Origin of the sequence: Catenuloplanes sp. NPDC051500, assembly GCF_044454585.1 — a bacterium.
Lineage (GTDB): Bacteria > Actinomycetota > Actinomycetes > Mycobacteriales > Micromonosporaceae > Catenuloplanes.
Genome location: NZ_JBITDX010000023.1, coordinates 1 through 55923 on the forward strand (window position 1 = coordinate 1; position 55923 = coordinate 55923).

The 55923-nt window shown below is 70.7% G+C and carries 54 protein-coding genes (1 of these 54 only partly in view); 21 read left to right on the forward strand and 33 right to left on the reverse strand.

What is annotated here, in order from left to right:
• The first annotated feature begins 676 nt into the window (after nt 1–676).
• The gene (locus tag ACIA8K_RS33430) at nt 677–1102 is read left to right on the forward strand and encodes a MarR family winged helix-turn-helix transcriptional regulator (RefSeq protein WP_396066586.1); all 426 of its coding nucleotides are present in this window, start codon (nt 677–679) and stop codon (nt 1100–1102) included.
• A 426-nt stretch (nt 1103–1528) separates the two neighbouring features.
• Here the strand turns inward: ACIA8K_RS33430 and ACIA8K_RS33435 are convergent, their stop codons facing one another.
• The 3 genes from ACIA8K_RS33435 to ACIA8K_RS33445 form a co-directional block, all read right to left on the reverse strand.
• Nucleotides 1529–2743 carry an ornithine cyclodeaminase family protein gene (locus tag ACIA8K_RS33435; protein ID WP_396066588.1) on the reverse strand — a complete coding sequence of 405 codons (1215 nt, stop codon included), beginning with the start codon at nt 2741–2743 and terminating at the stop codon, nt 1529–1531.
• A complete protein-coding gene (locus tag ACIA8K_RS33440) occupies nt 2740–3729 on the reverse strand; it encodes a proline racemase family protein (protein ID WP_396066590.1) in 990 nt (329 codons plus the stop codon). Before ACIA8K_RS33440 ends, ACIA8K_RS33435 begins: the two co-directional genes overlap by 4 nt.
• Before the next feature lie 78 nt (nt 3730–3807).
• Nucleotides 3808–4524, reverse strand: a complete 717-nt coding sequence (locus ACIA8K_RS33445) for a hypothetical protein (protein WP_396066592.1) — start codon at nt 4522–4524, stop codon at nt 3808–3810.
• A 282-nt stretch (nt 4525–4806) separates the two neighbouring features.
• On the opposite strand from ACIA8K_RS33445, the gene ACIA8K_RS33450 reads away from it, so the two are divergent.
• From ACIA8K_RS33450 to ACIA8K_RS33480, 7 genes are all read left to right on the forward strand, one after another.
• Nucleotides 4807–5646, forward strand: coding sequence for a fumarylacetoacetate hydrolase family protein (locus ACIA8K_RS33450; protein ID WP_396066595.1), 840 nt, complete (start codon nt 4807–4809; stop codon nt 5644–5646).
• 1 nt (nt 5647) lies between these two features.
• A complete protein-coding gene (locus tag ACIA8K_RS33455) occupies nt 5648–6403 on the forward strand; it encodes an SDR family NAD(P)-dependent oxidoreductase (RefSeq protein WP_396066597.1) in 756 nt (251 codons plus the stop codon).
• A 2-nt stretch (nt 6404–6405) separates the two neighbouring features.
• Nucleotides 6406–7071 carry a FadR/GntR family transcriptional regulator gene (locus ACIA8K_RS33460; RefSeq protein ID WP_396066600.1) on the forward strand — a complete coding sequence of 222 codons (666 nt, stop codon included), beginning with the start codon at nt 6406–6408 and terminating at the stop codon, nt 7069–7071.
• A 33-nt stretch (nt 7072–7104) separates the two neighbouring features.
• On the forward strand, nt 7105–7833 hold the full coding sequence (locus ACIA8K_RS33465; protein WP_396066602.1) for a hypothetical protein: 729 nt from the start codon (nt 7105–7107) through the stop codon (nt 7831–7833).
• Nucleotides 7834–8078: 245 nt separating this feature from the next.
• On the forward strand, nt 8079–9149 hold the full coding sequence (gene chvE, locus ACIA8K_RS33470) for a multiple monosaccharide ABC transporter substrate-binding protein (RefSeq protein WP_396066604.1): 1071 nt from the start codon (nt 8079–8081) through the stop codon (nt 9147–9149).
• Between the two features lies 1 nt (nt 9150).
• Nucleotides 9151–10722: a methyl-accepting chemotaxis protein gene (locus tag ACIA8K_RS33475; protein ID WP_396066606.1), complete on the forward strand. Its 1572-nt coding sequence runs from the start codon at nt 9151–9153 to the stop codon at nt 10720–10722.
• A 22-nt stretch (nt 10723–10744) separates the two neighbouring features.
• On the forward strand, nt 10745–11290 hold the full coding sequence (locus tag ACIA8K_RS33480) for a TetR/AcrR family transcriptional regulator (RefSeq protein WP_396066608.1): 546 nt from the start codon (nt 10745–10747) through the stop codon (nt 11288–11290).
• Between the two features lie 4 nt (nt 11291–11294).
• Here ACIA8K_RS33480 and ACIA8K_RS33485 read toward each other — a convergent pair whose 3' ends face one another.
• Entirely contained in the window at nt 11295–11879 is a 585-nt protein-coding gene (locus ACIA8K_RS33485) for a pyridoxamine 5'-phosphate oxidase family protein (protein WP_396066610.1), read from the reverse strand.
• 177 nt (nt 11880–12056) lie between these two features.
• Between ACIA8K_RS33485 and ACIA8K_RS33490 the strand changes: the two genes are divergently transcribed.
• Nucleotides 12057–13187: an acyltransferase gene (locus tag ACIA8K_RS33490; RefSeq protein WP_396066612.1), complete on the forward strand. Its 1131-nt coding sequence runs from the start codon at nt 12057–12059 to the stop codon at nt 13185–13187.
• A 9-nt stretch (nt 13188–13196) separates the two neighbouring features.
• On the forward strand, nt 13197–14369 hold the full coding sequence (locus ACIA8K_RS33495; RefSeq protein ID WP_396066614.1) for an HD domain-containing phosphohydrolase: 1173 nt from the start codon (nt 13197–13199) through the stop codon (nt 14367–14369).
• Here the strand turns inward: ACIA8K_RS33495 and ACIA8K_RS33500 are convergent.
• From ACIA8K_RS33500 to ACIA8K_RS33540, 9 genes are all read right to left on the reverse strand, one after another.
• Nucleotides 14338–15501 carry an HDOD domain-containing protein gene (locus ACIA8K_RS33500; protein ID WP_396066616.1) on the reverse strand — a complete coding sequence of 388 codons (1164 nt, stop codon included), beginning with the start codon at nt 15499–15501 and terminating at the stop codon, nt 14338–14340. The genes ACIA8K_RS33495 and ACIA8K_RS33500 overlap by 32 nt on opposite strands.
• Nucleotides 15498–17648: a nitrogen regulation protein NR(II) gene (locus ACIA8K_RS33505; protein WP_396066618.1), complete on the reverse strand. Its 2151-nt coding sequence runs from the start codon at nt 17646–17648 to the stop codon at nt 15498–15500. Before ACIA8K_RS33505 ends, ACIA8K_RS33500 begins: the two co-directional genes overlap by 4 nt.
• An 81-nt stretch (nt 17649–17729) precedes the next feature.
• Entirely contained in the window at nt 17730–19706 is a 1977-nt protein-coding gene (locus ACIA8K_RS33510; protein ID WP_396066620.1) for a response regulator, read from the reverse strand.
• 23 nt (nt 19707–19729) lie between these two features.
• Nucleotides 19730–20755 carry a chemotaxis-specific protein-glutamate methyltransferase CheB gene (gene cheB / locus ACIA8K_RS33515; RefSeq protein WP_396066622.1) on the reverse strand — a complete coding sequence of 342 codons (1026 nt, stop codon included), beginning with the start codon at nt 20753–20755 and terminating at the stop codon, nt 19730–19732.
• Nucleotides 20752–22971: a response regulator gene (locus tag ACIA8K_RS33520; RefSeq protein ID WP_396066624.1), complete on the reverse strand. Its 2220-nt coding sequence runs from the start codon at nt 22969–22971 to the stop codon at nt 20752–20754. The genes cheB and ACIA8K_RS33520 overlap by 4 nt, the downstream gene beginning before the upstream one ends.
• Nucleotides 22968–24443 (reverse strand): methyl-accepting chemotaxis protein, encoded by a 1476-nt coding sequence (locus tag ACIA8K_RS33525; protein WP_396066626.1) that lies wholly within the window; start codon nt 24441–24443, stop codon nt 22968–22970. The genes ACIA8K_RS33520 and ACIA8K_RS33525 overlap by 4 nt, the downstream gene beginning before the upstream one ends.
• A gap of 10 nt (nt 24444–24453) precedes the next feature.
• Nucleotides 24454–25089: a chemotaxis protein CheW gene (locus tag ACIA8K_RS33530; protein WP_396066628.1), complete on the reverse strand. Its 636-nt coding sequence runs from the start codon at nt 25087–25089 to the stop codon at nt 24454–24456.
• A complete protein-coding gene (locus ACIA8K_RS33535; protein ID WP_396066630.1) occupies nt 25086–26483 on the reverse strand; it encodes a CheR family methyltransferase in 1398 nt (465 codons plus the stop codon). Before ACIA8K_RS33535 ends, ACIA8K_RS33530 begins: the two co-directional genes overlap by 4 nt.
• Nucleotides 26473–26877, reverse strand: coding sequence for a chemotaxis protein CheW (locus tag ACIA8K_RS33540; RefSeq protein ID WP_396066632.1), 405 nt, complete (start codon nt 26875–26877; stop codon nt 26473–26475). Before ACIA8K_RS33540 ends, ACIA8K_RS33535 begins: the two co-directional genes overlap by 11 nt.
• Nucleotides 26878–27120: 243 nt before the next feature.
• Here ACIA8K_RS33540 and ACIA8K_RS33545 point away from each other — a divergent pair, with 243 nt between their 5' ends.
• From ACIA8K_RS33545 to ACIA8K_RS33555, 3 genes are read left to right on the forward strand one after another with little or no spacing between them, the layout of a single operon-like run.
• The gene (locus ACIA8K_RS33545) at nt 27121–27621 is read left to right on the forward strand and encodes a SigE family RNA polymerase sigma factor (protein ID WP_396066634.1); all 501 of its coding nucleotides are present in this window, start codon (nt 27121–27123) and stop codon (nt 27619–27621) included.
• Nucleotides 27618–28427: a hypothetical protein gene (locus tag ACIA8K_RS33550; RefSeq protein ID WP_396066636.1), complete on the forward strand. Its 810-nt coding sequence runs from the start codon at nt 27618–27620 to the stop codon at nt 28425–28427. The genes ACIA8K_RS33545 and ACIA8K_RS33550 overlap by 4 nt, the downstream gene beginning before the upstream one ends.
• A 46-nt stretch (nt 28428–28473) precedes the next feature.
• Nucleotides 28474–28881, forward strand: a complete 408-nt coding sequence (locus ACIA8K_RS33555; RefSeq protein ID WP_396066638.1) for a VOC family protein — start codon at nt 28474–28476, stop codon at nt 28879–28881.
• 3 nt (nt 28882–28884) lie between these two features.
• Here the strand turns inward: ACIA8K_RS33555 and ACIA8K_RS33560 are convergent, their stop codons facing one another.
• From ACIA8K_RS33560 to ACIA8K_RS33580, 5 genes are all read right to left on the reverse strand, one after another.
• A complete protein-coding gene (locus ACIA8K_RS33560; protein ID WP_396066640.1) occupies nt 28885–29430 on the reverse strand; it encodes a GerMN domain-containing protein in 546 nt (181 codons plus the stop codon).
• A gap of 41 nt (nt 29431–29471) precedes the next feature.
• Entirely contained in the window at nt 29472–30761 is a 1290-nt protein-coding gene (locus ACIA8K_RS33565; protein WP_396066852.1) for a sensor histidine kinase, read from the reverse strand.
• A gap of 109 nt (nt 30762–30870) precedes the next feature.
• Nucleotides 30871–31551, reverse strand: coding sequence for a response regulator transcription factor (locus ACIA8K_RS33570; protein ID WP_396066642.1), 681 nt, complete (start codon nt 31549–31551; stop codon nt 30871–30873).
• A gap of 160 nt (nt 31552–31711) precedes the next feature.
• Nucleotides 31712–32548: an STAS domain-containing protein gene (locus ACIA8K_RS33575; protein ID WP_396066644.1), complete on the reverse strand. Its 837-nt coding sequence runs from the start codon at nt 32546–32548 to the stop codon at nt 31712–31714.
• Nucleotides 32549–32565: 17 nt separating this feature from the next.
• Complete coding sequence (locus ACIA8K_RS33580; protein WP_396066646.1) at nt 32566–32865, reverse strand: STAS domain-containing protein; 300 nt, start codon at nt 32863–32865, stop codon at nt 32566–32568.
• A 278-nt stretch (nt 32866–33143) separates the two neighbouring features.
• Between ACIA8K_RS33580 and ACIA8K_RS33585 the strand changes: the two genes are divergently transcribed.
• Nucleotides 33144–33557 (forward strand): PPOX class F420-dependent oxidoreductase, encoded by a 414-nt coding sequence (locus ACIA8K_RS33585; RefSeq protein ID WP_396066649.1) that lies wholly within the window; start codon nt 33144–33146, stop codon nt 33555–33557.
• Nucleotides 33558–33597: 40 nt separating this feature from the next.
• Here ACIA8K_RS33585 and ACIA8K_RS33590 read toward each other — a convergent pair whose 3' ends face one another.
• The 10 genes from ACIA8K_RS33590 to ACIA8K_RS33635 all read right to left on the reverse strand — a co-directional run bounded on the left by ACIA8K_RS33590 (nt 33598) and on the right by ACIA8K_RS33635 (nt 44701).
• On the reverse strand, nt 33598–35499 hold the full coding sequence (locus ACIA8K_RS33590; RefSeq protein ID WP_396066651.1) for a hypothetical protein: 1902 nt from the start codon (nt 35497–35499) through the stop codon (nt 33598–33600).
• Nucleotides 35499–35825, reverse strand: coding sequence for a PadR family transcriptional regulator (locus ACIA8K_RS33595; protein WP_396066653.1), 327 nt, complete (start codon nt 35823–35825; stop codon nt 35499–35501). Before ACIA8K_RS33595 ends, ACIA8K_RS33590 begins: the two co-directional genes overlap by 1 nt.
• Nucleotides 35826–35858: 33 nt before the next feature.
• Nucleotides 35859–37367: a cation:proton antiporter gene (locus ACIA8K_RS33600; RefSeq protein ID WP_396066656.1), complete on the reverse strand. Its 1509-nt coding sequence runs from the start codon at nt 37365–37367 to the stop codon at nt 35859–35861.
• Nucleotides 37364–38659: a Gfo/Idh/MocA family protein gene (locus ACIA8K_RS33605; RefSeq protein WP_396066658.1), complete on the reverse strand. Its 1296-nt coding sequence runs from the start codon at nt 38657–38659 to the stop codon at nt 37364–37366. Before ACIA8K_RS33605 ends, ACIA8K_RS33600 begins: the two co-directional genes overlap by 4 nt.
• Before the next feature lie 89 nt (nt 38660–38748).
• Nucleotides 38749–39468, reverse strand: a complete 720-nt coding sequence (locus ACIA8K_RS33610; RefSeq protein WP_396066660.1) for a cupin domain-containing protein — start codon at nt 39466–39468, stop codon at nt 38749–38751.
• Nucleotides 39465–40370, reverse strand: a complete 906-nt coding sequence (locus ACIA8K_RS33615) for a PmoA family protein (protein ID WP_396066662.1) — start codon at nt 40368–40370, stop codon at nt 39465–39467. The genes ACIA8K_RS33610 and ACIA8K_RS33615 overlap by 4 nt, the downstream gene beginning before the upstream one ends.
• Nucleotides 40367–41482, reverse strand: coding sequence for a Gfo/Idh/MocA family protein (locus ACIA8K_RS33620; protein ID WP_396066665.1), 1116 nt, complete (start codon nt 41480–41482; stop codon nt 40367–40369). Before ACIA8K_RS33620 ends, ACIA8K_RS33615 begins: the two co-directional genes overlap by 4 nt.
• Before the next feature lie 61 nt (nt 41483–41543).
• A complete protein-coding gene (locus tag ACIA8K_RS33625) occupies nt 41544–42857 on the reverse strand; it encodes an ABC transporter substrate-binding protein (protein WP_396066667.1) in 1314 nt (437 codons plus the stop codon).
• A 25-nt stretch (nt 42858–42882) separates the two neighbouring features.
• Entirely contained in the window at nt 42883–43782 is a 900-nt protein-coding gene (locus ACIA8K_RS33630) for a carbohydrate ABC transporter permease (RefSeq protein ID WP_396066669.1), read from the reverse strand.
• Nucleotides 43775–44701 carry a carbohydrate ABC transporter permease gene (locus ACIA8K_RS33635; protein ID WP_396066671.1) on the reverse strand — a complete coding sequence of 309 codons (927 nt, stop codon included), beginning with the start codon at nt 44699–44701 and terminating at the stop codon, nt 43775–43777. The genes ACIA8K_RS33630 and ACIA8K_RS33635 overlap by 8 nt, the downstream gene beginning before the upstream one ends.
• A gap of 2477 nt (nt 44702–47178) precedes the next feature.
• Here ACIA8K_RS33635 and ACIA8K_RS33640 point away from each other — a divergent pair.
• Complete coding sequence (locus tag ACIA8K_RS33640) at nt 47179–47838, forward strand: lytic polysaccharide monooxygenase (RefSeq protein WP_396066673.1); 660 nt, start codon at nt 47179–47181, stop codon at nt 47836–47838.
• Between the two features lie 92 nt (nt 47839–47930).
• On the opposite strand, the gene ACIA8K_RS33645 is transcribed toward ACIA8K_RS33640, so the two are convergent.
• Nucleotides 47931–48410: a GNAT family N-acetyltransferase gene (locus tag ACIA8K_RS33645; protein WP_396066675.1), complete on the reverse strand. Its 480-nt coding sequence runs from the start codon at nt 48408–48410 to the stop codon at nt 47931–47933.
• 95 nt (nt 48411–48505) lie between these two features.
• Between ACIA8K_RS33645 and ACIA8K_RS33650 the strand changes: the two genes are divergently transcribed.
• Genes ACIA8K_RS33650 through ACIA8K_RS33660 form a run of 3 tightly spaced genes read left to right on the forward strand, consistent with a single transcriptional unit; the run spans nt 48506 to nt 49953 of the window.
• Entirely contained in the window at nt 48506–49096 is a 591-nt protein-coding gene (locus ACIA8K_RS33650; RefSeq protein WP_396066677.1) for an NADP-dependent oxidoreductase, read from the forward strand.
• Nucleotides 49093–49458, forward strand: coding sequence for a zinc-binding dehydrogenase (locus tag ACIA8K_RS33655; protein WP_396066679.1), 366 nt, complete (start codon nt 49093–49095; stop codon nt 49456–49458). Before ACIA8K_RS33650 ends, ACIA8K_RS33655 begins: the two co-directional genes overlap by 4 nt.
• 21 nt (nt 49459–49479) lie before the next feature.
• Nucleotides 49480–49953: an SRPBCC family protein gene (locus ACIA8K_RS33660; protein ID WP_396066681.1), complete on the forward strand. Its 474-nt coding sequence runs from the start codon at nt 49480–49482 to the stop codon at nt 49951–49953.
• A gap of 193 nt (nt 49954–50146) precedes the next feature.
• Here ACIA8K_RS33660 and ACIA8K_RS33665 read toward each other — a convergent pair whose 3' ends face one another.
• Entirely contained in the window at nt 50147–50962 is an 816-nt protein-coding gene (locus ACIA8K_RS33665) for an SDR family NAD(P)-dependent oxidoreductase (RefSeq protein WP_396066682.1), read from the reverse strand.
• A 158-nt stretch (nt 50963–51120) separates the two neighbouring features.
• Here ACIA8K_RS33665 and ACIA8K_RS33670 point away from each other — a divergent pair, with 158 nt between their 5' ends.
• Nucleotides 51121–51711, forward strand: coding sequence for a TetR/AcrR family transcriptional regulator (locus tag ACIA8K_RS33670; RefSeq protein WP_396066684.1), 591 nt, complete (start codon nt 51121–51123; stop codon nt 51709–51711).
• 72 nt (nt 51712–51783) lie between these two features.
• Here the strand turns inward: ACIA8K_RS33670 and ACIA8K_RS33675 are convergent, their stop codons facing one another.
• Nucleotides 51784–52617 (reverse strand): helix-turn-helix transcriptional regulator, encoded by an 834-nt coding sequence (locus tag ACIA8K_RS33675; protein ID WP_396066686.1) that lies wholly within the window; start codon nt 52615–52617, stop codon nt 51784–51786.
• A gap of 164 nt (nt 52618–52781) precedes the next feature.
• On the opposite strand from ACIA8K_RS33675, the gene ACIA8K_RS33680 reads away from it, so the two are divergent.
• Nucleotides 52782–53705: an SDR family oxidoreductase gene (locus tag ACIA8K_RS33680; RefSeq protein ID WP_396066688.1), complete on the forward strand. Its 924-nt coding sequence runs from the start codon at nt 52782–52784 to the stop codon at nt 53703–53705.
• A 117-nt stretch (nt 53706–53822) separates the two neighbouring features.
• On the opposite strand, the gene ACIA8K_RS33685 is transcribed toward ACIA8K_RS33680, so the two are convergent.
• Both ACIA8K_RS33685 and ACIA8K_RS33690 read right to left on the reverse strand, forming a co-directional pair.
• Entirely contained in the window at nt 53823–54998 is a 1176-nt protein-coding gene (locus tag ACIA8K_RS33685) for an FAD-dependent monooxygenase (RefSeq protein WP_396066690.1), read from the reverse strand.
• A gap of 127 nt (nt 54999–55125) precedes the next feature.
• The gene (locus tag ACIA8K_RS33690; protein WP_396066692.1) at nt 55126–55662 is read right to left on the reverse strand and encodes a TetR family transcriptional regulator; all 537 of its coding nucleotides are present in this window, start codon (nt 55660–55662) and stop codon (nt 55126–55128) included.
• Nucleotides 55663–55753: 91 nt separating this feature from the next.
• Between ACIA8K_RS33690 and ACIA8K_RS33695 the strand changes: the two genes are divergently transcribed.
• Nucleotides 55754–55923 carry the 5' portion of an NAD(P)-dependent alcohol dehydrogenase gene (locus ACIA8K_RS33695; RefSeq protein WP_396066694.1) on the forward strand. It continues 856 nt past the right edge of the window, so only the first 170 of its 1026 coding nucleotides appear in the window; it begins with the start codon at nt 55754–55756; the stop codon falls past the right edge of the window.

Consider the following 55923-nt stretch of genomic DNA (forward strand, 5'->3'; position numbering starts at 1 on the left):
CCTGTCTGCCCCGTCTGCCATCGACCCGGGCAGAGCCGAGCAGATCATCGGCAGGGCCGCCAGGCTGGGTGGTGTTGGCGGCGGCTTGATCGGGTGTCACGGGTCTGCTGGTCACGTGGGGTGCGCCGGGCTGCGGTCTCGTGGGTGGGCGCGTGTTTCTGGTTGCGCTGCGGGGTGTTGGTATCTGTTCGTTGGTGGCGGCCCTGCCGATGATCTGCTCCCCGTGGGGCGGGTCGATGGCAGACGGGGCAGCCAGGCGGTCACTTTTGTGTGCTTCGCACACGACCCAAGGTCAAAGGCGTGGGGGCGGGGCGGGGCGAGGCGGGGATATGGGTGAAATGCGAGAAAGTAGCGAGGGTGGGGGGCGTCAGGTGAGGCGTAAGCACGCTATTCGGCGCGGATGACGTGCACATGCCTCACCTGGCCGTTGATCTATCGGCCGTTGGTGATTGATGACAGCGCCGACGTGCCGACAGCAGGGGATCATTTCCTAATATTTCCGGCGACGCTCGAAGTGATCGAGCCGTAGCTGCGCCGTTCCCACGATGGGCAACGGGCGGGGAGCATGCGGGCCCTCACCGCCGCGGGAACGGGGACGTGGCGGTGCTGATGGTTGCCGCGCCGGCCCGGCGCATACCATCATCGCGGACTGTGGCCGTGGCTGAGGAGGCATGAGATGGCGGACCTGGGTGTCCTCTCCGCCCACCTGCTCGCCGACTTCCAGCGGCAGCTGCACACGCGTGTGGCGGACGCGGGCTTTGACGGCCTCCGTCCCCGCCACGGCGCTGTCATGGCATACCTGGACCTCGGCGGCACGCGCGCCAGTGACCTCGCCGACCGCTCCGGCGCCCATAAGCAGGTTATCGGCACGCTTGTCGACGAGCTTGAGACGCTCGGCTATGTCGCCCGCCAACCGGACCCGGCTGACCGCAGGGCGAAGCTCGTGGTTCCCACCGACCTCGGCCGCCGCCAGATCGCCGCCGCACGCGCGTTCGTCGCAGACATCGAGCGTTCCTACGCCGAGCGGATCGGTGCCGACCGCTTCGCGGCCTTCCGCGATGTCCTCACCGCACTCGCCGCCCCCACCCGGCCCTCGCCGTAACGCACGACAAGCCGGTCAGCACGGGCAGACGTAACGCATGACGAACCGGACAGCCACGGGCAGAGATAACGCACGACCAACCCGGCCGGCGCGGGAAGACTCAACCCACGACGGACCGGGCAGCCGCGGGAAGAGATAACGCGCGACGGAAGAACCCAGTCAGCTGCAGGCAGACATACCCCACGACGAACCGGACGGACGCGGGCAGACGTAACGCACGACCGACCCGGCCAGCGCGGGCAGACTCAACCTACGACGGAGCAGTCAGCCGCGGGTAGGCGTAACGCACGACCAACCGAACAGCCGCGGCCAGGCGCAACGCACGACCAACCCGGCCGGCGCGGGAAGACTCAACCCACGACGGACCGGGCAGCCGCGGGAAGAGATAACGCGCGACGGAAGAACCCGGTCAGCCGCGGGCTGAGATCAGGTCGGTGCGCGGGCAAGCAGGGCCTCGGCGACGACCAGGTCCTGCCAAGCCATGCCGGAGCCCTTGAAGAGAACCGGGCGCCCGCCGGAGACGGGGACCACACCACGGATGACGTCGCTCATCGGAAGCAGCCGGCCGGGGGCGCCGTCGGCGAGCGCCATGATGATGTCGCCGCATTCCCGGAGCGCGGTGGCGCGGTCCTCGACGATCACGGTGGCGCGCGCGACCAGGGCGGTGTCGACCTCGCGGGCATCGGGCTCGTGAGAGCCGACCGCGATCACGATCGCGGTCTCGCGGAGCAGCGCCGAGTCGAACAGCGGAGTCCGGGCCGTAGTCGCGCACACCACCACGTCGGCGACCTGAAGCGCGGCATCGACCTCGGGGGTCCCGACTCGGTGCACGATTACCGATGCCGGGAAGGCGCCGGCCGTGCCTGCCGGGTCCGGCGTCCCGCCGACCGGCGCCGGACCCGCCGATGTCTCACGGACCGGCACAGCGCCGACCGACTCCACACGGCCAGACCCCGCACGAACTGACTCCGCACGGCCCGATCCCACACGGTCAGACCCCACACGGCCCGACTCCACACGGCCCGACTCCACACGGCCAGACTCCACAGGGACTGACTCCGCACGGCCAGACTCCGCACGGCCAGACTCCACAGGGACTGACCCCGCACGGCCAGACCCCGCACGGCCAGACTCCGCAGGGACTGGCCACGCAGGGACCGGCGGCAGGGTTCCCGTGCGGGTCACCACGGTGACGGAGGCAAGGGCCGTCACGTCGGCGAGCGTGCGCACATGCCCCACCGCCTGCGGGCCCGCGCCGAACACCACCACGTGCGGCGCTGCCGGCAGCAGAGCCGAGACGGCCGCCACCGACACGGCCGGGGTGCGGAGCGTGGTCAGCGCCGTACCGTCGATCAAGGCTTTGGGGTGGAGGGTTTCGGCGTCGAAGATGACGTAGAGGGCCGCGATGCGCGGAAGGCCCCGCGACGGATTGTCCGGCGCGACAGTCGCCAGCTTGACTCCGGCATGGGTGGCGGACTCGGCGGGCATCAACAGCAGGTTCCCGTGCGTGAGTGGCACGTTCGCGCGCGGGAAGCCCGCTGCCGGGTCGAGCCCGTCCCGGAGCGCCGCGAGCACGGCGGACACCGCTTCACCCGGGCTGAGCAGCGCGAACACGTCGGCGGCCGACAGGTAGGGGATCATCGGAGCACGAACCCGGGGGTCATCGGGTCGTCCGGGTCGATCACGAACTCGTGTGTGCCCGTGGGATGGGCCATGCCGGTGATCACCGGCAGCACCTCGGACGTCCCCGAGTAGCACGCCACGAACCGGGATCCGACGATCGACTCGTGAAGCAGTGTGTCGCCGGGGGCGAGCGCGCCGGTCGCGGCGAGCGTGGCGACGCGGGCGGCGGTCCCGGAGCCGCACGGCGACCTGTCCACCTGGCCGTCCGCGAAGATCGTCACGTTGCGTTGGTGCAGCGGACCGTCGACCTGCTCGTGGAAGATCACGCCGTAGATCCCGCTCAGCCGGTCGTCGGCCGGGTGCCGCGCCGCCGGGTGGTCAGCCAGCCCGGCCTTGATCTCGCGTCCGAGAGCGATCAGTGACACGAGGTCGGACGACCGCACCGCGAGACCGACGTCCGCGGCCGGTACCTGGGCATACAGGGCCCCGCCGTAGCTGACGGCCACGGAGACCGGTCCGCGGGAGGTGGGCACCGTGACTGATGCCGATACCAGGAACGACGGCACGCTCACGAAGTCGACAGCAGTCACCCGGCCGCCGGTGGTGTGCACGCGCGCGGTCACCCGCCCGGACGGCACGTCGATCACCACGTCCGTCACGCCGTCGTCGGGCGCCGGGACCCGGCCGGTCCTGACCGCCCATGCGCCGAGCGCGATCGTGCCGTGGCCGCACGCGGTGGAGAATCCGTCCTTGTGCCAGAAGAGCACTCCGAACTGTGCGCCCGGATCGTCCGGCGGCACGATGAAACCGCCGTACATGTCCGCGTGGCCGCGCGGTTCGTGGCACAGGACCCGGCGCAGCCCGTCCACGGCGGCGTCGCCGATCGCGAACATGCGGCGCTCGGCCACTGTGGCGCCGTCGATCGTCACGGGCGGCGACGCCACGATCCGGAACGGCTCGCCGCCGGTGTGGTAGTCCTCGGTGCGTACCGGATAAGCGATCATGGTCCCATCCGACCACAAACGGACATCCCACGGTCCGGCGTGCTGACGCGGCCGGCGGGCGACGAACTGACCAGGGGGTCAGGCTTTCTTGGCGAGCGACATGTACTTGACGGTGTCGCCGTCCATGTCGAAGGTGATGGTCCAGCCGCGGCCCGCGGGCATGCGGTAGGAGCCGTCGGAGGCCTTGGCCAGGCCGCGGTTCTCGTAGGCGGCGAGCAGTTCGGCACGCTTGGAGCCGCGCTTGATGCCCTCGGCGGTGGCGGCGTCCTTGGGGGCGGCAAGCGTGTCGAGGGTGCCCCGGCGGAACGCGGCGCCGCCGGCGTCGAGGAAGGCCTCCAGACGCTCAAGCGTGCGGCGGGCCGAGTCGGCGTAGATCTGGGCCGCGTTGGCGTTCGCGTCGGCGGAGGTGGACGTGTGGTTGTCCGCCTTCGCGACCTCGTCCTCGAGCTTCAGGTCCTCGGCCATCTTCACCGGGTCGGGCGCGGGGCCGCCGGCGAACGAGTAGACGTTCTTGTTCTGCACCGTGGAGATCGGGTCGGGGTGCAGGTCGCCGGTGGCGAGCGCGTCCTCCTCCCCGATGTCGACGGTGAGGTGGCCGAAGCCGTCCGGCCCGAACGGCAGCGGCGCGGAGGCGGCGACCGGAGCGAGCACGGGAGCGCCCGACGCGCCGGTCCCGCCCGCTTCGGCCGCGGGCGTCGTCGTGCACGCGGCGGCAAGTGTGCCGGCCATCGCGAAGCCGAGCGTGCCGAGCAGTGCCCGGCGCCGCCAGCTGGTGTGGGTCTCCCCCTTGATCATGTGGCGCAGCGTAAGGTCGGGCCACAAAGCGTCCACACCGGACCCATTCGGTCAAAACCGCTGGTCAGACGTGTTGCAGGCCGGTTACCGGGGTCATCTCTCACACCATTTTTTCACTAGATCGTGACCAGCTTTTGACCCTACTCAGAGGTAAGTACACATGTTCGATGCTCCGCGTGGCCTCACTGAACACGCAGAGTAATCAGCGCGCCCTTGCGTCCCGCCCGTGCTGCTGGTCAGATGAGTCGGTAGCTGGTCATCTGACGTCTGGGGGTGGTGGGCGTGAAGCTGTTGCGGGTCGGGCCGATCGGCGAGGAGCGGCCGGCGGTGCTCGGCGACGACGGCCGGCTGCGGGACCTGTCCGGCGTCGTGCCGGACGTGGACGCCGCCTTCCTGGCTGCCGGCGGCCTGCGCGAGATCCCCGCCGGCCTGCCCGTCCTTGAGCCGGACGGGCTGCGCATCGGCGCACCCGTCGCGCACGTCGGCAAGGTCGTCTGCATCGGGCTGAACTACCGGGACCACGCGGCCGAGTCGGGCGCGCAGGTGCCGTCCGAGCCTGTGGTGTTCATGAAGGCCGCGGACACGATCGTCGGACCTTTCGACACGGTGCTCATCCCGCGCGACAGCGTGAAGACCGATTGGGAGGTGGAGCTTGCCGTGGTGATCGGGCGGACGGCCGCCTACCTGGGCTCGGACGAGGAGGCGAAGTCCTGCATCGCCGGGTACGCGATCGCCAACGACGTCTCGGAGCGGGAGTTCCAGCTGGAACGCGGCGGCCAGTGGGACAAGGGCAAGAACTGCGCCACGTTCAACCCGCTCGGCCCGTGGCTGGTGACCGCGGACGAGATCGCCGACCCGCAGAACCTCGGGCTGCGGCTGTGGGTCAACGGCGAGCCCAGGCAGAACGGCAACACCCGGGACCAGGTCTTCGGCGTGTACGAGGTGGTCCGCTACCTGTCCCGGTTCATGACGCTCCACCCGGGCGACGTGATCAACACCGGCACTCCCGCGGGTGTCGCGCTCGGCCGGCCGGAACCCAAGCCGTACCTGCGTGCCGGTGACGTGGTGGAGTTGGAGATCGACGGGCTCGGCCGGCAGCGCCAGACGTTCGGGGCGGCCTGAGATGCGCGAGTTCGACGGGATGTCCGCGCTGATCACCGGCGGCGCGTCCGGCATCGGTTTGGCCACCGCCCGCTGGCTGTCCGAGCGCGGCGCGCACGTGGCCGTGCTGGACCGGGTGCTGGAAGGACTGCCGGAGTCGATCATCGGCTTCACCGCGGACGTCACTGACGACGAGGCGGTGCAGGCGGCCGTGGAGGGCGCGGCCGAACGGCTCGGCGGGCTGGACGTGCTCGTCAACAACGCGGGGATCGGCGCGGTCGGCACCGTCGAGGACAACGACGACCTGGAGTGGGCGCGCGTGTTCGACGTGAACGTGACAGGCGTGGTCCGGGTCAGCCGCGCCGCGCTCCCCCACCTCCGCGAGTCCGCGAAGGCGTCGATCGTGAACACCTGCTCGATCGCGGCGCACGTGGGCCTGCCGCAGCGTGCGCTCTACAGCGCCACCAAGGGCGCGGTGCAGTCGCTGACGCTGGCGATGGCCGCGGACCACGTGCACGAGGGGATCCGGGTCAACTGCGTCAACCCGGGCACCGCGGACACGCCGTGGGTACGGCGGCTGATGTCGCAGACGGAGGACCCGGCCGGGGCCCTGGCGGCGCTGGAGTCGCGGCAGCCGACCGGACGGCTGGTCTCGGCGGACGAGGTGGCGGCCGCGATCGCGTACCTGGCCGGGCCGCACTCCGGGTCGACGACCGGCGCGGTGCTCGCGGTGGACGGCGGCATGCACGGGCTCCGGCTGCCGCCGCGGCCCGCCTGACCGTGGCGCTTACCGACGCCGCCATCGCCCGGATCAAGGACATGATCCTCTCGGGCGAGCTGCGGCCCGGTGACCGGCTGCCGAAGGAGTCCGACCTCGCGGAGCGGCTCGGCCTGTCCCGCAGTTCGCTGCGCGAGGCCGTGAAGGCGCTGACGCTGATCAAGGTGCTGGACGTGCGTCAGGGTGACGGGACGTACGTGACGAGTCTGTCCCCCGCGCTGCTGCTCGACGCGCTCGCGTTCGTGGTCGACTTCCAGCCGGACGCGAGCGTGCTGCAGTTCTTCGAGGTCCGCCGGATCCTGGAACCGGCCGCGACCGCGCTCGCCGCGACCCGCATGTCTGGCCTCGACGAGCTGCGCGCCCTGGTCGACGACCTGGACCGCCTCGACGACCTGGACGCCGTGGTCGCCAACGACCTCGAGTTCCACCGCCGGATCGCCGCAGGCGCGGGTAACGACGTGCTGTACTCGCTGGTCGACGCGCTGAGCGGCCCGACCGCCCGGGCCCGGGCCTGGCGCGGGCGCACTCAGGCGGACGCGCTGGATCGCACCCGCCGCCAGCACCGGGCCATCCTGGACGCGATCGCCGCCGGCGACCCGGAGCTGGCACGGTCCTGGGCGACAGTGCACATCGCGGAGATAGAAGAGTGGCTGCGGCGCACGGTGTGACGGCTGTTGCCGCCGTCTGCTGCACTGAGAGTCGTGGATCCGATACAGATTCATCCCGCCGCGATCACTCTGGGATTCCTCCGCGTCACCTCCTGGGGGTTCACAGTGCTCGCCCTGCTCTGGATCTTCGCTGACGATCGGATGCGCCCCGCCGCCGACCTGGTGCTCGGCCCGAATACCGACGTGATCGGCGGGCTGCTCGCGGTCTGGCCGCTGTTCGCCTGGGCCGCCGCGTTCGCCCTGTTCGCGGTCGTGATGGCCGCACGGGTCGAATACGGGCCACCACCCCCGCCCGGCATGATGTTCGGCCGCGGCATGTGGCTGAGCCTCAACGCCGGACTCTTCGAGGAGCTGCTGTTCCGCTGCATCCTCTTCATCATCATGCCGCCGGTCCTGACCGCGCTGAACACGATCACCTTCGGCCTGATCCAATGGCTCTACCAGACGCTGCTGATCCCGCTGGCCGACTTCGCCACCCTCGGCCTGCTGGAACCGCACCTCACCGGCGCCTCATCGTGGCTGCTCGCCGCCGCGCTGCTGACCGTCAACGGCCGCTTTCGCAACAGCCACTCGTACCTCGGCTGGCTCGGCTGGGTCAACTCCTGGTATGTCGGCATGACCATGTTCTACCTGACCTTCGGCCACGGCCTCCTCGCCGCCATGGTCGCCCACGCTCTCTACGACGCCATCCTGATGCTCGGCGGCACCCTCACCTCCTGGCTCCGCTGGAACGACCTGACCAGCCCTTCCATGCGCTACTAGCCCACCCCGAAATCGATCTTCCCACTCGGTGGGCGGCCCGGCCCGCACGCTCCCGCGGGCCGCGGTCCCGTCGTGGCCGGGACACCCCCGATCACCTGCCAACCGCGCGCAGCCGGACAACAGGGCCGGGAGCACGCGGGCCGGAGCACCGAGGGCGGGCTGACAGTTGACTGACGGACGTACGGAAGCGAGGGATTTTTCGGATTTACGCCGCTTGCGGCCGGTAGTGGTGGTCGGATGGGGCCATGACGCGCAGATGGACAGCCGGCCTCGCGCTCGTGCTGGCGCTGGCCGGGTGCGGCGGCGACCCCGCGGACGTCGGAGCGCCGGATCGCGGCCTGGTGGGACTCGCGATGCCGACAAAGGGTTCGGATCGGTGGATCGGCGACGGCGAGAACATGAACGCGCAGTTCTCGCTGCTCGGATACCGGACGTCGCTGCAGTACGCGGACGATGACACAGGCGTGCAGATCTCGCAGATCCAGCAGATGATCGACGATGGCGCGAAGGCGCTCGTGGTCGGCGCGATCGACGGGACCAAGCTGAAGGACGTGCTGGGGAAGGCCGCGGCCGCGAAGATCCCGGTCATCTCGTACGACCGGCTGATTCGGGACACGCCTGATATCGCCTACTACGCGACGTTCGACAACTTCAAGGTCGGCGTCATGCAGGGTACCTACATCGTGGAGACGCTGCGGCTCGGGCGCGGCGGCGGGCCGGCGAACATCGAGCTGTTCGCGGGCTCGGCGGACGACAACAACGCCACGTTCTTCTTCAACGGCGCGATGAGCGTGCTGACGCCCTACATCCGCAGCGGCGCGCTGACCGTGCGCAGCGGCGAGACCGCGTTCGCGGAGGTGGCCACCCAGCGGTGGGACGGCAAGGTCGCGAAGGAGCGGATGGCGCGGCTGCTGCGCACCACGTATGCCAACCAGCGCGTCAACGCCATCCTGTCGCCGTACGACGGCATCACCCGCGGCATCATCGAGGCGCTTCGTGAGGGCGGCTACGCCGCTAACGCGCTGCCGGTGCTGACCGGCCAGGACGCGGAGATCGACTCGGTCAAGCTGATCGCCGGCGGACAGCAGGGACAGACGGTCTACAAGGACACGCGCGAGCTCGCGAAGGTCGCGGTGCAGATGGTCAACTCGCTGGTGACCGGCGGCGACCCGATCGTGAACGACACGAAGCAGTACAACAACGGGGTCAAGGACGTGCCCACATTCCTGCTTCAGCCGGTGACCGTCACCAAGGACAACTATCAGCGGGTCCTGGTCGACGGCGGCTACTACACGGCCGCACAGATTTCGGGGTGACATGGTGAGCAGATTCCTCGACCTCTCGGTACGCACGAAGCTGGCGATGCTTGTGGCTGCGTCGCTGCTTGCGCTCGCGACCTGCATGACCGTCACGATCATCAGCGATCGCCAGGCGGACCGGGCGAGCGCCCAGCTGGAGAACGTCAACGAGGCCAGCGCGCTCGTGCTCCGCCTGGACCAGCTGGCCAGCGAGCTCAAGGTCAGCGGCCTGCAGGCGGTGGTCCGCGCGGACCCGGCCGCCCAGTCCGGCCTGCTCTCCGCGCACGTGGCGCAGGGCGAGGAACTGCTCGGCGAGCTGGACGCGATCCCGCTTCCCGGCAACCTCACGTCCGCGGTCGAGCGGATCAAGACGGTCTACGCCGACTACACGCAGGTGATCACGCGGTTCGTGGCGAGTGCGGTCGCGGAGCAGGCGCAGGCACGGCTGGCGTGGGAGCAGACCGACGTCGACAACTACCTGACGAGCGCGGTCCTCGACAACGAGCGGCAGCTGTTCTCGGACACCATCGAGCGGGAGGACGCGGCCCGGATCTCGGCCGCCAGGCGCGCGCTCGTCATCATGTGGGTGACAGTGCTGCTCGCGGCCGTGGTGCTCGCCGCGTTCGCGTACCTGGTGGTGCAGTCCGTGGTGCCGCCGCTGTCCCGGGTGCGGACCGCGCTCGCCGCGATGGCGTCCGGTGACCTGACCGTGGCCGCCAACGTACGTTCCCGCGACGAGGTCGGCCAGATGGCGCAGGCGCTCGAGGAGGCGCAGAAGGACATCCGCAGCGTGGTCGCGGCCGTCACCGAGGCCGCACACTCGGTCGCGTCGTCCGCCGACCGGATCTCCACGACGTCGAGCACCATGTCGCAGTCGGCCGCGGACGCGTCCGGCCAGGCGCTCAGCGTCGCGGAGGCGGCCGCGCGGGTGTCGAGCAACGTCGACGCGGTCGCGAACGGCACCCAGGAGATGGGCAGCGCGATCCGCGACATCGCGCACAACGCCACCGAGGCGGCCCGGTTCGCCGGCCAGGCAGTGCAGGTCGCCGAGACCACCACCGCGCAGGTCGGCAAGCTCGGCGAGTCCTCCGACCAGATCGCCAGCGTGATCAAGGTGATCACCGCTATCGCCGGCCAGACGAACCTGCTTGCGCTCAACGCGACGATCGAGGCCGCCCGCGCCGGCGAGTCCGGCAAGGGCTTCGCCGTGGTCGCCGGCGAGGTCAAGGAGTTGGCGCAGGAGACCGCGCGGGCCACCGAGGACATCGCCCGCCAGGTGGAGGCGATCCAGACCGATACGGCCGGCGCGGTGACCGCGATCGAGGAGATCAGTCACGTAATCGCGCAGATCAGCGCGTTCCAGACCACGATCGCGGGCGCGGTCGAGGAGCAGACCGCCACCACCAACGAGATGAACCGCAGCATCGCGGCGGCGGCCGAGGGTGCCAGTGGCATCGCGGCAAACATCTCCGGCCTGGCGGACGCGACCCAGGTCACCACGGCCGGTGTGGACGACTCGCAGTCCGCAGTCACGGACCTGAGCACGATGGCGCACCGCCTGGAGAACCTGGTGTCGCACTTCCGGTACTGAACTCCTGAACTACAGTTTCGTCATGCTCCGCAGCGACGCCGAACTCAACCGGGACCGCATCATGATCGCGGCCCGGGACGTCTTCTGCGAGGCCGGCACGGACGTGTCCGTCGACCGGATCGCCCGCCGCGCCGGCGTCAGCGTGGCCACGCTCTACCGCCGCTTCCCCACCAAGCAGACGCTCATCGACGACGTCTTCGCGGACGTCTTCCACAGGTGCTCCCGCGACTGGCAGGCAACCGCCGCCGACCCGGACCCGTGGCCCGCGCTCGCCGCCCGGATCCGCTGTTTCGCCGCCGCCCAGGCCGGCGACCGGGCCTACTCGGCCATGCTTGTCTCCCAGCTCGCGGACGCGATGCGCTCGCCGAAGGTCTCGGAGTCGCTTGCCCTGTCCGACCTGGTCGCGCGAGTCACGGCGAGTGGCCTGCTCCGCGCCGATTTCGGCATGCACGACGTGCTGCTGCTGGTCACCGGCAACGCGGGCGTGATCGCCGCCGCCGGCCCGGAGCACGCGGCGGCCGCGTCTCGCCGCTATGTGGAGACGATGCTGCGCGGCTTCCTGGCCTGACCCGTCACACAGGGGTCGGCGGGAGGGGGAGCGGGAGGCCGGGGAGTCCGTCCAGGCTTGTGGCGATGTGGTCCTTCCCGGTGAAGTAAGCGTTGAGGGACTCGTCGTCCTCGCGGGCGAAACGGCGGGCGTGCAGGTCGCGGTCGGCGTCGTAGGTCATGAACGGGACGGCGTAGCCGCAGGTGTCCCGGATCAGGTCGGCGTGGACCACGATGATTGCGCGTAGGCCGTTCTTGGTGGTGTCGATGCCGAAGTGGGCGACGAGGCCGGGCCAGCGGGCGTCGTCGCGGAAGACCGGCTCGCCGCGGCCGTGCACGCGGACGATGTTCGGTGGCCCTTCGAACGCGCACCACATCAGCGTGACTCGGCCGTTCTCCCGCAGGTGGGCGACCGTCTCCGCGTTGCTTCCGGCGAAGTCCAGGTAGGCGACGGTGTGCGGGTCGAGGATGGCCAGCGAGCCGCGCAGGCCCTTCGGCGACAGGTTGATCGTCCCGTCCTCCGCGAGTGGCGCGGTGGCAGTGAAGAACATCGGCTGCGCTTCGATGAATTCGCGCAGCCGCGGCGTGATCTCGTCATACGTCTTCCCCATGTCCACAGGCTCGCGCACCGCCGCCGCCAGGTCCAGCCGCGCACGCGCCGACCCGCGCAAGGATCACGCCAGGCAAGTCGTACCCCCGTGGTCTCGTCGGTAGCACCAGGGGACTACGGGGCGGTGAGTCCTGCGGGGTGACGACCGGGTACGAGGCGGGCCCCTAACGTCCGGCGCATGGGGATGACTGTGGTGGCGCGGCGGATCGAGGCGGGGACGCCGGCGGGGCGGGACCGGGCCGTGGACGCGTTGCGGGCGGTGGCGATTCTCGGGGTGGTGCTTGGTCACTGGCTGGTCACGGCGCTTGTGGCCACGGGCGGCGGGGTGGTGGTGGCGAGCCCGCTCAGCTACCTCGCCGGGTTCACGCCGGTCTCCTGGGTGTTCCAGACACTTGCCGTGTTCTTCCTGGTCGGCGGCAGGGTCTCCACGATCAACCGTGATGTCCGCTATCGAGAGTGGCTTGTGGCGCGGCTGTGGAGGCTTGTGCGTCCCGCGCTGGTCCTGTTGGCGGTGTGGGCCGTGGTGGTGGCCGGTCTGCTGCTGGCCGGCGCCGGCGGGCGGACCGTGCACACGGTGCTCAGGCTCGCGGTCTCGCCGCTGTGGTTCCTGCTTGTCTTCGCGGGCCTGACCGCGGTGACGCCGCTTGTGGCGCGCCTGCATCCGGGCCTGCCGCTGCTGGCAGTGCTTGTCGTGGACGTGGTCCGGCTCGGGCTGGACGGCCCGGCCGCGCTCGGCTGGATCAACCTGGCGGCCGGCTGGCTGGTCCCCTGGTGTCTGGGCCTGCGCTGGGCGCGACAACCCATGATGCCACGGGGGTACGGATGGGCGCTGCTCATCGGCGGCGCCGCGGCGACTGTCGCGCTTGTGCACTGGGCCGGCTATCCCGCGTCGATGGTCGGCGTGCCCGGCGCGTTCTCGAACCTGAACCCGCCGACGCTTGCCGCGGTGACGTTCGGGCTGGCGCAGTGCGGGGCGGCGATGCTGCTGCACGGGCCGCTGGACCGGGCGTTGCGGCGTGCGCCTGAGGCGTGGGCGGCGGTGGCTCTTGTGAACCTGTCCGCGATGACGATCTTCCTGTGGCATCAGACCGCGATGATGGCGGTCACCGGCCTGACGCTTGTCACGGCCGGGCCGCTGCCGGGCCTGCACACGCTCCCGGACACACCGGGCTGGATCGCGGCCCGGCTGATGTGGCTGCCGCTGTTCGCGGCCGGACTGGCGCTCTGCCTGCTCGTTTTCCACAGGTTCGGGTCCGCCGGTGGAACCGAACCGCCCGTTCGTGCCACGCGGGCGGCCGGGGTGGGATAGGAAGAGGCTGTGCCGACAGGTGATCAGCCACGCATTCTGCTTGTGGACGACGAGCCGGATCTGCTTGACGGCCTGCGCCGTCAGCTGCGCCGCGAGTTCGACGTGGAGACCGCGGTCGGCGCCGCGAACGGCCTGTTCGCCCTCGGGAAGGGGGCGCCGTTCACGGTGATCGTGTCCGACTTCATGATGCCGGGGATCAACGGCGCACAGTTCCTCGCGGCGGCCCGGAAGGCGGCACCGTCCGCGACCCGGATGCTGCTGACCGGGCACACCAACCTCGCGGACGCGGCGAGCACAGTGAACCAGGGCGGCGTCTTCCGGATGCTTCTCAAGCCGGTCGAGCCGGAGACGATGGTCGCGGCGCTGCGGGACTCGGTGGCGCAGCACCGGCTTGTGGTCGCCGAGCGGGAGCTGCTTGAGCAGACGTTGCGGGGCAGCGTGCAAGCGCTGACCGACGTGCTGTCGCTTGTCAGCCCCGCCGGGTTCGGCCGGGGCACCAGGATGCGCCGGGTCGCGTCCGCGGTGCTGGACTCGGTCGAGGTGGAGGACCGGTGGGCGATGGAGCTCGCGGTCCAGATGTCCCAGCTCGGCGTGGTGTCGCTGCCGCCGCCGGTCGCCGCGCGGCTGGTCGCCGGCGCCGAGCTGAGCCCGGCCGAGCAGCTGATGGTCGACCGGATGCCGGAGGTCGCCGAGCAGCTGATCTCGCCGATCCCGCGGCTGGGTGTGGTGGCGGAGGCGATCCGGTACTCGCGCAAGGGCTTCGACGGGTCGGGGACGCCCGCGGACGGCACGGCAGGCGAGCGGATCCCGTTCGGCGGCCGGCTGCTGCGCCTGATCGAGGACCATGATGCGCTGCTGGCCCAGGGCGTCTCCCCGACTCTGGCGATCGCCACCCTGCGCTCGTCCGCCGGCCTGTACGACCCGGCACTGCTCGACGCGCTCGAAACGGCCGCCGCCACGGCCGGTGGGGTACACGGGGTCCCGCTGGCCGAGGTGCAGTGCGGCATGGTGCTCGCCGCGCCGGTGACCAGCCTGTCCGGGGTGCTGCTTGTCAACGACGGGCAGGAGGTGACGGCCGGCCTGCTGACCCGGCTGCGCAACTTCGCGGAACTGGAGGACGGGGTCGCGGAGCCGGTGATGGTGCTCGACGTCAGCCCGTCAGATCCCGCTCCCACCGGCTGATCGCGTCCCGGGTGGGCTGGTCAAGCGCGGCCTCGTCGAGCACGTCGTCGGCGCACGGCCCGCAGGCCGCGCCGAGCCGTGCCTCCACGACCCGGTGCGCAAGCGCCACGGCCGCGTCCGGGCCGGTCAGATCGCTGCGCGGGGCGGTGTGGCGGGCGACGGACGAGATCACCGCCGCCGGCAGGCCCCAGCGGCCGAGCAGGCCGGTGCCGACCTGGATGTGCGAGACCTCGAAGATCTCCTGTTCCCGGCGCTCCAGCGGGTCGTTGCCGGCCCGCCAGCCGTCAAGCGCCCGGCGGAAGTCCGCCGGGCGGGCCGAGGCGAGCACGAGCTGCCCGACCTCGTGCAGCAGGCCGGCGGTGAACGCGTGGCTCTGCCAGTCCGTACCGGCGCCGAGCAGCCGGGCCAGCCGGGAGGTCTCGATCGCGTGCCGGGTCAGCCCGTCGATCCAGTCGGCGGGCAGTGCGACGTCCTTGTCGAACACCCGGATCAGGTCGTGCATCATGATCAGGCCGCGCACGGTGTGCAGGCCGAGGAGCGCGACCGCCTGCCCGACGTCGCTGACGTTGCGGCCTGCCGTGTACGCGGACGAGTTGACCAGGTGGAGCACCTTCGCGGTGACCGCCGGGTCCCGCTCGATCACCGCGGCGACCTTGTCGGCGGACACGTCCGCCGAGTCGAGCGTGGAGAGGATCTCCAGCAGGGTCCGCGGCGGGCTGGGCAGCGAGTCGACGAACGCGACAGCGCCGTCTGTCGTCACCCGCACCTCGAGGAGCCGCTCGATCGTGCCGATCAGCTCCTCCGGCGTGGTCGGCTTGGACAGCATCTCGTGCGCCAGCACCATGATCCGGAGAAGGTTGTCCTCGTTCGTCTGGCCGGACAGGATCACCCTTGCCGTGCCCGGGTGGTCGACCCGGACCCGTTCCAGCAGCGCGGCGCCGTCCATGCCCGGCATGCGGTAGTCGGTGACGACCACGTCGCACGGCTTGTCGCGGAGCACGGCCAGCGCCGCTTCGCCGCTCTCGGCGAAGGACAGGTCCCAGCGCCGCCGGCACGGGCGGAGCATGCGGCCGAGACCCTCGATGATCATGGGTTCGTCGTCGACGAACAGCACGTGCGGCCGGTCCGTCACGAGGCCACCTCCGCCAGGCCGGTCGCGACCGGCAGCGCGAGCGGGAGCCGGACGGTGAAGACAGTTCCGGCACCGACCTCGCTCGTGAAGTCGATGGTCCCGCCGTGCCTGTCGGTCACGAGCGTCCGGACCAGCGACAGTCCCTGGCCGGTGCCGGTGCCGACCTCCTTGGTCGTGAAGAACTGGTCGAACAGTTTGTCCGCGATCTCCGGCCGCACGCCGGTGCCGGTGTCCGCGACCTCGATGACCACGTGCTCGTCCTCCACTCTGGTGGCGACCCGGATGGTGCCCCGGCCCCGGTCCGCGGCGGCGATCGCGTGGGCCGCGTTGACGAGCAGGTTCAGCACGACCTGGTTGATGTCGCCCAGGTGGCAGTAGACGGGCGGCAGGTCGGCCAGGTCCGTCTCCACGTCGGCCACGTACTTGATCTCGTTGTTCGCCACGACGAGCGTGTTCAGGATCGCCTCGGTCAGGTTCGCCGGTGCCTTCTGCTCGCCGCCGGGGTGGCCGAACGCCTTCATCGCCCGGACGATCCCGGCGACCCGGTGGACACCGTTGAGCGTCTGCGCGATCGCCTTCGGCACCTCCTCCAGCAGGTACTCCATGTCGATCTCCTCGGCCGTCTCGTCCATCGCCCGGATGCGCGCGGCGAGGTCGTCCGCGCTGCCGGACCGGTAGACGGTCCAGAGCCGCACCACGTCGGCGAACGAGTCCTGCATGAACCGCACGTTGTCACCGATGAACTGGATCGGCGTGTTGATCTCGTGCGCGATGCCGGCGGCGAGCCGGCCGACGGACTCCAGCTTCTGCGCGTGCCGCAGCTCCAGCTCAAGGCGCTGCCGTTCGGAGACGTCCCGCGCGGTGAACACGATGCTGCGGGAGCCGTCGTGCTCGTTCGCGTACTCGAGCAGCGCCTCCACCTCGAGCCACGGGCTGTCCTCCGCGCCCCGGATCCGGCACATCCGGGGCGGCCGGACCTCCGCCACGCGTTCCAGCAGCCAGTCGCGGTCCTCCTGGTGCACCAGGCCCCACAGCGAGCGGCCCACCAGGTCGGCGTTCGACCGGCCCAGCATGGACTCCGCCGCCGGGTTGGCGAACCGGATCGTGCCCGCCTCGCCGGCCAGCAGCAGCGCGTCCGGCAGGTGCGCGACGACCACGCTGAGCCGGGAGCGGATCAGCAGCTGGTCGAGGGTGAGCGCGGTCTCGCCGGCGAGCGTGATGACCGGGGCGGAGAGGTCGTCGTCCGGGCGGCGTTCGAACGCGAGGACAAGCATGCCGAACGCGTACTCGTTCGCCATCAGCGGCGCGAACGCCACCGCGCGGTGCGGGGGCAGCCGGAGCGCGCCGGTGAGCTCGTCCGCCGCGCCGTCCGCGACCACGGCGTACCCGCCGGTGCGCAGGATCTCCCGGGCCTGTGCGGGCAGCCGTTCCAGCTCGGTGACCCAGCCGGTCGCCTCGGTGCCGACCCGCCCGGTGGCCGCGATCACGTGCAGGGCCGGGCCGGCGACAGTGAAGATCAGGGCGGCGCTGGCCTCCCGGTCCAGGGCCAGCGCGGTCCCCAGCGCGATGTCCATCGCCTCCTCGCGGGTGGCCGCCGCGGCCAGCCCCGCGCCGGCCGACGCCATCGCGCTCTCCCGGGCGGCGGCGCGGTCCCGGGCGCTGCTGCCGCGGGCGAGCACATGGTTGACGGACAGCGCCAGCAGCCCGGTCAGCAACAGCGAGGCCATGGTGCCGGGGCTCGCGTGCGCCACCACGACGCCGGAGATCATGATGCCGGCCAGCACGGCGGCGGCGAGGAGCTTCTCGCGCAGCCCGCCGTACAGGGCGCGGAAGTTGACCCACATGAAGCACAGGCCGATGGTGCCGCCGAAGTCGGAGGCGCCGGCCACCATCAGCACGCAGAGCCCTTCGGGGATCCAGCTCCAGGCCGGGAACCGTTGCCACCGGTAGCCGGCGTAGCACCACACCAGCAGCATCACGCTCACCGCCACGGCCACCGAGATCCGGCGTCCGTCGACCGCCTCGATACCCCAGAAACCAAAGACCGGCCAGGCCATCAGGAAACCGAGGAAGAGGCTTCGCACCTGCCCGAGCATGGTGCCGGTGCCGCAGAGCAGCCGTTCCAGCCGCAGTCTCGAGTACCACACCACGGCCTCCTCCGGCGCAGCGCGACGTGCACACCTGGCATCCGTACCATCGGCGGCGGTTGTGGAAAGCTGAGCCAGGGTTCAGCCGGCCGGCAGCGTGAAGTGGAACGATGCGCCGCGGCCGAGGTTGCCCGCGGCCCAGATCCGGCCGCCGTGCCGGTCGACGATCCGCCACACGGTGGTCAGGCCGATGCCGGTGCCCGGGAAGTCGTCGTTTGTGTGCAGGCGGCCGAACGGCCGGAAGAGCTGGTCCGCCTTGTCCGCCGGGAAGCCCGCCCCGTTGTCGCGGATGACGAAGGTGCCCTCCTCGCAGTCGATCTCGATGCGCGCGTCCGGGGTACGGCCGGTGAACTTCCACGAGTTGCCGAACAGGTTGACCAGGACGACCCGGATGAGTTCGAGGTCGCCGGACGCGGTCATGCCGGGCGTGATCACGGTGGTGACCACGCGGTCCGGGAAGCGGAGCCGGAAGTCGTCGACCACCTCTGCCGCGACCGCGCTCATATCGACGGTGGACCGGCGGAGGTCGCCGCGGCTGGCGCGCGCGAGCAGCAGCAGCGATTCGATGAGCGCGGCCATCCGCCAGGCGGCGCCGTGGATGCGGCCGAGGTCCTGGCGGGCCCGCTCGGTGGTCTGCGGGTCCTCGAGGAGCTGCTCGGCGAAGCCCAGGATTGTCTGCAGCGGCGCGCGCAGGTCGTGCGAGACCGAGCCGCTGAACGCCTCAAGTTCACGGTTGCGCCATTCGAGCTCGTCGACCATCTGCGCGCGGGTCTCGGCCGCGTCCCGGGCGGCGCGCTCCTCGGCGGCCTCGATCTCGCGGGTGAGCAGCGACTCCCGGATCCGGCGGGACTCGTCCTGGAGGTGTTTGCGGCGCAGGTGGGCACGGACATGGGCGCGCAGCGTGCCGGGGCCGTCGACGGTACGCACGTAGTCGTCCGCACCCGCCGAGAGCGAGCTGAGCATCAGGTCGCCGTCCTCCAGGCCCACCATGATCAGGGGGATGTCGCGCAGGCCCGGCACACCCTTGATCCGCTCGCAGGTCTGCCGGGCCTCGGTGACCGTCTGGTCGAGCGCGGACACGCCGAACGACGGCACCGCGCCAAGCACGACCAGGTCGGCGGGCTGGGCGGCAAGCATCGTCATCGCGTCGTCCGCGTGCCGGGCGACCACCACCTCGTAGCCGTCCTCGCGCAACGCGGCCTGGGCCAGCTGCAGATAGCCGGGATCGGCGCCGATCATCAGCACCTTCTTCGGGCCGTGCATGCCGCGCGGCACGTCGATCGGCAGCGCGGTCGCGGTCTGGCGGAGCACCGCCGCGAGCTTGGCCAGCAGCACCGCGAAGTCGTCCTGCTTGCGGACGAACGCGTCCGCGCCCGCGTCAAGGATCTGCAGCTCGGTGGCGTAGTCGTCGGACGCGGTGAGCAGCAGGCAGGGCAGGTTGCGAAGCGCCGCGTCCAGGCGGATGCGGCGGATGACAGTGGCGCCGTCGATGCCGGGCAGCATGCCGTCGACGATGACCGCGCTTGGCGTACGGTCCGCGGCGACGCGCAGGCCCTCCTCCCCCGTGCCGGCCGTCAGCACCGCGTAGCCGGCCTCTTCGAGCGCCTCCGTGACCACGGCCCGGAACGTGGGGCTGTCGTCGATGACGAGCACGGTGCGCGCGTGCGAGGCGGGGGATCCCCGGGCGCGCAGCAGCTCCCGGCTGCGCGCGACCACGAAGTGACCGTCGTAGGGTTTGCCGACGTACTCGTCCGCGCCGGTGGCGAGCCCGCGGACGCGGTCCTTCACCTCGGCCTCGCTGGAGAGCAGGATGCGGACCGCGCCCGCCTGGAGCGGGACCTCGCCGGCGTCGCGGAGCAGGTCGACGCCGTCCGCGTCGGGCAGCAGCACGTCCAGGATGATCACGTCGAAGCGTTCGCGCTGGAACGCGTCGCGGGCCTCGGCACCGGTCGCGGCGAGCACGGTGCGGAACCCGGCCTCCTCGAACACCTCGTGCAGGTCCATCCGGACCGTCAGGCTGTCGTCGACAATGAGAACGACGTCATCTCGCCGCTGCATCGATGATTCGCTCGCACGCTCGCTCATGCCAGCGCCGCCAGTCGTTCCGCGATCGCGGCCGGGCTCAGCGTCTCCGCGGCCGCGCCGAGCAGCACGGCCTCCCGCGGCATGCCGTAGACGACGCTGCTGGCCTCGTCCTGGGCGTAGGTGCGGGCGCCGGCGCGGCGCATGGCGAGCAGCCCTGCCGCACCGTCGCGGCCCATGCCGGTCAGCAGCGCGCCGGCGGCGGACGGCCCGTACGCGTCAGCGACGCTCTCGAAGAGCGTGTCCACGCTGGGCCGGCAGGAGTGACGTTCCGGGCCGTTGCTGAGGTGCAGCAGGCCGCCGCGGATGAGCAGGTGGCGGTCGGGGGGCGCGACGATCACCCGGCCGGCGCCGTCAGCGACCGGGACGCCGCCGGTGGCGTAGGCGACCGGGCGGTGCACCTGGCCGGCGAGCCAGTCGGTGAACGCGGTCGCGAACACCTCGTTCGCGGAGAGGTGCTGGACGTAGAGGATCGGCAGCGGGTACGACACCGGCAGCCGGCTGAGGATCTGGGTGATCGCGCCGGGCCCGCCGGTGGAGGCGCCGATCACCACGAGCTGTGTCCCCTTGGGCCGGGTCGCCGGCGTCGACGCGGGTGCCGGTTCGGCCGCCACCACCCGCCGCCGGGTCACCACCTTGATCCGGGACACCACCTTCACCGCGGTCCGCAGCCGTGCACCCCAGGTCGCGTCCGACGCGTCGCCGCGCGGCTTCTCGAGCACATCCACCGCGCCGGCGGCGAGCACGTCGTAGGTGCCGAGCGCCTCCCGCCGCGCGGCCGACGACACCACGAGGATCGGCGTCGGGCAGGTCTGCATGATCTGCTCGGTGGCCTGCAGGCCGCTCATCACCGGCAGCATCACGTCCATGGTGATCACGTCAGGGCGCAGGCGGCGGCACTGGTCCACCGCCTCCGCACCGGTCACCGCCTCGCCGATGATCTGCATGCCGGGGTCCTCGGTCAGCGCCTCGCGCAGCGCGGCCCGGACGGTCGCGGAGTCCTCCACCACAAGCACCCGGATCATGCGGCGCCCACCAGGCCCTTGATGTAGTCGAGGAGTTCCTCCTGGTTAAACTCGCTCTTCACCACGTACGCGCTGGCGCCCACGTCGAAGCCGCGCCGCCGGTCCTCGGGCGCGGCCCGCGAGGTGACCAGGATGGCCGGCGTCTCGCGCAGCACCGGGTCCGCCCGGGTCTGCTCGACGAACGTGAACCCGTCGATGCCCGGCATGTCCACGTCGACGAGGAAGAGCGCATAGGACCTGTACTTCGCCCGTTCCAGACCCTCTTCGCCGGATGCGGCCAGGTCCACCTGGTACCCGGCCGACTCCAGGATTGACTGCTCAAGCATCCGGGTGGTCAGCGAGTCGTCGACGACAAGGATCGGGCGGCCCTCCGGAGGCGTCTCCGCCGTGGCCGAGGACAGATCACCGGCGCTGTGCGCGGCGGTGGCCCGCCCGCCGGCCGCGACAAGCCCGTGCGGGTCCAGGACCAGCCGCGGATTGCCCTCCGCGTCCATCGACAGGCCGCTGATCACCGGGCCGGCCGGGGCCAGCTCCGGCAGCGGGCGCACCACCAGCACGGACGTGCCGAGCAGCCGGTCCACGCAGACCGCGACGATCTCGGTGCCGGCCTTCACCACCACGGCCACGGCCGCGGACTTCGCCGCCGGGGGCGTACCCCCGAGTGCTTTGGACAGCGGCAGGAACGGGATGACCCGGCCGTCATGCGTGATCACCTCGGCGGCGGCCGCGGCCGAGACCTCCTCGGCGGTCAGCCGCAGGCAGGTCTCCACCGCGTCGAGCGGCACCGACGCCAGCGAGCCGCCGGCGTCGACGACCAGGCCGTGCAGCGACACCAGCGACAGCGGCACGACAAGCTCCAGGCGGGTACCGCGGCCGGGCACGGTGTCCACGTTGACCTCGCCGCCGAGCTGCTCGGCCACGTCCCGGACCGCGTCCAGGCCGATGCCGCGCCCGGACACGCCGGTGACTGACGCGGCGGTGCTGATCCCGCCGCGCATCAGCATCGCCATCAGCTGCCGGGGGTCGGCCGGCTCGCCCGGCGCCAGCAGGCCCTGCGCCTCCGCGGTCCGGCGCACCGCGGCCAGGTCGAAGCCGCGCCCGTCGTCCCGGCACTCGAACGCGGCGAACTGGCCGCGGTGCGTGACTGTCACGATCACGTGGCCGTCCGCGGGCTTTCCGGCCGCGAGCCGCTCCTCCTCCGGCTCGATGCCGTGCGCGACAGCGTTGCGGACCACGTGCTGGAGCGCGCCTGAGGTCTGGCTGAGCACGTGCGGGTCCAGGCGCAGCTCGCCGCCGTACCCCTCGAATGCGACCCTCCTGCCGTGCACGGTGGCGGTGTCGTGCACGGCCCGGTGCAGCGTGGTCAGCACGGACGCGACAGGCACCAGGCGCAGCCGCTCGGCCCGGCCGCGCACGTCGTCAAGCTCCCGTTCGACCTGCTCGACGGTCTCGGTGAGCTGCCGGCCGAGCGCGCCCAGCTCCGCGGTGAGCCGGGACGCCATCGCGCCGGCCTGATCGCTGTAGCGGACCTCGCCGGCGCCCTGGCCGAGGCCGGTCACCGGGTCGATGTGGGTGACCGCGCCGGTCCGGCCCACCCGCAGCTGGTCGGAGAGCGCGGCCGCGGCCCGGTGCGCGCGCTGCACGATCGCGAGCTGCCGCCGGATCGGCCCGAACCGTGCGTGCGCCTCGTCCACCGCCTCCAGCAACTCGTCCACATCGGACGTCTCACTGCGCACCGGCTGCGCCGGAACAGGAAGATCAACCGCTTCCGAGGGTACGGCCGAAGCCTCCTCCGGCCCGGTGGGGGCAAGCGGAGCCGGGGCGGACGGCGGCGGAGAGGGCGGTGCCGGAGCCACGACCGGCGGTGGTGCGGGCGGCGGCGAAGACGGCGATGCGGCGGTGTCCGGCGTCAGGCTCTCCACCCGGTCCGTCATCGCGTCGGACAGCTCGAGCAGCCGGGAGATCTCCGCGGGCGGCACCGGCGTGGCGCCGTCCCGGAACGGCATCAGCACCTCTTCCAGCGCGTGCGCGTCGTCGGCGATCTCGGTCTGCTTGACCACCCGCGCCGCGCCCTTGAGCGTGTGCGCGGCCCGCAGCAGCCGCGCCACCGGCTCCGCGCCGCCCTGCTGCGTCAGGTCGAGCACGCCCTGGCTGAGCGCGTCCACCAGCTCCCGCGCCTCGATCCGGAAGTACCGCAGCGGATCCTTGGCGGTCATTTAGCAGCGCCCGCCGAGGTGACCATCTTCAGCAGCGACCCGGAGAGCGTGCTCAGGTGCGCCGCGGTCTGCCGGGTCTGGGACGCGCTGGTCTCGGTCTCGCGGGTGACCCGGGCCGTGTCCGAGATCGCGGCGTTGACCTGCTCCACGGCCGTGGTCTGCTGCTTGGTGGACAGCTCGATCTCGCGCGCCGACTCCGTGGTGTTGCCGACGAGCGACGCGATCTGCTGGAACGACATGGTCACCTCGCTGAACTGCCGGGTGCCCGCGTCCACCGCCTTCGCCCCGGTCTCGGTCGCCATCACAGTCGTGTTGACCGCGCCGCGCACGTCGTCGATCAGCGCCCGGATCTCCTTCGCGGACGCGGCGGTCCGGTCGGCCAGCTTGCGGATCTCGTCCGCGACCACAGCGAACCGCCGCCCCCACTCCCCCGCGCCGGACGCCTCGATTGTCGCGTTGATCGCCAGGATGTTCGTCTGCTCGGCCAGCTCGGAGACCAGGTCGACGACGCCGCCGATCTGCTGCGAGCGCTGGCCCAGCTCAAGCATGTGCTGCACGATCAGATCCACCTGCTGCCGGATCGCGGTGATCGAGGTGCGGGCCAGCTCGATCGTGGAGTCGCCTGAGGCGGCCGCGTTCGCGGTGTCGTCGGCGATCTTGGCGACCCGCTGCGCGCCCTCGGAGATCTGCCGCGACGTGATCAGCAGCTCCTCGATCGTGGTGGTGATCTCGTTCATCGCGGTGGCCTGGTCCCGGCTGCCGGACGCCTGCTGCGCGGCCGCGGCCTCCAGCTCCGCGGACGAGCTCTGGATGTGCCCGACCGCGCCGGCCACCTGCCGCTTCAGCGTGCGGTTCAGCACCAGCGCGGTGACCACGCCGAAGATCATGGCGGCCAGCGCGATCACGATGACCACGATCACCGCGGTGGTGGCCTGGCTGGTCGCGGCCAGCTGCCGGCTCTCCACGTCCGTGCTGAGCTGGGTGATCAGCGCCGCGATGTCGGTGTCGAGCGCGGCCCGCTTCGGCGCCACGTTCTTCTCCCAGTCCGCGGCCACGGTCGCGATCGGCACGCCTGCCTTGCGGTCCGCGATCACCACCTCGAGCGCGGTCTGGTGTTCCTGCTCCGCGGCCGCGGCCACGTCGATGAGCGTGCGCTGCTGCGCGTCGGTGGCCTCGCCGCGCAGCTGGGAGATGCCGTCCAGGAACTCGGCCCGGTCCGCGGCAAGCGAGGTGAGGAACTTCTCGTCACCGATCAGCAGATAGCCGCGGGACGAGCTGCCCTTCGCCTCGGCCGCCGCGCGAAGCGCCTCCGCCTCCACCAGGCCGCGCTGGCTCAGCCCGATGACCGCGTCCTTCTCACCTGTCACGGTGCTCAGCGCGCCGATGCCGACCGCGCCGGTGAGCAGGGTCAGCAGGATCGTGACCGCGAACCCGGCACCGAGCTTCTGGCCGAACGTCCATTCTCGTCTCATCGGCGTCTCCTCAGCTGTGCGTCAATGACTGGATGGCGGCGCGGACCGCGGCGACGTCGACGATCGGGCGGGCCCCCTCCGGGCGTTGCACGATGCCGCGCAGGCAGCCGCGCGGCCCGTGCCCGACCCGCTCCTCGATGATCTCGTCGCCCGGGATGCGCAGGTGTCCGTCGAGCTCCTCGAAAGCCAGCGCGAACGCGGGTGCGCCTGAGGCCAGCACCAGCCAGCGCGAGTCCGGCCGCGGCGCCTGGCCGAGCACTGCCGCGAGGCTGTAGACAGGCACGATCGAGCCACGGAAGCCGGCCACGCCGAGCAGCGCGGAGATCGGGCCGGGCAACGCGGTCACCTGCCGGTTCGGGAACAGGCCGGCGGACTGGGAGAGGCGCAGCGCGTACCGGCGGCCGGCGACCGCGATGGCGAGCAGGTCGTGGAACTGCACGACCTGCTCACGCGGCGGGTCCGCGAACGACCTGTCGAACGACGCCCGCAGCGCGACGAGCCGCTCCCACATCTCCCGTTGCGCTGTGGTGTCCGCGGGCGGGCCGGCCGCGACCGCGTCCTCGATCGCCCGGTTCCGCTCGGCCAGGTCGGTCATCTCGTCCGCAAGCGACGTGCCCCACGTGTCCGCGGGCGGGGTCCAGCTCACGACGCCGACCCCACGGCCTGCAGTTCGCTGCGGCAGAGCGCGATCAGCGGCTGCCGCCCGAAGCCGCCGCCGAACAGCAGGATCCGCTCGTCCGTCTCGCCGCGCAGCAACGTCACGGCCCGGTCCAGCTCACGCGCCGCGGTCTGCCGGTCGCCTGCCTGCTTGGCCAGCAGCCCGAGCCGCATGCGGGGCATCGCGAACCCGGGGTCGAGGTATGCGGCCAGCTGATGGTGCCGGCTCGCGGTGGCGTGCGACGCGTCGCCCTCGTGGCAGACCCCGATCACGTAGTGCGCGTCCGCGTTCAGCCCGTCCTCGGCGACCAGCCGCTCGCACAGCTCCGCGGCCCGCCCGGTGTCGCCCGCGTGCGCCAGCAACGCGCCGCGCAGCACCCGCACCCGGGGCAGCCGCGCCTCGGACTCGGCCATCGACTCGACCGCCGCAAGCGCGTCCTGGAACCGCTCCACCCGCAGCAGCGCGAGCGCACGGTCGTACCCCTGCATGCGGTTGGTGCTTGGGACAGGTGCCGCCGGGAGCGTGCGGACCTGACGGTCGGCCACCGGCGGCGGCGTGACCGCGGCGGCGCGCTCGGCGACCCGGTGGTAGTAGAACGTGCCGTGCGTGTGCCGGACCTCGAGGCCCTCCGGGCGCGGCCCGAGCGTGTCGGTGTGGCCGAGGAACAGGTAGCCGCCGGGCGCGAGCGCGCGGGTGATGCGCGCGATCGTCCCGCGCCGCACCTCCGGCGTGAGGTACATCAGCATGTTCCGGCAGAAGATCACGTCGTAGCTGCGGTGCGCCCACAGCACCGGATCGTCGTTGACCACGTTGTGCTCGACGAACTGCACGCGGGCGCGCAGCCGCTCGTCGACCTCCACACCGCCGTCGCGCGGATGGAACCAGCGCTGCCTGATGCTTGCCGGCGTCTCGCGCAGCGACCAGGTGCCGTAACGCCCGGCGGCCGCGCGGCGCAGCACTGCCGCGTTGATGTCCAGGCCGACGATGGAGACGTGCCAGTCAGGTGGCACGCGTTCCGCGGTGACCGCCGCGAGCGTGTACGGCTCCTCGCCGGACGAGCAGCCCACGCTCAGCAGCCGCAGCGCCCGGACCGAGGCACGGTCGCGCAACCGCTCCGGGATCACCACCTCGCCGAGCGCATGGAACTGCTCAATGTTGCGGAAGAAGTACGTCTCGTTGATCGTCACGGCCTCGGCGAGCGCGCGCAGCTCCGCCCGGTCCGGGTCCACGGTGAGCCGGTCCAGGTAGTCGCGCTCGGCCATCCGGTGCCGTTCCGCCCGGGTGCGCAGCACCTCGACGAGCAGGTCGTCGCGCTTCTCGTCGAAGACCATGCCGAGCCGGTCGGCAAGCAACGCCCGCAGGCGGTCCAGGTCAGGCCGCATATGCCGCCACCATCCGGGACACGCCGCCCGGGTCCAGGAACATCAGCGGCTCCGCGTCCAGCACGCCGACGGCCGCGACCACGCCGCCCAACGACGGCGCCTCCCTGCCTGCCTCCGGGCGCACGCCGCGCACGCCGAGGACCGCGCCGATCGCGAGCACGCCGCCTGCCTTGGTGGTGATGAACCGCTCCGCCGCGGTGTCGAAGTCGCCGAGCAGCCGCCCCAGGTCAAGCACCGGCACGGCCACGCCACGCACCACGCTGACTCCGCGCACGTAGTGCGGACTGCCGGCCAGCGGCTGGATGGGCAGCGGCCGCATGATCTCCACGATGTCGCCGAGCGGCAGGGCGCACAGCATCGTCCCGGCGCGGAAGATCAGCGACAGGTCGGGCACGGATTCAGGCTAAAGGCCGATTTATCGGCATGAAGCCGAATACCAAGCAAAGCCGGTCACACGGTACGGGTGGGTGTGCGCTTTCCCGCCCGGCGTCCCGTTCACCCGAATGTCCCCACTCCCCGGGCAGCCGGAGGCGGTGACGGCCGGGCGGGTGACGAGGTTGCCGGGACCGTCTGGCAACCTTTGACGGCACTCACCCGTATAAGGCGTGTGAGGCCCCTCGAAACACGGACGGTGATCGTGTCCCGCGGTGACGACGAGTTCGTGGAGTTCAGCCAGGCCGCGTGGAAACGGCTGGTCCACGCCGCGTACCTGATGACCGGCGACCACCACCGGGCCGAGGACGCGGCACAGACCGCGCTCGCCCGCACCTACGCCTCGTGGTCCCGGGTGCGGCGCCAGGACGCGTACGCGTACACCCGGCGGATCCTCGTCAACCACCTCACCGACCTGTGGCGCCGGCCGATCCGCGAGCAGCCGCACGACACCGTGCCGGACCTGCCCTCGCAGCACGACGTGGCCGACGAGGTGTCCCGCCGCCAGTGGCTGCTTGAGGCGCTGCGCACGCTTGCCCCACGCGAGCGGGCGGTGGTCGTGCTGCGCTACTACTTCGACCTCTCCGAGGCGGACGTCGCCACCGAGCTGGGCATCTCGGTCGGCTCGGTGAAGAGCATGGGCGCCCGGGGCCTGGCACGCCTGCGTGTGCACAACGACCGCGTCTCCCCAGGAGCAGCCGGATGAACGAGCTCGACCGACTCCGCGACGACCTGCACGCCGAACCTGACGTGCCGTTCGGGCCGCCGGACCTGACCGCGGTGATGAGCACCGGCCGCCGCATCCGGCGCCGCCGGCAGGTGACCGCCGTGGCCGCCACCGGCCTCGCGGTCGCGGCCGTTACCGGCCTGGTGTTCTCGCTCGGCAGCCTGTCTCCCACGGGAGTCCCGCCGGCCGCACCCGCCTCCGCCGCGCCGTCCGCTTCCGGCACCCCGTCCGCTCGTCCTACCCCGGAGCCGAGCGTCACGGGGCCGAGCACCCCGGGAACGCGCGCCACCCCGCCGTCCACGGTCGGCCCGCCGCCGAGCGTCGCGACGCAGACCGTCCGGACCGGTGTCGAGCTGACCGACGGCGAATTCGCGCTTGTGGTGGAGCCGTCCTACATCCCTGACCGACCGGGCATCAGGTTCGCGCTCACCGCCTCGGTGATCCTCGCCAACGACGTCGTGGAGCCGGTGATCGCGGCCGGCGAGTCCGACGGATTCGACGTGTCCCCGGGCTTTCACTCCGCCTACCAGACCACCTCGGTCGGCAGGAACAGGATTCCCATGTTCGGCTACTACGCCGGCGCCGCCACCCGGATCACCGGCCGGACGGGCGACGGCACGACAGTCGAGGCCTCGATGAGCCCCGCCAAGGTCGACGGCGATGTGATCATCCTGTACTGGTTCGATCCGGCGACGGCCGGCACGGGCCCGATCACCGGCATGGTCGCCTACGACGAGAACGGCGTGCGGCTCCCCACCGGCTCGAACGTGATCGGGCACGGCTGACCGCACGCGATAATCCGTGGAGAGCCCGACACCACGGAGGAGAAACATGAACTGGACGCTTGAGGTCGTCGTCGTACCGGTTTCCGACCTCGACCGGGCAAAGGAGTTCTACGCGGACCGGCTCGGCTTCCACGTCGACCACGACAGCAGCTTCGGCCCGGACGCGCGCATCATCCAGCTCACCCCGCCCGGCTCCGGCTGCTCAGTGGTGATCGGCCGGGGCGCGGTCCCGGACATGCCGCCCGGCTCACTGAAGGGCCTGCAGCTGGTGGTCCCGGACATCCGCGCCGCCCACGCCGAGCTGGTCGCCCGCGGCGTCGAGTGCAGCGACGTCCAGGTCCTCGGCGAGAACCCGAGCCCGGTCCCGGACCCGCTCGACAACGTCGGCTTCGTCTTCTTCTCCGACCCGGACGGCAACGGCTGGGCGGTCCAGCAGATCTCGTCCCGCGCCTGACCGCTACGACTCGATCAGCTCGTCGTAGTCGACGATCGTCAGCGGCGCGCCGGACAGCGACAGGTCCTCACGGGGCACGCTGAGCGGCTCGCCGGCGCTTGTGAACGAGACGGTGCCGATCTCCGGGCGCGAGGTGAGCGTGCAGACGATCTGCCCGAACGCCAGCACCTCGTCGCTGCGGTTGCCGTGCTCGGCCCAGTCGCCGATCTCGACGGTGGCCGCCGCGCCGTCGAGCGTGAGGACCGGCGTGATCCCGGTGCCGGCAAGCGCGCTCGTGTAACCGTCCGCCTGCTCCCCCGCGTTCGGCCCGCCAAAAAGATCCACAAGCTGCTCCGAGGGGGTACGGGCGGTGGGCACCCGGCGCAGCGTGCGCACGATCAGGTTCTCCCTGACCAGGCACAGCCGTTCCAGCGCGGAACCCACCCCGGGCGCGGTCGGCGTGCCGGACCGGTACGGGCGCGGGTTGTCCGGCTCGCGCGGCTGCTCGTCCAGGGGAATCCCGCAGCCCGCCAGCAGCACGACGAGAACGACTGCCGGCAGGGACCTCACACGCACTGTCCTCACAGGCACCGTCCTCACAGGCACCGTCCTCACAGGCACTCCGGCAGATCGATCCGGAAGCGCGCGCCGCCGCCCGGTCGGTCGTGCACTGACGCGGCGCCGTCATGGGCCGACGCGTGCTGGGCGACGAGCGCGAGCCCGAGCCCGGTCCCCCCGCCGTCCGCACGCGACGAACTCTGCGATCGGCCGCGCACGAAACGGTCCCAGATCAGCGGCTTGTCCTCCGGGCTGACACCTGGCCCCTCGTCGTCGACCTCGATCCGGCACCGGTCCACGCCGCCGGCCAGCCGGATCGCTGTCGCACCGCCGCCGTACCCCGCGGCGTTGTCCAGAAGGTTGTCGAACAACTGCCGGATCCGCCGCCGATCCACCGACCAGACGACCGGCCCGGCCAGCACCGCCACGATCGACGGATCGAGCCCGTGATCCCGGCAGGCCTGCCGGGCCAGCTCCGCCACGTCCACCTGCTGGCGATCGGCCGGCTGATCGGTGCGGGCGAGTTCGAGCAGGTCGTTGACGAGCCGCTGAAACCTGTCGATCTCGTCCACGACCAGCCCGGCCGCGAGCCCGGACCGCTCGTCGAGCGACTCCCGCCGCCGGTCGAGCACGCTTGCCGCGGCCGCAAGCGTCTGCAGCGGCGACCGCAGCTCGTGGCTCACGTCGGCGGCGAACCGGCGATCCCGCTCCATCCGGGCGGAGAGCTGGTCGACCATGTGGTTGAACGAGGTGGTAAGCCGCGCCAGGTCGGGTTCGGTGGCCGGATCGAGGCGGGCGAAGTGGCGACCGGCAGTGATCTGCTGCGCCGCGTCCGCGACCCGGATCAGCGGGCGCAACACGTACCGGGTGGCGTTCCAGCCGACAAACGCGCCCGCGCCCGCGGTGCCGAGCGCGACAAGGGTCAGCACCAGCGCGAGAACCCGCAACGTGTGATCCAGCTCGTTCATCGAGTCGATCTCGTAGAACACGTCGCCGTCCTCGAGCGGCACGGCCACCACGAGCGCGGAACCGCCGTCCGCCCGGACCATCTGCACGCCGACCCGCCCGGTGGCCGCGTGCGCCTGCAGCGCCGCGGGAATCGCCGCGGTGAGCCCGGTGTCGGCGCTGCGCGCGTGCCAGTGGCCGTCGAGCTGCAGCACGGCACGGCGGCTCTCCCCGGTGTCAAGGGAGCGCAGCACCGTACCGATGTCGGGGGTGACGTTGTTGTTGACGCCCGCCTCCACGATCGCCGCGTCGTAGTAGGCCGCGCGGACCGCCGTGTTCTCCCGCTCCGCGATCAGCGACCGCCGCACCAGCTGGTACGACACGACAGCCATCGCCATCGACAGCACGAGCGCGCCCGCCGCGAACCCAGTCGTGACCCGCGCCCGCAGCCCGGCCCGCCCGACCACGCTCACCGCGCGCTCCGGCCGCACGACATGTCGCGCCCACTCACGAAGGCAGCAGCTTGTATCCGAGTCCGCGCACTGTCACCAGGTGGCGCGGCGCCCCGGAATCCTTCTCGATCTTGGCGCGCAGCCGGCCGATGTGCACGTCCACCAGCCGCTCGTCACCACCGTCGTAGCCCCACACCCGCTGCAGCAGCTGCTGCCGGGAGAGAACCCGGCCCGCGTGCTCGGCCAGCTCACAGACCAGCTGAAACTCGGTGCGCGTCACGGAGACGGCCGCGCCGCCGACCCGGACCTCCCCCGCCTCGGGCAACACTTCAAGATCACCAAAGGTCAGCACGGGTACGGGGTCGAGCGTCACCGGCCGGGCCCGGCGCCGCAGCGCCCGCAGCCGCGCGGACAGTTCCTTGATCGCGACCGGCTTGACCACGTAGTCGTCCGCGCCCGCCTCGAGCGCCGCCACGATGTCGTGCGTGTCGTCCCGCGCGCTCACCACCACGATCGGCACGTCGTCGACGCGGCGCAGCTGCCTGATGCACTCGAACCCGTCGATCCCGGGAAGCATCAGGTCGACAAGGACGGTGTCGGCCGCCTGCGCGCGCTGCGCCGCCAGGCCCTCCTCCGCGGTCGCGGCCCCACGGGCCGTGTAACCCTCGTCCTCCAACGCCAGCACCAGCGACAACCTGATCCGGTCGTCATCCTCAATCACCAGGACTCCCGACATGCTCCCCATCATGCCCGGATACCGGCCGTCGCGCCGTCGACGGGTGAGAGACCGCCGGCACCGTGGCTCCCGACTGGGGGGAGGGGTCGAGCCGCGGCACCGGCGGGCTGATCATTTTTCGGGCGCTTCATGGCGTTGACTCCCCGGACGTATGACGGTTTCATGACGACCGCTGCCGCGGCGCCTGGCCTGGCGAGTCGGCCGGCGGGCGAGGCGCCTCGACAAGCTTCACCAGCTGCTGCGGCTGCACCAGGTGTTGGGGGGCCATCAGCTGCTGCGCCTCCGCAAGCTGCTGCAGGTCCACCGGCTGCTGCTGCAGGTCCACCGGCTGCTGCGCCTCCGCCGGCTGCTGGAGGGCCGACGGCTGCTGCGCCTCCGTCGGCTGCTGCGGCTCGACCGGCTGCTGGAGGGCCGACGGGTGGGCGGCCAGCCAGGTCAGCGTGGACGGCACATCGCTGAACACCGGCAGCGCATCATCAAGGCGCATCGTGTGCAACACGGTAAGCACGAACCGGCTCGGCGCGGCGAGACAGAGATGGCCGCCGCGCTTCCGCGCCCGGACATGGCCGCGGACCAGCACGCCCAGCCCGATCGGGTCCACCAGGTGCACCGCGGTCAGATCCAGCACGACGTTGTGGTGAAGCGTCGCGGCCCGGCCCAGCGCCTCCTGCATCGTCGACACCAGCAGCCGGTCGATGTCGCCTGTCACCTCGACGATCGCGGCGTGCGGCTCCTGCCGCACCGCGATGTCCCGGGTGATGTGCTTGCGGACCGGCCAGGTGGCTCCCGCGGACGGCTCCCGCAACTGACCGACGGCACAGTTCGGGCAGGTGTGCTGGCCGGTCGCGAACGGAGAACCGGCCCAGCCCTGATCGGTGAGCAACGGCCAGACCACCTCCAGGTCGCGCAGGTGATCGGCGCGGCAGCTCAGCACGTCACCACAGCGATCACAGATCAGGTCGATCACGTTGGCAACAGGCCCGGGGACCGCGGTCATGAGACTCCACCCATTCGTCAACGTGCGTCGATCTGCAGCACCTTCGTAGCGTGCGCGATCTCCAGTAGGCGCAGCACCCGCGCTGTCGGGTGGCGCAGGGTCAGGCGTCCTTCGCTGCCCCACAGGCGACGGTGCGTGCTGAGCAGCAGCTCGATGCCGGCAGCGTCGATGGTGGGGCAGGTGGTCAGGTCGAGCACCAGGCGGGAGGGGTGCTGAGCGAGCGCCTGGTCGATCAGAAGCCGGATGGCGGGAAGGTGGTGCCGGACGAGATCGCTGTCGATCGTCAGCTCGATGAGGGCGGCATGCCCGACCTGCATTGAGGCCTCCCGTTCGCCACGATTCCACTCCATTCAGGCTGCCGGGAACGTTTGACGGAGTGCCCGCCAATATATGTCAATTCCGTGACGATGGTCAGCGGCGTTCTTCGATCACCGGGGCCGGGTACCCGCTGTGGGGTGATCCAATCGGCACACACCGCCTAGTGCATCCTAGGAGGCTAGTCCTATCCAGTCTGACACCTGGGCAACGCGACACAGAGCGGCACGCGTACGCGGATATGATGCTTGTGCAACTAATCTGTGGCAGGATCGTCGGCATGAGTGTTGTTCCTGAGAGTCATGCCGATCTGTTGGAGCGCCCGGTCTTCGCGCACCTCGCCACGGTCCGGCCGGACGGGTCGCCGCAGTCGAGCGTCATGTGGTTCGCCTGGGACGGCGAGGTGATCCGGATGACGCACACCAAGACGCGGCAGAAGTTCCGGAACCTCGGGAAGGAGCCGCGGGTGGCGTTGTCGCTCGCGGATCCGGAGGACCAGTACCGGTTCCTCGAGGTGCGCGGCGTGGTGGAGAAGGTCGAGGACGACGATGCGGTGGCGTCGTTCTACAAGAGCCTGCAGCAGCGGTACGGAATGGATTACCCGATTCCGGACGCGGATGTGCGGGTCATCTTCACCATCCGGCCGACCGCCTTCGTCGCCGTCGCCGGCGGTGGCGTGGTCGCACGCAGCTGACAGGTCCCGGGGCGCCCGCACGGCGCCCCGGAACGGCCGGTCAGGCGGTCTCCAGGTCCGGGTTCCAGACGGCGCGCTCTGCCGGAGCGGCTGTGGAGCGGCCGTCGACGCCGGCGGCCAGCAGGACCGCGATCGGCAGCATCAGGACGGCGGTGCCGGGCACGAACGAGAGGCCGTCGAAGGAGTAACCGCCGCCTTCCAGCATGAAGACCGTCTCGGGTACGAACGTCAGGCCGAGCATGCCGATGAAGGCGACCGCCACGGTGGCGGGCAGTGCGAGCACGGTAAGCACGGTCCACAGCGCGACTGTCCTGCCGGGTCCCCGGTGGCGGTGGCGGCGCAGCAGCGCGAGACAGACGACCACCACCGGCAGGCCGAGCAGCAGTCCGAGCCAGGCGGAGCCGCTGTCGTCCTCGGTAAGCGCGGGCGGGATCGCGCCGCCGATCAGGGTCACGGTCACGGGTAGGGCGATCAGTGGCACGGCCGCCCAGATCGGCACCCGGTGCCGGCTGTAGGACAGCGCGGGAACGACTGCCAGCAGCAGTCCGGCGACGGCCAGCCCGACTGTGGTGATCTTCAGGCCGATCGGCAGGAACGGGTGGTTGACGCCGGGGGTGCCCTGCATCAGCACCATCGGGAGGATGGCGCCGGCCAGGACCACGCCGGCGGTGATGCGGCGCCGTACCGGGCCGCGGCGGGTGCGTCCGGCGGCGGCCCAGCCGGCGACAATCACGGCCGCGCCGAGCAGGAGCGCGATCCGGAGTCCACCGGCGCCGTGTGCCCCCTGGCGGAGCAGCACGCCGTTGGCGATCAGCAGGCCGGCACCGGTGACGATCGTGCCGGCGACGGCGGTGCGACGGTCCGCGGCGGCGATCAGGACGCCGAACGCGGCAAGCAGGATCGCGGTGAAGCGCAGCTCGGACGTCCACATGTACAGCTCGCCGTCGCCGCCGGGCATCGGGGCGGAGGCGGAGACGTCACCCATGCCGGGCGTGAGGATTGCCAGCGTGTAGGCCCAGGCGAGCACGCCGGCGGCGGTGCAGGCGACGCCGATCGCGATGACGGGGGCGCCGTGCGCGGGCGGCTCCTCCGCGGGGGCGGCGGCCTTGGCCGGGCGCGGCGCGAGCGGGGCGAACGCGTAGCAGAACGCGAGCGTGCTGAAGGCGAGCATGACCAGCACCCACGGGCCCATGTAGGAGAACGAACGGCTGGTGAGTCCGATGATCTCGGTGAACTCGGCGGGGGGCTCGCCTGTCATCAGCAGCGAGGTCACGCTTGACCGCCACCCGTCACGGGTGGTCAGCGCCAGCGGTACGGTGCTGACCACGCCGGCCAGCGTGCTGATCAGCGGGGCACCGGCGAGCAGAAGTACGGTGCGGAGCGGGCGGCCGAGCCGCGCGGCCAGCAGGATCAGTCCCGCGCCGGCCGCGGCCCAGGCCAGCACGCCGAGGGCGGCGCCGATCAGGAAAACGCGGTCCCCACTGATCATGGTGAGCGCCGGCACGACCGCGAGCACGAGTGGCGCGGTGGCGCGGCCGGGAAGCGCCATCGGCCAGCGGCGTGCGACCCAGCGTCCGGCGGCCACGCACCAGATCAGCGCGAGCGCGACGCCCGCGGCGGATCTCGGCCAATTCCAGCCGAAGAGGTAGTCCGCGCCGAGTAGTCGCAGGACGAGCGTGACCAGCAGGTTGGTCACCTGGAGCACGCCGAGCGTGGTCAGGCCCGCGACAAGCAGTGCGAACGCGGGGGTCAGCGGCGCGAACGACTCGCCCCAGCCGCGTTCCGGGCGGGACAGGAACAGGCTCAGCACGAAGCGCAGGCGCTCGACGCGGGTGCCGGGCTCGGCCTCGAGCGCGGCCAGTTCCGCAAGCCACTCACGCTCGGTGTCCGCGCGCAGTTCCGCGGGCCGGCGGGCCGCGGCGCGCCGGAGCAGGCCGCGCATCATGCGGTCTGTGGCGACGTCGTGCCACCCAGCCCGCGGCTGAGCTGCTGCTGGAGGGCGGCGATCTCGGTGCGCGCGGCGACGGTGCCGTCCGGGGTGAGCCGGTAGTAGCGGCGGGCCGGGCGGCCGGCCGCGACCGGGTCGATCTCCTCCCAGTGGGCCTCGACCCAGCCGGCCTCCTGCAACCGCAGCAGGATCGGGTAGAGCGTGCCGCTCGGATGCCCGCTGGCCCGCATCAGGTCGAGGCCGTATCTGTCGGCGTCGGGGTCCTCGAGGAGCGCGGCAAGCACCTTCGAGACCGCCGCGGTGACGCGCACAGGTTTCATGCCCGTCACCGTAGCCGACCCTAGAAAGATTATCTACATAGGGTTGGAGCTGGCTGTCTGCCGTAGGTCGATCTCCTCGATGAGTTCGCGGGCGACCTCCTCGGTCAGCCACCGTTCGCGCATTCCGGTAAGCACCGCTTCGCGCTGGCCGTCGAAGTCGCGCCCGTCCATCAGGCGGCGCGCGCGGTCGCGCAGCTCCTCGCGGGCGGCCCGCTCGCCGGCCACGTCGAAGCGCAGCGCACGCGCGAGCCAGCCGATCGTGGTGCCCTGGATGAGCAGCGTGCCGAGCGTGACGATAAGCGCGATCGCCTGGATCGCGTCCCGGCCGGGGAACGGCTCGCCGGACGAGGTCAGCTCCGGGATCGCTGCCGCGGCGGCGAGCGTGAGGATGCCGCGCATGCCGGTCCACCCGGCCAGCAGCGTCTCTCCCTGGGAGGGCGGCTCCACAGGCAGTCCACCGAAACGGCCCGCCCGCTGCTCCATCCGGGCGCGGTACCGCGCGTCGGTGCGCAGCCGGCGGGCGTTCAGCCGGGCGCGGAGCATCCAGCGGCCGAACAGCGCGTACACGCCGACGAGCCGGATCACGATCGCGGCGAGCAGGAGCACACCGGCGGCGATGAGCGTGCCGGTCAGTCCCGGCTCGTCCGACGACGCCAGATCCTCAAGGACGAACCGCAGCTGCAGGCCGATGTACGCGAACACGAACGTCTCAAGCAGGAAGTCGAGCACCGGCCAGACCTGGTTCTCCTGCACCCGCGTCCGGAACGCGCCCGGGTACTGGTGCCTCGGGTCGAACGTCAGGTTCGTGCTCACGGAGAACGCGGCGATCACCACCGCGAGGATGCCCGACGCGTGCACCTGCTCCGCGGCCAGGAACGCGGTGAACGGCAGCAGCAACACAAGCGCGGTCTCGAGCGTGGGGTTGCGCAGCCGCTTGCGTACCCACAGCGTCAGCACGGCCAGCAGCGCGCCGATGCCGATCCCGAGCAGCGCGGACCGGAAGAACTCCCCCACCCCGCCGCCGACAGTGGTGTGCTCGCCGTCGACGGCGGCGAGCGCGATGGTGAACAGCGTCAGCGCGGTCGCGTCGTTGACAAGGCTCTCGCCGGTGAGCACGGACGTGGCGCGGGCCGGCAGCCCGATCTCCTCGCCGTGCGAGACAGTGGTGATCGTGTCCGGCGGGGCGAGCACCGCGCCGAGCACGAACGCGGCCACGCCGATCGACGGCAGCAGCCAGGTCGCGACCAGTCCGAGCGCGCCCGCGGTGAGCACCACGAGGATCACGCCGAGCGAGATGATCGGCCGCAGGTTCCGGCCGAAGCTGGAGAGCGGGGTGCCGCGCGTCGCCGAGTAGAGCAGTGGCGGCACCACGATCGCCAGGATCACCTCGCTGTCCAGCTCCAGGCGCGGCATGCCGGGGATGAACGACGCGGCCGCGGCGAGCACCACGATGAACATGCCGGGTTCGAGTCCCCGGCGGCGGGCGATTGCCGCGACAGCGATGCCGGCACCGGCGATGAGCAGAAGCTGTACACCATTCACGCGGTCAGGCTAGTGCCCCCGTCGGCAAGCGTGACCGGTGAACCGGACGCGGCGGACCGGTTCGCCGCCACGCCGGTGAGCACGCTGCGGATGCCGTCGCGGTACCCGGCCTGCCGGGCGAGTGGATCGCCGTCCGGGCCATGTGCGGCCGCGCCCCGGAACACGTCGTCAAGAAGCAGCTTGTCGCCGCCGCCGTGCCCGCCCGTACCCCTGATGATCGGCACTTCCTCGGGTTTGCCCCACTGCTCCTGGACGGTGAGCCTCTCCCACGAGGAGTCGCCCGCGTGCAGGCCGGCGCTCGGGTCGATGGCCGCGTTGACGGGCGTCCAGGCGCGCTCGCCGACCTCCAGCTCCAGGCGGCCGCGGGTGCCGGTGAACGCCACCCGGTAACCCTCGAACGGGCTGTAGGCGGTCAGCGAGTAGGTGAGCACGGCCCGGCTCGCGTACCGGATCAGCACCGACATGGTGTCGTCGATTGTCACGCCGGGCGCGAAGACGTCCTGGTCGCGCAGGTAGCCGTCCTCGTGCTCCGCCTCCAGGTAGAGCGCGTTGAGTCGCGGGTCAGCGGAGGCGTCGAGCAGGAACGGGTCGGTGCCGAGGCCTGGCGCGCCCTTGGCCCTCGGCGGCCGGTTCGCACCCCCGCCGGCGCCGGAGGAACCGTAGAAGCGCAGCGCAGTCTGCGCGAACACCAGCTCCGGGTAGCTGTCCAGCCACCAGTTGACCAGATCGAAATGGTGCGTGGACTTGTGCACGAGCAGGCCGCCGGAGCTCTGCCGGTCACGGTGCCAGCGCCGGAAGTAGTCGGCGCCGTGCGCGGTGTCGAGCGCCCACTCGAAGTGCACGGCGGTGACGTCGCCGATCCGCCCGGACGCGATCACCTCGCGCACCGCGGAGTTGCGAGGCGAATAGCGGTAGTTGAATGTGACGACAAGCGTGCCGCCGGACCGTTCGGCCGCGGCCGCGATCCGCGCGCAACCCTCCTCGTCCACGGTAAGCGGCTTCTCGCACACCACGTCCAGCCCGGCGTCGAGCGCGGCGACCACGTAGTCCGCGTGGGTGGCGTCCACACTCGTCACGATCAGGACGTCGGCGCTTTCCAAAACCTCAGGCAGACCCTCAGGACCATAGGTGGGTACGGGTGAGGGCAGCCGTCCATTGTGGTAGTCCATCCGCGTCTGGTTCGTGTCCAGGAACGCGACAAGCGTGCCGGTGTCGCTCCAGTCGCCGAGCAGCGCGTCCACGTACATCTGCGCGCGATGCCCGAGTCCGGCGATGGCGTAACGGCGGGTCACTGAGCCTTTTTCAACGTGGTCCCAACCCGCGTGCCCCCGTCCCGTCGACTCATTCGGGGCGTCGGCCTGCTCGCCAGGTTGAAAATTGCTCACTGAGGGCCTCCGGGGGTTGAGGGGTTACGGACGTCGTGGGTACGCAGGCGGCCGCACATGCCCCAGCCCGCGGTCTCGCTCTGCGGCGCGGTCAGCACCACACCCTCGCGGAGGTGCGCGGCGTCACCGGCGTCGAGGTTCTTCAGCACATCCGCGGTACGGGCGGTCTGCGCGGCGACAGTGGTCTGCCAGATCTCCCGCCAGCGCGGCACAGTGGCCTGCACAAGCTTCGCGGCGGCGTCGTAGAACGCGTACAGCGGCGCGAGGTCGCCCTCCATCGCGGCGTTCTTGAGCGTCAGGAAACCCTCCACCGCGCTGTCCCGCCGGCGCGCGACCGCGTCGTCGTCCTGGCTCGGCAGCACGGCCGCCGCCCGGTAGGAGTCGGGGCTGCTCAGCACCTCCGGCGGGAACGTCATCACCGCGTCGCCGGCCTCGGGCAGACCGGCGTTCGACATGAGGACAAGCACCTCGAGGTTGTCGTGGTTGACGGCCCGGTGAATGACGCCGGGCGTGAACCAGACCAGCGCGCCGGCCCGCAGCGGCGTCTCGCGGAAGCCTGATGCGTCGAGCGTCTGCAGCGCCCCGGTACCGGCGGTGACCACATAGGCCTCGGTCGACGCGGTGTGCAGGTGCGGTGTGCCGCCGGCAAGCCCGTCCGCGCATCCTCCGGTGTAGACGGTCAGGCGACTGACCGAGGTGCCGCCCGGGAACGTCATGCCAGCACCGACCGTCCCAGATCCGCAAGCGTGTGCGTACCCTCGTCGCCGTGATCGCCGGCGGCGATGACCACCGCATAGCGGAAGGTGAGCGTGCCGCCCGCCTCGAACGGCACCTCCTCGCTGAAGAACGGCGCCGGGCAGAGGCAGGCGAAGTCCTCGCTGCGGGTGAACCACTGCGGCGGGTGCTGCGGGTTGCGGGTGTCGTCGACGATCACGATCGTGGACGCGCGGCCGGTTTCGTCGTGCTTGCCGCGGTAGGCGAACCACTCCGCGCGGGTGCCGCGCAGGTCGTCCGCGCCGACGCCGTCCGGTGACTGGGCGATGCCGTTGGTGAAGCTGCGCGGGCCGCGCCAGAACAGGCCGCCGTACCCCGCGTTCTCCCGGCCCTTGGTGGTCGGTGATCCGATGTGGAGCGTTGCGCCGGAGACGTTCGTCATCGCGGTCTCGAAGACAAGCGACCAGCTCACGTCGTCGATCAGTTTCACTGTGAGCGAGCGCGTCTCGTCCACGATCGGCGCACCCTGCTGGGAGGTCCAGTCGAGGCGGTGGGTGAGCGCCGCGGTGTCGCCGTCCACGGCCAGCCGGGTCATCTCCCGGTGCGCGGCAGTGCCGTTGTTCTCCTGCTGCACGTAGAACCGGCCGTGCACATAGGTGGGACCGCCCCAGAAGTTGTGCTCGCCTAGATGCGGCAGCGACCAGGCGATGCCCTTGTGCCACACGTGGTCGTGCGGCCGGAACAGCGAGACAAGGTCCCCGGCGAGGGTACGGATCGGGTGCAGGTACGGCTTCGGTGACTCCAGCTGCACGGTGTCCGGCACGTAGACGTAGGTGACGATCGGAACGTCGCCCGCCGTGATGGTGACGTCCCTGCCGAGTTGGTGATCGACCGTCAGGCTCATGCGGTACTGGTTCCTTCCGTTGACGCCAGCGCTGCCCAGGGCGCGGGGGCACCGTTCATGCGGAGCGCGAAGGGGTCGTCCGGGCCGATGTCGCCGGCCCGGACCGGTGCACCTGTGAACGCGGACTTGTAGAGCGCGGCGACGAACTCCATGGTCCGGCGCGTGTCCTCGATCGTGACCGGCAGCGGACTTCCGGCGTCGAGTGCGTCGAGAATCGCTGCCAGCTGGCCCGTGTGGCCCGACTCGACAGTGCTCGGATCGGCGTTCCACAGCGTCTTCACGTCGTCGAAGCCGGTCGCGGGCGTGACGGTCCAGTCCTCGTCCGTGTAGCCGTAGAGGTGCTCCAGCTCCACCGTCGCGCGCTCATAATCGAAGCGCAGCGCGGACACCTGACGCGGCGACACCACTGAGTTGACCACGGAGGCGAGCGTGCCGTCCGCGAACGTCACAAGCGCCATCGACACGTCCTCGGTCTGCACCTGATGGCGTGCCCGGCGGTCGGCGACCGCGGTGACCTGCTCCCACCGGCCGAGGATCGAGAGCAGCAGATCGAACTGGTGGATGCCGTGGCCCATGGTCGGGCCGCCGCCCTCGGTCGCCCACTTCCCACGCCACGGCATCGCGTAGTAGTCGTCGTCGCGGTACCAGAGCGTGTTGCAGGTGGCCAGCAGCGACCGGCCGAGGTGCCCGGCTCCGGCCAGCTCCCGCAGCCGGACCGCGCCGGTGCCGAACCGGTGCTGGAAGACGGTGGCGACGTGCCGTCCGGCCTCCTTCGACGCGGCCGCGATCTCGTCAAACTCTGCCAGGGACAGCGTCGGTGGCTTCTCCACGAGCACGTGCGCGCCCGCGCGCAGCGCCTCCACCGCGAGCGGCGTGTGCGTGGACGGCGGCGTGCACAGGTGCACCAGGTCGAGGTCGCCGCGGTCGAGCAACTCGGTCAGGCTCGCCGCGACGGCCGGAACGTCCCACGCCTCCGCGAACGAGCCGGCGCGGTCCGCGTCGAGGTCGACGACCGCGGTCAGCGCGATCCGGCCGGAGTGGGCACGTAGAGCCTTGGCGTGGGCGGCGGCGATGGCGCCGGTGCCGACGATCGCCGCTCGGTACTGGGTCATGTGGCTCCCCTGGTCACTGGCGGTGGGCCGGGATCCGCCCCGGCCCACCGGCCGTCAGGCGTCAGGCGGCGTCGATCTCGGTCTGCAGTTCCTTGATGAACGACTCCGCGGCCTGCTGCGGCGTCTTGCGCTCGAACAGCACCTCCTCGGAGTGCCGCTTCAGGATCGCCTCGATGCCTGACGCGCCGTTCGGCGTGACGCGCGGCGCCGGGCCGACCTTGATCGCGTCCAGGTAGTCGGCAGCGGCCTTGTCCGTCGCGGTCAGCTTCGGCGCGAGCGCGGCCCGGATCGTCCTGTTGCCGGGCACACCCCGGTCGGTGAGCAGCACGTCAGCGGCTTCCTGGCTGTTGAGCAGGAAGTCGACGAAGGCCGCCGCCTCGGCCGGGTGCTTGGACCGGGACGAGATCGACCAGTACATTGACGACTTGTAGTACGCGCCCGGCGTACCCACCTGGCTCTCGCCCGGGATCTTGATCAGGCGCAGGTTCTTGCCGCTTGCCGCCTGGTAGGAGGTCAGCTGGGTGTTCCACGACGTGCCGATCGCTGTGGTGTTCGTGGCCATGCCGGACTGGTCGAGCGCGGCCGCGGCCCGCTCGATGGTGATCGACGGCTGCGGGGAGATGCCGGCCTTCGCCAGGTCCAGCAGGTACTGCCAGTAGGCGGCGAGCACCGCCGGAGGCGCGGACACCTTGCCGTCCGGGGCGTAGAGCGCGGCGCCCTGCTGACGCAGCCAGACGTTCAGCGAACCGGTGTCGAAGCCCCAGGACTGCACGCCGATGACTGTGCCGCCGCTGGCCTTGGAGATCTTGTCGCCGATTGTGCGCAGGTCCTCCCACGACCAGGTCTCGGTGTCCGGCAGCGTGATGTTGAACTGCTTGATCAGATCGTCGTTCACCACGAACGAGTACGCGTTCAGGCCGGTCGGGATCGCGTACTGCTTACCGTCGACCTTGCCGGTGTCAAGCGCTGCCGGGTCGATGTCGGCCGTCTTGAGGTGGGTCGACGCGGTGCCCAGGTCGAGAAGCGCGCCCCGCTCCGCGTACGAGGCGAGGTACAGCTCGTCCATCTGGATGATGTCCGGCGCGTCGTTCGCCGCGACAGTGGTGGCCAGGCTGTCCCAGTACCCGTTCCAGTCCTTGAACTCGCCGTTGATCGTGAAGTTCGGATACTTGGTCTTGAAGAGCTCGATCGCCTGCTTGGTACGCTTGTGCCGCGCATCCGAGCCCCACCAGGTGAAACGTAGCGTGATCGGCTCCGTGGTGGAGATGGCCGCGCCCGCGTCGCCCCCGCCGCCGCCACAGGCCGCGAGGGTGGTCGCCGCACCGACTCCCGCTGCGATGGACAGGACGTTACGCCGGGATATGCCGTTATTCATCGAATGTGCCCTTTCGATGGATTGGTTATTTGATACCGGTGGTGGCGATGCCCTTGATCAGGTACCGCTGGCCGAACAGGAAGGCCAGGAAGATCGGCAGCAGCGAGACCACACTCATCGCGAACATCGAGCCCCACGACGTCGCCACCGTGGCGTCCACGAACGAGCGCAGCGCGACAGGCACCGTATACATCTCCGGGTCGGTCAGGTAGATCAGCTGCGAGAAGAAGTCGTTCCACGTCCAGATGAACGTGAAGATCGTGGTGGTCGCCAGCGCCGGAAGCATCAGCGGCAGGATGACCTGCAGGAAGATGCGCGGGTGGCCGGCACCGTCGATGCGGGCCGCCTCGTCCAGCTCGCGCGGCAGACCGCGGATGAACTGGACCATCAGGAACACGAAGAACGCGTCAGTGGCAAGCATCTTCGGCACGATCAGCGGCAGGAACGTGTTCACCCAGCCGAGATTCGAGAAGATGATGTACTGCGGCACGATCAGCACGTGGATCGGCAGCATGATCGTCATCAGCATGATTGCGAACCACCACTTCTTGCCCGTGAACTCCAGCCGGGCGAACGCGTAGGCCGCCATCGAGCAGGAGACCAGGTTGCCGACGATGCAGCCGAGCACCACGAGCGCGGAGTTCAGCATGTAGTGGCCGAACGGCTCGGCGAGCGCGTTCCACCCGTCGCCGTAGTTGGAGATCTGCAGGCCGTCCAGAACCAGACCGGGCGACCGGAAGATCTCGTTGTTCGGCCGCAGCGAACTGACCACCATCCAGATCACCGGATAGAGCATGACAAGCGCGGCGAGGATCAGCGCGGTGTGCTTGAGCGTGGACGTCAGCCAGCCCGGCAGCCCGAATCGTGGCGGGGCCGGGTCGCCCGACGTGTCGATCGGCACGGGGCGTTCCCTCAGGTCAGTCATCGTAGAAGACCCATCGCTTGGCGGCCCAGAAGTTGACCGCGGTCAAGCCGGCGATAATGATCAGCAGCAGCCAGGCGAGCGCGGAGGCGTACCCCATGTCGAATCGGCTGAAGCCACGCTCGTAGAGGTACAACGTGTAGAACAGCGTCGAGTCCGACGGCCCGCCGGTCCCGCCCGAGACGACGAACGCCTGGGTGAACGACTGGAACGCGTGGATGATCTGCAGAACCAGGTTGAAGAAGATGATCGGCGACAGCAGCGGCACGGTGATCCTGCGAAACTGGGTCCACCTGCTCGCGCCGTCCACCGACGCGGCCTCGTAATACATCACCGGGATCTGCCGCAGACCGGCCAGGAAGATCACCATCGGCGCGCCGAACGTCCACACGTTCAGCACGATCAGCGTCGACAGCGCGGTGTCCGGATTGGAGATCCAGCCCTTGCCCGCGATGCCGAAGATGCCGAGCACCTGGTTGAGCAGCCCTTCCGCGCCGAAGATCTGCCGCCACAGCACCGCGATCGCCACACTGGAGCCGAGCAGCGACGGCAGATAGAACGCGGAGCGGTAGAACGCCAGGCCGCGCAGTCCTCGGTCCAGGAGGATGGCCAGCCCGAGCGCCGCGATCAGCTGCAGCGGCACCGACACGAACACGTAGACGAAGGTGACGCCGAGCGACCGGTGCAGGCGCTCGTCACTGAACATGCGGCTGACGTTCTCCAGGCCGTTGAACTCCGGCGGCTGGATCAGGTTGTAGTCGGTGAAGCTGAGCGCCAGCGAGGCCACGATCGGACCGGCGGTGATCAGCAGCAGCCCCGTGAACCAGGGCAGCAGGAACAGGAAGGCGGCCTTGTTGTCCCGCTTGCGCGGCGGGCCGCCCTTGGAGGTGCCGAGCCGCTGGAGCTCGCCAAGAGCACTCACACGACCCTCCTTCAGTCTCTTCGTGAGGCGCGGTCCCTGGCCGGGGTGCCTCCGGCGTCAGGGTTCCAGTGGTGCATTTCAGAGCAAAAGCCCCGAAGGGGGAAAGCGCTTTCCGCAGTCTGCATCGATGCTGTGACGCACGTCAAGTGTTTCGGCGGGATGACGGTGGATCGTTTCAGTCGCGCCTGGGCACGGCCGCGGCGCCAGCTATCGATGTTTTTCTTTACACAATTCAGCGGGTACGGCGCGCGCCGCAGGCAGCGGGAAAGCGCTTGCTCGAACGGGACTTTTCCGGCGGCTGCGCACCCTTGCGGTCGCCACCTCCACTCGGGAGTGACGCGGCACGGAGTGCCCGCCGGGCCGCGATGCCTGGAAAACGTATTCCGCAGTGTGCTGGCGCCCGGTAGGCCCGTCAAGCTTCATTTCCGGGAGATGACCGCTGCGTCTCCGCCGAGGGTGTCGTACACCCTGCGCGGCGGGGAAGGGCTGCGCTGGCTGCGACACAGCGTCTATGCGGGCGCTTACTCGCTCGTGAGGCGCGGGCGGCCTGGCCCTTGCCTACGCTCGGGTGCGGCGCCGGCCCGTCCGATGCGGAGACGCTGACCGCGACCCGGCGCGGCAACCCGATACCGGTCCGGCACTGCCCGACACCGCCCCGCACCGCACGACACCAGTCCCGCACCACCCAGCAGCAGTCCCGCACCGCACGACACCGGCCCCGCGCCGCCCAGCACCGTCTGACACCCGTCTCGCACGGGTCCCGCACGGCACCGCCCCGCACCGCACGGCTCCGCACGGCACCGGCCCCGCGCCACTCGGCACCACCCGGCTCCGCACGGCACTGGTCGAGTGCCGCACGGCACCGGTCGAGTGCCGGTCAAATGCAGCATGGGCACTCCATGCCCGAAATTTCGGGATATTGCGATCAGCCAATGCTTTCCAGGCATAAGAAACTGACCGTAGAAGCACCCTGCCGAACGATTACCAAAGCAGCAATGCGGAAGCAAGTCCGCGTGCGAGGGTCTGAATCGAAAGGGAAGAATCGTCGTTGCAGCGACCTACTACACGGCCTTGGAAAGGATGCCGCAGGCTATTTGACATCTCGCGCTACATCATCCGGGATAGAAAGAGTCGAAAGGTAGACGAGGCCGCCGACCTCCGCCGCGAGAGTCGCCGACTGCGCTTACCCGAGATGTTCGATAAACGCGATGGGCATCGACGTGGTGGAACCGCGCGGTCGGCACAGTCTCACCGAGGAAGAGCAAAAGCGGCATCGAAGCCAGGGCTCGCGTCGGGGCCGGCTGCTGGGGCCGCGCATGGCACGCGTTTGGGAACGATTCTGCACGGGATTCGCTGCGGTCGGGCTGGGTAGCGGCGGCCGCGGAACCGAGCGGGACCAGCACCCGCCGAAAAAGCAAGCATCCGCCGCAGGAACCGCGCGAAACCAAGACCAGCCGCAAACAAGCAAGCCGTCGCCGACATCCAGTCCGCGACCGCGATGATTGCGCCCTACTGCCGCGGAACCGAGCGGGACCGGCCCGCTGCGGACGAGCCGAGCAGCAGTTGCCGCAGAAATCCAGCCGGAATATTGATCACAAGCCCGCGGCGCCAGGCCAGGAAACTGTTGCCGTAGATAGCGAGCGGAACGGCCCTCACCAGAGTCCGCTGCAGCCAAGAGGGAAATCACCCGCGAGTAAAATCGGACAGACAAACCGGGCAGAGAAGCCCAACAGAGAAGCCCAGCAAATAAGCCAAGTCAGGAATCGCCGCGGTTAAGTCCCGAAAGCGACTACTACGTAGAGTAGCAATTGATCGGACACCGCGCGCCCGATATTTCACCATAAAGCGAACCCGCCCGAAATTCGACCACGGAGATCATCCGTCGAATGTACATGGGAGTGGTTATAGGCGCCGGATAACCACTCCCACGTACATTCGGCGGATGACCATTCGATCAAGCTACCTAGATCAATAGACTTGCGGGCGCCGTAACCATTGCGGAGCGTTACCGCCTACCCGACCGTCCCGAAGATGCTGCACCGCCTAGCGACCTCATGCCGGAAGGGCGCAGAATTTACCCTACAATAGGGTGATTTATCGGTGCATGACAAACGCGGCGACGCCACCTTCCGCCGCGCGCTCTCAGCGCGGGGCGCGCCGCTAATCAGGCGGGTCACGTCCAGCGGCGTGGCGCAAAAGCGATCGTCACGTTTCCGCTGGTCCTGATGCCAGGCGACGATCTCTGTGATGGTCGCGTGCAGGCTGCCGTGCCGTGGACACCAAGCGTTGCGGTGCGGGCCTCGGCGATCAGGTCGAGGCTCATGGCAGCGATGAACGAGCGCTAACAGACCCCTTCCCGAACCCTCAAGCCGCCATCTACCTTAAATAGATCGATTAGGATATTTACCGCCGACAATGCAATACTCCTGGAAGCGCTCCCAAAACGGATCTCCACGCCGAAGAACGGAGGATGCACCATGCATGCACCCAAGCCCGGACAACCCGGCAGGCACGCGCTACGTGCGCTCGTCCTGCTTGTCGCGCTCCTGGTCGGCGTGCTTCCCTGGGCGGGCCCGGCCCAGGCGCACGGCACCATCGTCGACCCGGGGTCCCGCGCCTACCGCTGCTGGCAGGCCTGGGGCACCAACCACACCAGCCCGGCGATGGCCACCGAGGACCCGATGTGTTACCAGGCGTTCCAGGCCAACGCGGACACCATGTGGAACTGGATGAGCGCGCTCCGCGACGGCCTCGGCGGTAACTACCAGGCTGCCACGCCGGACGGGCAGCTCTGCAGCAACGCGCTGGCCCGCAACAACAGCCTGAACACGCCCGGCGCGTGGAAGACCACGCCGATCACGAGCAACTTCACCGTCCACCTGTACGACCAGGCGAGCCACGGCGCCGATTTCCTCCGTGTCTACGTGAGCAAGAACGGGTTCGACCCCACCACACAGCGTCTCGGCTGGGGCAACCTTGACCTGATCACGCAGACCGGGCGTTACGCCCCGGCTAAGGACATCACGTTCAACGTGTCGACCTCCGGCTACACCGGCCGGCACATCGTCTTCGTCATCTGGCAGGCCTCGCACCAGGACCAGGCCTACATGTGGTGCAGCGACGTGACGTTCGCCTGACACGCCGAGGCCCGGGCGCGACCACGTCGCGCCCGGGCCGCAGCGCACCCCGCCCGGGCCGCAGCGCGCCGACCTGATGGATCGAAGATCGATCAGAGGGTGATCCAGTAGCGCCGGACCACGTCGGGCTCGCTCTCCAGGAGGCCGCCGTGGCGTTCGATCAGGCGGGCCGAGGCGGTGTTGCCGACCAGGCAGACCAGCAGGACGCGGTCCAGGCCGAGGGTGCGGGCGTGCTCGAGCATCCGGGACAGTGCGAAGCTGCCGATCCCCCGGCCGCGCGCGGAGGGCTTGACGCCGTAACCGATGTGGCCGAGCGCGGCCGTTGCGGCGGTCAGCTCGTGGCGGAGCGCGATCCCGCCCAGTACCTCGTCCCCTTCGACGATCCACCGGCAGGTCGCGGTCGCGGACCCGGCCTCCAGGCGCGCGATCCACGCGGCGAAACCGGCGGCGGTCTCCGGCCGGTCCGTCGGCAGCAGCCCGAACCCGTCCTCGTGCCGTCCCGGCCCCCACTCGCGGTGGGCGGTCAGCCAGGCGGCGTGCAGGTCTGTGGTGGGCGGGATCAACTCCGGCATCCGGCAACCCTATCCACGGAGACGGTGGCACGATTCTTACGGAAGATGGCAATCATGCCATTGCTGTGCGCCGCCGGGCCCGCGAAGCTGAGATCATGAGCGAGAACGACACCATGCGGGCGGTCACCCAGGACACCTTCGGCGGCCCGGAGGTGCTGCGGCTGACCGAGGGGCCGCGCCCCACGCCCGCCACAAGCGAGATCGTCGTCCGTGTGCACGCGGCCGGCGTCAATCCGACCGACTGGAAGCACCGGGCCGGCGGCCTGCCCTGGCTTGACGCGCCCGTCCCGGTGCTCGGCTGGGACGTGTCCGGCGTTGTCGCGCAGGTCGGGCGCGGCGTGACGCTGTTCCGGCCGGGCGACGAGGTCTTCGGGATGCTGCCGTACCCGTCCGCCGCCGGCGCCTACGCCGAGTACGCCAAGGCGCCCGCCCGCTCCTTCGCCCACCGCCCGGCGAACCTCGACCACGTGCAGGCCGCCGCGCTCCCGCTCGCCTCGCTCACCGCCTACCAGGCGCTCGTGGAGACCGCGGACCTCAAACCGGGCCAGCGCGTGCTGATCCACGCGGCCGCCGGCGGGGTCGGCCACCTGGCCGTGCAGATCGCCAAGGCTCTCGGCGCCTACGTCATCGGTACCGCCAGCGCGGAAAGCATGAGCTGCTGCGCGGGCTCGGCGCCAACGAGGTGATCGACTACCGGACCACTGACTTCACCACGGCGATCGCCCCGGTCGACGTGGTCCTGGATCTGCTCGGCGGCGACGTGCGCACCCGCTCGCTCGGCGTGCTGCGCAACGGCGGCGTGCTGGTCTCCTTCGTGCTTGGCGGCGACTACGAGGCCGACACGAAGAGGGCCGCCGAGCTGGCCGTGCGGCTTGAGGGGATGGTGGTCGAGGCGGACCGGGCGGGCATGCGCGCGATCGCCGCCCTCGCCGAGCAGGGCACACTGCGCGCCCACGTGGAGGCGACGTTCCCGCTGGCCGAGGCCGCCGCGGCGCACACGCTCGGTGAGCGCGGCCGCACGACCGGAAAGCTCGTCCTCGTCGTGTGACCGCGATGGCACAATGGCCCGATGCCGGTGGTGGAGGCGAGCGCGGTCGTACCCGTACCCCCTGATGTGGCTTTTGCCGTGTCACAGACGATGGCGCCGCTGCGCTATCGCTGGGACCCGTTCGTCCGTGAGCAGTATCTGATGGACGGCGCGGCGCGGCCGGGAAAGGGCGTGCGCACGTTCACCAGGTCGCGGCACGGCCTCGCGATGGTGAGCGAATACGTCTCGTTCGCCCCGCCGACGAACGTGGGCATGAAGATGGTGCGCGGCCCCTGGTTCTTCGAGATGTTCGCGGGCGGCTGGCGCTTCACCCCGGCACCGGACCAGCCCGGCCACACGCTCGCGACCTGGCGCTACAGCTTCCGGTGCCGGCCCGCGTGGCTCCGGCCGCTCGCGGACCCGATCGGCATCCGGCTACTGACAAAAGACATTCACAAACGCATCCAGGGGTACGCCAGGGGCTGCACCGACCCGGCGGTGCTGAACAACCTCTAGGCGCCTGCTCCGCGGGTCCCGAGGATATCCGGCGCTTGTCGAGTCGACCCCTCAGTCCCACGACGTTGTCAGCCAGCGCCGCCTGTGCGCGATGTCGGAAGAACTCACCGGCGTCCGCTTTCCGGTCTGAGTGCTTCCGGTCTGGACGAGGCCCGGCCGCGCCCGCCGGCCGGCATCCGCGCCGTGGTCGCCGTCAGGCGGTGGTGCCGCCGTCAGCCAGCAGGGTGCTGCCCGTCATGAACGTGGACAGGTCGGAGGCGCAGAACAGCGCGATCCGGGCGATGTCGTCCGGGACGCCGGGTCGCCCGATCGGGCCGGTCATCATCAGCGCCATCGCGGAGAGTTGCTCGGCCGGGATCCCGGCGGCGGTCGCTGCGGCGATGTTGCCTTCCGTGGGAACGTGACTCGGTGCCACGCCCAGCACACGGATGCCCAACGGTGCCAGCTCGAGGGCCAGTTCCCTGGTGAGGCCGCGCACGGCGTGCTTGGACGACACGTACGCGGCCAGGCCTGGTGCGCTGCCACGGAACCCCGCCGTGGAGATGACGTTGACGATGACGCCACCGGTGCCGGCGTCCGCCATCCGCCGGGCGGCCTCACGGGCGCCGACGAAGCTGCCCCGGGCATTGACGTCGAGCACCGTGTCCCAAACCTCGTCGCTCATCGTGAGCAGCGGCACGCTCGGGAAGATGCCGGCGTTGTTGACCCAGATGTCCAGGCCGCCCAGCTCGGTGACCGCACGATCCGCAACCGCCTGCACCGATGCGGTGTCCGTGACGTCGAGGGCGCAACCGATGGCGCGTACCCCGTGGAGTCCTGCGATGTCCTCGGCGGCCCGCACGGCGAGATCTTCGGCTAGGTCCCCGATCACCACGTCGGCGCCCGCCTCGGCCAGGCGCAGAGCGATCGCCTTGCCCAGCCCTTGCGCGGCGCCGGTCACGACGGCCCGGCGGCCGGTCAGGGAGATCAGATCGGTAAGCGACCTGCTGGAAACGTCAGCAGTGGACATGGCAGTGCCTTTCTGTTCGCGGTGCCGGCCGGAGGCGCGGCGAGCCGGTGCGACTGCCGACGCTAGGTCGCCATCAGCAAAATGGCAACAGTCTGTAAACATTAACTGCGGCGGCCGTTCCCACAGCGGTCCAGGACGTTCGTTAAGGTCGAGGCCTGATGACGGCACCGAACCGGCCGACCCGCGGCGTACAGCAGGGTCCTCGCAGCATCCAGGTGATCGAGAGCGTCCGCGCCGCCACGGTGGCGGAGCTGTCGAGGACCGGGTTTGCGAACCTCACCATCGACGCCGTGGCCAAGGCGGCCGGGGTGAGTCGCCCGACCATCTACCGGCGCTGGCCGTCGAAAGCAGCGCTGCTGCAGGCGGTCGTGGAGCCGCTTCTCGAACGCTACGACGTCGACCCTGACACCGGCACGGTGTCCGGGGACCTGCTTGCGCTGATGGTGCTGATCCGCGACAACGCAGCCCGGCCCGAGGGCCGCGCGATGATCACGGCGGCGACGACCGGCGCCGCCGAGCTCCGGGATCTGGTCCGCACCGCCAACGCACGCACTATCGCACCGTTCCAGCGGGCATTGGAGCGCGCCGTCCTCCGGGGCGAGCTGAGCCCGGCATCCGACCTGCCGATCATCGCCTACGTGATCTTCCAGGCAGTGGTCATGTGGGAACAGGCACACGACAGTCCACCGTCGCAGGCAGATCTCACCCGCATCCTGGGCACGGTTCTGCCGCCGCCAGCCGCTCCCTAGCGGCCCGTCTCTGCAGTGGAGGTCGGATGTCCGGAGAACCCACCGGCCGGCACGCCGAGCGGGGCGAACGCCTCAGGGAACCGTCACGGCGGAGAGGAGTTGGAGGCGTTCGTAGCTCTCGCTGCCCGGGACCGCGGTGTAGACCAACAGGCAGTGCGACTGGTCCGGGTCGAGGAGGGTCTGGCAGGCCAGGTCGAGGAGGCCGACGTCGGGGTGGATGAAGCGTTTGGCGTTGTTGAAGCGCAGGCCGACGCGGTGCTGCTCCCAGAGCGTGCGGAACTCCTCGCTGCGGGCCAGCAGCAGCTCGCCGTATTCGGCCGCGCGTGAACCGGGGCCGCGGCGGGCGACCATCTCGCGCAGGCCGGAGACGTACACCTGGGAGTGCTGGTCGTGGTCGTCGGGGTGATAGCGGGTGCGGACGGCCGGGTCGGTGAACCAGCGGTAGCCCATGCTGCGCGCCGGGCCGGTGAAACGGGTGTTGTCGCCGGTGAGTGCGACACCGAGCGGGGTCTGGCGGAGCGTCTCGCCGAGCTCGGTGACGATCTCGGCGGGACTGTCCAGCAGCCGGTCGAAGACGCGCAGCAGGCCAGGGCTGATGTGCTCGCCCGCCGCACCCTTCGCGGGCGGCTGGTGACCGGCGAGCCGGAACAGGTGGTCGCGCTCCTCGAGCGACAGGTGCAGGCCCTGTGCGATCGAGGCGATCATCTCGGCGGACGGGTGCGGCCCGCGCTCCTGCTCCAGGCGCCGGTAGTAGTCGGCGGACATGTTGCTGAGGCCGGCGACCTCCTCGCGGCGCAGGCCTGTCGTCCGGCGGCGCAACCCGCGCGGGAGGCCCACGTCCTCGGGCTGCAGCGACTCCCGGCGGCGGCGCAGGAACTCGGCCAGCCCGACTCGATCAATGACCACGTCTCCCTTTCTACAGGCCTCGCCGGGGCGGATCCAGGACTCGCCGATCCCCCCTTAGCGCGTGGCGGCGGGCGCGGGACGGGGGGATCGAAAGGTCCTGGATAGCCATCGCCGACCGGGGCAGTCTCGTAACGTCAACCCGGTCACCGCCGAAGGAGCAGACCATGTTCACAGTTCCCGACCTCGCTGGCAGGCTCGCCGTCGTCACCGGTGCCAGCGACGGCGTCGGCCTGGCCATCGCCACTCGCCTGGCCGCCGCCGGCGCGGAGGTGATCATGCCGGTCCGCAACCGCGGCAAGGGCGAGACCGCGATCGCGAAGATCCGGCAGCAACACCCGTCGGCCACCGTCTCGCTGCGGGATCTCGACCTGTCGTCGCTTGACACGGTCTCCGCGCTCGGCGACCGGCTGCGGGAGGAGGGCCGGCCGATCGACTTTCTGATCAACAACGCCGGTGTGATGCAGCCGCCGACGCGGCAGACCACTGCGGACGGTTTCGAGCTGCAGTTCGGAAGCAACCACCTCGGCCACGTCGCGCTCGTCGCGCACCTGCTGCCGCTGCTGCGTGCGGCCAAGGGCCGGGTGACGTCGCAGCTCAGCGTGGCGGCGAACAGCGGATCGATCAACTGGGACGACCTGAACTGGGAGCGGTCCTACGAACCCCAGCGCGCCTACAACCAGTCCAAGATCGCGTTCGGGTTGTTCGGCCTGGAGCTGGAGCGGCGCAGCGCGGCGGCCGGCTGGGGGATCTCGAGCAACATCTCGCACCCCGGGATCAGCCCGACCAACCTGCTGGCCGCGCAGCCGGGGATCGGGCGGCCACGGGACACGATCGCCGTGCGCGCCATCCGGGCGATGTCCCGGCTCGGCATCCTGGTCGGCACGCCGGAGACGGCGGCGCTGCCCGCGCTGATGGCCGCCACCTCTCCGGACGCGCGCGGCGGGCGGTTCTACGGACCGAGCGGGCCGGGCGGGCTGAGCGGCGCACCAGCCGAGCAGACGCCGTACAGCCGGCTGCGCAGCGAGTCCGAGGCGGCGGAGGTCTGGCGGATCTCCGAGAAGCTCGCCCAGGTCACCTTCCAGGGCTGACGGGGACCTCGGATGATTCCGCTCGCCATCTTCCTCGTCACGGCACTCGCGGCCTTCCTGCGCAAACGGGGATTCCGGCTGCCCGGCCGACGCCGTCCCGACGAGACCGCCTGAGCGTCAGGCCAGGATCGGCAACGCCTGGCCGGTCTGGGCCACGTGGCTCAGCCGGGACGTGAGCCTGCGCAGCGGGCCCACACTGCCGATCCGGGCTCCCAGCCGCAGCGTCCGCACCCCGAGCGCGGATGCCGGATAGGCGATCCCCGGCATCCCCGGCGGCAGCTGCTGGGCGTCCGTGATCAGCGGCCGCATCCACTGCTCGTAGCGGCCGAGCGCCTCCTCGATCGGCCCGCCCTGACTGAGATGGGCGGCCAGCACGTAGCCACCGGTCATCGCCAGCGAGGTACCCCCACCGCCGAGCGGCGTCACACACCAGGCGGCGTCGCCGGTGAGGCAGACCCGCCCCGCCGACCAGGACGACATCGTGATCTGCGTGAGGTGATCCATGTACACGTCGTCCGAGCCGTCGAAGCCGTCGAGCACGCGCGCCGCCTGCCAGCCGGCGTCGTGGAACACCTCGCGAAGTGCGGCGCGGGCCTCGTCGAGCGGCAGGTCCGCCAGGTTCCGGCCGCGGCTGGTGAACGCCAGCGTCGCGCGCGTGGTGCCGGTGTTGTCCGGCCGCAGCGTGATCTGGCGCCCGCCCGCGGCCGAGTACCAGCGCCACCAGCGGTCGTCGTCCGCGGTCCGGGGGATCGTGCCGTAGGCCATGTCCACGCCGAGTTCCCGCCGGGAGACCGAGGACCCGAAGACCAGGTCGCGGGTACGGGAGCGCACTCCTTCCGCGATGACCAGCAGGTCGTAGACGCCGGCCGCCCCGGACCGGAACGTCACCTCGACCGGCGAACCCTGCACGCTCTCGATCCGGTCGCCGTAGCGGACCGTGACGGTGTCCGGCAGCGCGTCGAGGATGACGCGGGCGAGGTCGCCTCGGAGGATCTCCAGCTCGGCCGTGGGCCCGTCCGCCTCCTCGACCGGGAACCTCGCCACCGGGCGCCCGCCGCCGTCCACGATCGAGGTGCCCTCCTCGGTGGTGCTCCGGTCGCGCACCTCCTTCTCCAGCCCCATCATGGCCAGCACCTCGCGGGCGGCGCCGCGCACGTCGATGTTCTGGCCACCGTCCCGGAACGCGTCGAACCGCTCGATGACGTCGACGTCCCAGCCGGAGCGGCCGAGCCAGTAGGCGGTGCTGAGGCCGGCGATGCTGGCGCCGGAGACGAGTGCGCGGGGCGTGGTCATGAGATAGTTCTACCGTGAAACTGTTTTAAGAGCAAACAATCGGTCCCTGGTTTCTGGTGCCACCCACGGATCCGCCGGCCGCGGGAGCGCGCGGACGGTGACCACAGCGGAGGCGGGACAGCGCCCTTTATGGGTTGATGATCCGCCGCACGGCGGTCTTGATGGCCTCGCGGTGGGCCTCGGGTTCGGTCGCGTCCAGGCCGGTGCGGCTGAGCTCGAGGATCAGCGTGAGCAGCGTCGGGGCCGGGAGCGTGGCGTCGATGACGCCGCGGCGCTGGGCGGCCGCGAGCGCCTCGACCTTCTCCGCGGTCGCGGTGCGCACGCTCTCCGCGGACATGCCGAGGCCGTCGCGCTCAAGCGTGTCCCAGCGGTGCAGGCGCAGCAGCTCCGGGCGGGCGCGGAACTGGTCCCAGAGCCGTGCCGTGTAGGCGGGCAGGTCGTCCGCGTCGACCGGCACCTCGTCCATCGTCTGGATCACGATGGTGTCGAAGACCGCGTCGAACAGCTGGTCCTTGCTGCCGAAGTACTTGTAGATCATGGCTTTGTTCGCGCCGGACGCGGCCGCGATCCGGTCGACGCGCGCGCCCGCGATGCCGAACGCGGCGAACTCCGCGATGGCCGCGTCGAGGATGCGGCGTCGGGTCGCGGCGGCGTCTCCAGGCATGGCCCGAGTGTAGTAGGCAACTAGTTGGTTGCCTCCGGCGACCTCCTCGCTCTAGGGTGGCCAACTAGTTGGTTACCAAAGGAGCCGCATCATGTCCCAGACCGTCAACGCGTTCGCCGCCCTCGAGCGCGGCGGCCCGATCCGCCCGTGGACCTACCGGCAGCGCGACGCCCGCCCGCACGACGTGCGCATCGAGGTGCTCTACTGCGGCATCTGCCACACCGACCTGCACTACGTCGGACCGTGGGGCCGGGACTACCC

Bases quoted from the DNA above. Each gene is read 5' to 3' on its own strand.
- ACIA8K_RS33485 (WP_396066610.1), bottom strand. From the start codon at position 11,879: ATGGGGAAGACGTATGACGAGATCACGCCGCGGCTGCGCGAATTCATC.
- ACIA8K_RS33690 (WP_396066692.1), bottom strand. From the start codon at position 55,662: ATGCCTGGAGACGCCGCCGCGACCCGACGCCGCATCCTCGACGCGGCC.
- ACIA8K_RS33490 (WP_396066612.1), top strand. From the start codon at position 12,057: ATGGGGATGACTGTGGTGGCGCGGCGGATCGAGGCGGGGACGCCGGCG.
- ACIA8K_RS33440 (WP_396066590.1), bottom strand. From the start codon at position 3,729: ATGATCGCTTATCCGGTACGCACCGAGGACTACCACACCGGCGGCGAG.
- ACIA8K_RS33555 (WP_396066638.1), top strand. From the start codon at position 28,474: ATGAACTGGACGCTTGAGGTCGTCGTCGTACCGGTTTCCGACCTCGAC.
- ACIA8K_RS33665 (WP_396066682.1), bottom strand. From the start codon at position 50,962: ATGTCCACTGCTGACGTTTCCAGCAGGTCGCTTACCGATCTGATCTCC.
- ACIA8K_RS33565 (WP_396066852.1), bottom strand. From the start codon at position 30,761: ATGGCGATGGCTGTCGTGTCGTACCAGCTGGTGCGGCGGTCGCTGATC.
- ACIA8K_RS33455 (WP_396066597.1), top strand. From the start codon at position 5,648: ATGCGCGAGTTCGACGGGATGTCCGCGCTGATCACCGGCGGCGCGTCC.
- ACIA8K_RS33580 (WP_396066646.1), bottom strand. From the start codon at position 32,865: ATGCAGGTCGGGCATGCCGCCCTCATCGAGCTGACGATCGACAGCGAT.
- ACIA8K_RS33615 (WP_396066662.1), bottom strand. From the start codon at position 40,370: ATGAGCCTGACGGTCGATCACCAACTCGGCAGGGACGTCACCATCACG.
- ACIA8K_RS33670 (WP_396066684.1), top strand. From the start codon at position 51,121: ATGACGGCACCGAACCGGCCGACCCGCGGCGTACAGCAGGGTCCTCGC.
- cheB (WP_396066622.1), bottom strand. From the start codon at position 20,755: ATGATCCGGGTGCTTGTGGTGGAGGACTCCGCGACCGTCCGGGCCGCG.
- ACIA8K_RS33660 (WP_396066681.1), top strand. From the start codon at position 49,480: ATGCCGGTGGTGGAGGCGAGCGCGGTCGTACCCGTACCCCCTGATGTG.
- ACIA8K_RS33570 (WP_396066642.1), bottom strand. From the start codon at position 31,551: ATGTCGGGAGTCCTGGTGATTGAGGATGACGACCGGATCAGGTTGTCG.
- ACIA8K_RS33590 (WP_396066651.1), bottom strand. From the start codon at position 35,499: ATGCGCGGCCTGCTCCGGCGCGCCGCGGCCCGCCGGCCCGCGGAACTG.
- ACIA8K_RS33625 (WP_396066667.1), bottom strand. From the start codon at position 42,857: ATGAATAACGGCATATCCCGGCGTAACGTCCTGTCCATCGCAGCGGGA.
- ACIA8K_RS33685 (WP_396066690.1), bottom strand. From the start codon at position 54,998: ATGACCACGCCCCGCGCACTCGTCTCCGGCGCCAGCATCGCCGGCCTC.
- ACIA8K_RS33475 (WP_396066606.1), top strand. From the start codon at position 9,151: ATGGTGAGCAGATTCCTCGACCTCTCGGTACGCACGAAGCTGGCGATG.
- ACIA8K_RS33620 (WP_396066665.1), bottom strand. From the start codon at position 41,482: ATGACCCAGTACCGAGCGGCGATCGTCGGCACCGGCGCCATCGCCGCC.
- chvE (WP_396066604.1), top strand. From the start codon at position 8,079: ATGACGCGCAGATGGACAGCCGGCCTCGCGCTCGTGCTGGCGCTGGCC.
- ACIA8K_RS33645 (WP_396066675.1), bottom strand. From the start codon at position 48,410: ATGCCGGAGTTGATCCCGCCCACCACAGACCTGCACGCCGCCTGGCTG.
- ACIA8K_RS33640 (WP_396066673.1), top strand. From the start codon at position 47,179: ATGCATGCACCCAAGCCCGGACAACCCGGCAGGCACGCGCTACGTGCG.
- ACIA8K_RS33585 (WP_396066649.1), top strand. From the start codon at position 33,144: ATGAGTGTTGTTCCTGAGAGTCATGCCGATCTGTTGGAGCGCCCGGTC.
- ACIA8K_RS33610 (WP_396066660.1), bottom strand. From the start codon at position 39,468: ATGACGTTCCCGGGCGGCACCTCGGTCAGTCGCCTGACCGTCTACACC.
- ACIA8K_RS33510 (WP_396066620.1), bottom strand. From the start codon at position 19,706: ATGCAGCGGCGAGATGACGTCGTTCTCATTGTCGACGACAGCCTGACG.
- ACIA8K_RS33480 (WP_396066608.1), top strand. From the start codon at position 10,745: ATGCTCCGCAGCGACGCCGAACTCAACCGGGACCGCATCATGATCGCG.
- ACIA8K_RS33650 (WP_396066677.1), top strand. From the start codon at position 48,506: ATGAGCGAGAACGACACCATGCGGGCGGTCACCCAGGACACCTTCGGC.
- ACIA8K_RS33525 (WP_396066626.1), bottom strand. From the start codon at position 24,443: ATGAGACGAGAATGGACGTTCGGCCAGAAGCTCGGTGCCGGGTTCGCG.
- ACIA8K_RS33680 (WP_396066688.1), top strand. From the start codon at position 52,782: ATGTTCACAGTTCCCGACCTCGCTGGCAGGCTCGCCGTCGTCACCGGT.
- ACIA8K_RS33430 (WP_396066586.1), top strand. From the start codon at position 677: ATGGCGGACCTGGGTGTCCTCTCCGCCCACCTGCTCGCCGACTTCCAG.
- ACIA8K_RS33445 (WP_396066592.1), bottom strand. From the start codon at position 4,524: ATGATCAAGGGGGAGACCCACACCAGCTGGCGGCGCCGGGCACTGCTC.
- ACIA8K_RS33595 (WP_396066653.1), bottom strand. From the start codon at position 35,825: ATGAAACCTGTGCGCGTCACCGCGGCGGTCTCGAAGGTGCTTGCCGCG.
- ACIA8K_RS33550 (WP_396066636.1), top strand. From the start codon at position 27,618: ATGAACGAGCTCGACCGACTCCGCGACGACCTGCACGCCGAACCTGAC.
- ACIA8K_RS33435 (WP_396066588.1), bottom strand. From the start codon at position 2,743: ATGATCCCCTACCTGTCGGCCGCCGACGTGTTCGCGCTGCTCAGCCCG.
- ACIA8K_RS33535 (WP_396066630.1), bottom strand. From the start codon at position 26,483: ATGCGGCCTGACCTGGACCGCCTGCGGGCGTTGCTTGCCGACCGGCTC.
- ACIA8K_RS33575 (WP_396066644.1), bottom strand. From the start codon at position 32,548: ATGACCGCGGTCCCCGGGCCTGTTGCCAACGTGATCGACCTGATCTGT.
- ACIA8K_RS33630 (WP_396066669.1), bottom strand. From the start codon at position 43,782: ATGACTGACCTGAGGGAACGCCCCGTGCCGATCGACACGTCGGGCGAC.
- ACIA8K_RS33520 (WP_396066624.1), bottom strand. From the start codon at position 22,971: ATGACCGCCAAGGATCCGCTGCGGTACTTCCGGATCGAGGCGCGGGAG.